Annotated in this window: 56 protein-coding genes and 1 pseudogene (2 of these 57 running past the window's edge); 42 read left to right on the plus strand and 15 right to left on the minus strand. The window is 65.2% G+C overall.

Translation table 11 applies throughout. The features are described from left to right. A protein-coding gene (gene eccB, locus CAPP_RS01785; protein ID WP_076599150.1) for a type VII secretion protein EccB crosses the window boundary here: on the plus strand, positions 1-413 show its end. 883 nt of this gene lie to the left of the window's left edge; the window shows 413 of its 1,296 coding nt (coding positions 884-1,296); its start codon lies off the left edge, out of view; it ends in the stop codon at positions 411-413. Here eccB and CAPP_RS01790 read toward each other — a convergent pair. Next, a complete protein-coding gene (locus CAPP_RS01790) occupies positions 407-1,603 on the minus strand; it encodes a S8 family serine peptidase (RefSeq protein WP_084560567.1) in 1,197 nt (398 codons plus the stop codon). The two genes, eccB and CAPP_RS01790, sit on opposite strands and share 7 nt — an antisense overlap. Beyond that, positions 1,603-2,928 carry a type VII secretion integral membrane protein EccD gene (gene eccD / locus CAPP_RS01795; RefSeq protein WP_076599152.1) on the minus strand — a complete coding sequence of 442 codons (1,326 nt, stop codon included), beginning with the start codon at positions 2,926-2,928 and terminating at the stop codon, positions 1,603-1,605. Before eccD ends, CAPP_RS01790 begins: the two co-directional genes overlap by 1 nt. A gap of 266 nt (positions 2,929-3,194) precedes the next feature. Here eccD and eccCa point away from each other — a divergent pair, with 266 nt between their 5' ends. From eccCa to CAPP_RS01845, 10 genes are all read left to right on the plus strand, one after another. Beyond that, the gene (gene eccCa / locus CAPP_RS01800; protein WP_076599153.1) at positions 3,195-6,839 is read left to right on the plus strand and encodes a type VII secretion protein EccCa; all 3,645 of its coding nucleotides are present in this window, start codon (positions 3,195-3,197) and stop codon (positions 6,837-6,839) included. Next, complete coding sequence (locus tag CAPP_RS01805) at positions 6,836-7,879, plus strand: type VII secretion-associated protein (RefSeq protein ID WP_076599154.1); 1,044 nt, start codon at positions 6,836-6,838, stop codon at positions 7,877-7,879. Before eccCa ends, CAPP_RS01805 begins: the two co-directional genes overlap by 4 nt. Before the next feature lie 141 nt (positions 7,880-8,020). After that, a complete protein-coding gene (locus tag CAPP_RS01810; protein WP_076599155.1) occupies positions 8,021-8,344 on the plus strand; it encodes a WXG100 family type VII secretion target in 324 nt (107 codons plus the stop codon). An 86-nt stretch (positions 8,345-8,430) separates the two neighbouring features. Then, positions 8,431-8,718, plus strand: a complete 288-nt coding sequence (locus CAPP_RS01815) for a WXG100 family type VII secretion target (protein WP_076599156.1) — start codon at positions 8,431-8,433, stop codon at positions 8,716-8,718. A gap of 439 nt (positions 8,719-9,157) precedes the next feature. Then, complete coding sequence (gene rplM / locus CAPP_RS01820; protein WP_076599157.1) at positions 9,158-9,601, plus strand: 50S ribosomal protein L13; 444 nt, start codon at positions 9,158-9,160, stop codon at positions 9,599-9,601. Further along, positions 9,601-10,176 (plus strand): 30S ribosomal protein S9, encoded by a 576-nt coding sequence (rpsI, locus tag CAPP_RS01825; RefSeq protein WP_084560568.1) that lies wholly within the window; start codon positions 9,601-9,603, stop codon positions 10,174-10,176. The genes rplM and rpsI overlap by 1 nt, the downstream gene beginning before the upstream one ends. A 133-nt stretch (positions 10,177-10,309) precedes the next feature. After that, positions 10,310-11,653, plus strand: coding sequence for a phosphoglucosamine mutase (glmM, locus tag CAPP_RS01830; protein ID WP_076599158.1), 1,344 nt, complete (start codon positions 10,310-10,312; stop codon positions 11,651-11,653). Between the two features lie 16 nt (positions 11,654-11,669). Continuing rightward, on the plus strand, positions 11,670-12,065 hold the full coding sequence (locus CAPP_RS01835; protein WP_143313864.1) for a hypothetical protein: 396 nt from the start codon (positions 11,670-11,672) through the stop codon (positions 12,063-12,065). After that, a complete protein-coding gene (locus CAPP_RS01840; RefSeq protein WP_076599160.1) occupies positions 12,058-13,623 on the plus strand; it encodes a hypothetical protein in 1,566 nt (521 codons plus the stop codon). Before CAPP_RS01835 ends, CAPP_RS01840 begins: the two co-directional genes overlap by 8 nt. After that, positions 13,623-13,871, plus strand: coding sequence for a hypothetical protein (locus CAPP_RS01845; protein ID WP_076599161.1), 249 nt, complete (start codon positions 13,623-13,625; stop codon positions 13,869-13,871). The genes CAPP_RS01840 and CAPP_RS01845 overlap by 1 nt, the downstream gene beginning before the upstream one ends. Positions 13,872-13,889: 18 nt before the next feature. Here CAPP_RS01845 and CAPP_RS01850 read toward each other — a convergent pair whose 3' ends face one another. Continuing rightward, entirely contained in the window at positions 13,890-14,741 is an 852-nt protein-coding gene (locus tag CAPP_RS01850; protein ID WP_076599162.1) for a dienelactone hydrolase family protein, read from the minus strand. 155 nt (positions 14,742-14,896) lie between these two features. On the opposite strand from CAPP_RS01850, the gene glmS reads away from it, so the two are divergent. The 11 genes from glmS to groL all read left to right on the plus strand — a co-directional run bounded on the left by glmS (position 14,897) and on the right by groL (position 24,825). Then, the gene (gene glmS / locus CAPP_RS01855; RefSeq protein WP_076599163.1) at positions 14,897-16,768 is read left to right on the plus strand and encodes a glutamine--fructose-6-phosphate transaminase (isomerizing); all 1,872 of its coding nucleotides are present in this window, start codon (positions 14,897-14,899) and stop codon (positions 16,766-16,768) included. A gap of 41 nt (positions 16,769-16,809) precedes the next feature. Further along, a complete protein-coding gene (locus tag CAPP_RS01860; protein WP_076599164.1) occupies positions 16,810-17,469 on the plus strand; it encodes a hypothetical protein in 660 nt (219 codons plus the stop codon). Positions 17,470-17,493: 24 nt separating this feature from the next. Beyond that, positions 17,494-18,615 carry an alanine racemase gene (gene alr / locus CAPP_RS01865; protein ID WP_076599165.1) on the plus strand — a complete coding sequence of 374 codons (1,122 nt, stop codon included), beginning with the start codon at positions 17,494-17,496 and terminating at the stop codon, positions 18,613-18,615. Then, entirely contained in the window at positions 18,612-19,112 is a 501-nt protein-coding gene (tsaE, locus tag CAPP_RS01870) for a tRNA (adenosine(37)-N6)-threonylcarbamoyltransferase complex ATPase subunit type 1 TsaE (RefSeq protein WP_076599166.1), read from the plus strand. Before alr ends, tsaE begins: the two co-directional genes overlap by 4 nt. A gap of 10 nt (positions 19,113-19,122) precedes the next feature. After that, positions 19,123-19,674 carry a hypothetical protein gene (locus CAPP_RS01875; protein ID WP_076599167.1) on the plus strand — a complete coding sequence of 184 codons (552 nt, stop codon included), beginning with the start codon at positions 19,123-19,125 and terminating at the stop codon, positions 19,672-19,674. Between the two features lie 18 nt (positions 19,675-19,692). Further along, positions 19,693-20,463 carry a tRNA (adenosine(37)-N6)-threonylcarbamoyltransferase complex dimerization subunit type 1 TsaB gene (gene tsaB / locus CAPP_RS01880; RefSeq protein WP_076599168.1) on the plus strand — a complete coding sequence of 257 codons (771 nt, stop codon included), beginning with the start codon at positions 19,693-19,695 and terminating at the stop codon, positions 20,461-20,463. Then, positions 20,464-21,027, plus strand: a complete 564-nt coding sequence (gene rimI / locus CAPP_RS01885) for a ribosomal protein S18-alanine N-acetyltransferase (RefSeq protein WP_076599169.1) — start codon at positions 20,464-20,466, stop codon at positions 21,025-21,027. Further along, positions 21,024-22,082 (plus strand): tRNA (adenosine(37)-N6)-threonylcarbamoyltransferase complex transferase subunit TsaD, encoded by a 1,059-nt coding sequence (gene tsaD / locus CAPP_RS01890; protein ID WP_076599170.1) that lies wholly within the window; start codon positions 21,024-21,026, stop codon positions 22,080-22,082. Before rimI ends, tsaD begins: the two co-directional genes overlap by 4 nt. Before the next feature lie 145 nt (positions 22,083-22,227). Further along, entirely contained in the window at positions 22,228-22,677 is a 450-nt protein-coding gene (locus CAPP_RS01895) for a hypothetical protein (protein ID WP_076599171.1), read from the plus strand. 216 nt (positions 22,678-22,893) lie between these two features. Then, positions 22,894-23,196 (plus strand): co-chaperone GroES, encoded by a 303-nt coding sequence (gene groES, locus CAPP_RS01900; protein WP_076599172.1) that lies wholly within the window; start codon positions 22,894-22,896, stop codon positions 23,194-23,196. A 21-nt stretch (positions 23,197-23,217) separates the two neighbouring features. Further along, positions 23,218-24,825 carry a chaperonin GroEL gene (gene groL, locus CAPP_RS01905; RefSeq protein WP_076599173.1) on the plus strand — a complete coding sequence of 536 codons (1,608 nt, stop codon included), beginning with the start codon at positions 23,218-23,220 and terminating at the stop codon, positions 24,823-24,825. A gap of 91 nt (positions 24,826-24,916) precedes the next feature. Here groL and CAPP_RS01910 read toward each other — a convergent pair whose 3' ends face one another. Beyond that, positions 24,917-25,228 carry a WhiB family transcriptional regulator gene (locus CAPP_RS01910; RefSeq protein ID WP_076599241.1) on the minus strand — a complete coding sequence of 104 codons (312 nt, stop codon included), beginning with the start codon at positions 25,226-25,228 and terminating at the stop codon, positions 24,917-24,919. Positions 25,229-25,773: 545 nt separating this feature from the next. Between CAPP_RS01910 and CAPP_RS01915 the strand changes: the two genes are divergently transcribed. Both CAPP_RS01915 and CAPP_RS01920 read left to right on the plus strand, forming a co-directional pair. Continuing rightward, the gene (locus CAPP_RS01915) at positions 25,774-26,385 is read left to right on the plus strand and encodes a sigma-70 family RNA polymerase sigma factor (protein WP_234958831.1); all 612 of its coding nucleotides are present in this window, start codon (positions 25,774-25,776) and stop codon (positions 26,383-26,385) included. 36 nt (positions 26,386-26,421) lie between these two features. Beyond that, positions 26,422-27,285, plus strand: coding sequence for a hypothetical protein (locus CAPP_RS01920; RefSeq protein ID WP_084560569.1), 864 nt, complete (start codon positions 26,422-26,424; stop codon positions 27,283-27,285). Between the two features lie 15 nt (positions 27,286-27,300). On the opposite strand, the gene CAPP_RS01925 is transcribed toward CAPP_RS01920, so the two are convergent. Then, on the minus strand, positions 27,301-27,672 hold the full coding sequence (locus tag CAPP_RS01925) for a DUF5319 domain-containing protein (protein WP_076599175.1): 372 nt from the start codon (positions 27,670-27,672) through the stop codon (positions 27,301-27,303). A gap of 234 nt (positions 27,673-27,906) precedes the next feature. Between CAPP_RS01925 and guaB the strand changes: the two genes are divergently transcribed. From guaB to guaA, 3 genes are all read left to right on the plus strand, one after another. Continuing rightward, positions 27,907-29,430 carry an IMP dehydrogenase gene (guaB, locus tag CAPP_RS01930; protein WP_076599243.1) on the plus strand — a complete coding sequence of 508 codons (1,524 nt, stop codon included), beginning with the start codon at positions 27,907-27,909 and terminating at the stop codon, positions 29,428-29,430. Positions 29,431-29,478: 48 nt separating this feature from the next. Continuing rightward, positions 29,479-30,693, plus strand: coding sequence for a GuaB3 family IMP dehydrogenase-related protein (locus CAPP_RS01935; protein WP_076599176.1), 1,215 nt, complete (start codon positions 29,479-29,481; stop codon positions 30,691-30,693). Between the two features lie 193 nt (positions 30,694-30,886). Continuing rightward, complete coding sequence (gene guaA / locus CAPP_RS01940) at positions 30,887-32,476, plus strand: glutamine-hydrolyzing GMP synthase (RefSeq protein ID WP_076599177.1); 1,590 nt, start codon at positions 30,887-30,889, stop codon at positions 32,474-32,476. An 88-nt stretch (positions 32,477-32,564) separates the two neighbouring features. Here the strand turns inward: guaA and CAPP_RS01945 are convergent, their stop codons facing one another. The 3 genes and pseudogenes from CAPP_RS01945 to CAPP_RS01950 form a co-directional block, all read right to left on the minus strand. Next, complete coding sequence (locus CAPP_RS01945; RefSeq protein ID WP_234958832.1) at positions 32,565-33,092, minus strand: hypothetical protein; 528 nt, start codon at positions 33,090-33,092, stop codon at positions 32,565-32,567. 6 nt (positions 33,093-33,098) lie between these two features. After that, positions 33,099-33,257, minus strand: a pseudogene (locus CAPP_RS11160) (PspC domain-containing protein); the annotation flags it as partial. 360 nt (positions 33,258-33,617) lie between these two features. Further along, positions 33,618-34,028 (minus strand): hypothetical protein, encoded by a 411-nt coding sequence (locus CAPP_RS01950; RefSeq protein ID WP_076599179.1) that lies wholly within the window; start codon positions 34,026-34,028, stop codon positions 33,618-33,620. 133 nt (positions 34,029-34,161) lie between these two features. Here CAPP_RS01950 and imuA' point away from each other — a divergent pair, with 133 nt between their 5' ends. Continuing rightward, positions 34,162-34,899: a DnaE2-dependent mutagenesis accessory factor ImuA' gene (gene imuA' / locus CAPP_RS01955; RefSeq protein WP_234958833.1), complete on the plus strand. Its 738-nt coding sequence runs from the start codon at positions 34,162-34,164 to the stop codon at positions 34,897-34,899. After that, a complete protein-coding gene (locus CAPP_RS01960; RefSeq protein WP_076599181.1) occupies positions 34,900-36,471 on the plus strand; it encodes a Y-family DNA polymerase in 1,572 nt (523 codons plus the stop codon). It begins immediately after the preceding gene. A 7-nt stretch (positions 36,472-36,478) separates the two neighbouring features. Here the strand turns inward: CAPP_RS01960 and CAPP_RS01965 are convergent, their stop codons facing one another. Further along, positions 36,479-37,234 (minus strand): AMIN-like domain-containing (lipo)protein, encoded by a 756-nt coding sequence (locus CAPP_RS01965; RefSeq protein WP_143313865.1) that lies wholly within the window; start codon positions 37,232-37,234, stop codon positions 36,479-36,481. A gap of 161 nt (positions 37,235-37,395) precedes the next feature. On the opposite strand from CAPP_RS01965, the gene CAPP_RS01970 reads away from it, so the two are divergent. Next, positions 37,396-38,304: a sucrase ferredoxin gene (locus CAPP_RS01970; RefSeq protein ID WP_076599182.1), complete on the plus strand. Its 909-nt coding sequence runs from the start codon at positions 37,396-37,398 to the stop codon at positions 38,302-38,304. Here CAPP_RS01970 and CAPP_RS01975 read toward each other — a convergent pair. The 3 genes from CAPP_RS01975 to CAPP_RS01985 are packed head-to-tail and all read right to left on the minus strand — an operon-like array spanning position 38,291 to position 40,967. Next, entirely contained in the window at positions 38,291-38,986 is a 696-nt protein-coding gene (locus tag CAPP_RS01975) for a methionine ABC transporter permease (protein WP_076599183.1), read from the minus strand. The genes CAPP_RS01970 and CAPP_RS01975 overlap by 14 nt on opposite strands. Beyond that, a complete protein-coding gene (locus tag CAPP_RS01980; RefSeq protein WP_076599184.1) occupies positions 38,986-40,080 on the minus strand; it encodes a methionine ABC transporter ATP-binding protein in 1,095 nt (364 codons plus the stop codon). The genes CAPP_RS01975 and CAPP_RS01980 overlap by 1 nt, the downstream gene beginning before the upstream one ends. Next, positions 40,080-40,967 carry a MetQ/NlpA family ABC transporter substrate-binding protein gene (locus CAPP_RS01985; RefSeq protein WP_076599185.1) on the minus strand — a complete coding sequence of 296 codons (888 nt, stop codon included), beginning with the start codon at positions 40,965-40,967 and terminating at the stop codon, positions 40,080-40,082. Before CAPP_RS01985 ends, CAPP_RS01980 begins: the two co-directional genes overlap by 1 nt. Before the next feature lie 141 nt (positions 40,968-41,108). Between CAPP_RS01985 and CAPP_RS01990 the strand changes: the two genes are divergently transcribed. Continuing rightward, positions 41,109-44,258 carry an error-prone DNA polymerase gene (locus tag CAPP_RS01990; protein ID WP_076599186.1) on the plus strand — a complete coding sequence of 1,050 codons (3,150 nt, stop codon included), beginning with the start codon at positions 41,109-41,111 and terminating at the stop codon, positions 44,256-44,258. A gap of 383 nt (positions 44,259-44,641) precedes the next feature. Here the strand turns inward: CAPP_RS01990 and CAPP_RS01995 are convergent, their stop codons facing one another. Next, a complete protein-coding gene (locus CAPP_RS01995; RefSeq protein WP_076599187.1) occupies positions 44,642-44,968 on the minus strand; it encodes a type II toxin-antitoxin system HicB family antitoxin in 327 nt (108 codons plus the stop codon). A gap of 116 nt (positions 44,969-45,084) precedes the next feature. Between CAPP_RS01995 and CAPP_RS02000 the strand changes: the two genes are divergently transcribed. Further along, positions 45,085-45,600 carry a glycosyl-4,4'-diaponeurosporenoate acyltransferase CrtO family protein gene (locus CAPP_RS02000; protein WP_076599188.1) on the plus strand — a complete coding sequence of 172 codons (516 nt, stop codon included), beginning with the start codon at positions 45,085-45,087 and terminating at the stop codon, positions 45,598-45,600. 170 nt (positions 45,601-45,770) lie between these two features. On the opposite strand, the gene CAPP_RS02005 is transcribed toward CAPP_RS02000, so the two are convergent. After that, positions 45,771-46,160 carry a hypothetical protein gene (locus tag CAPP_RS02005; protein ID WP_200803273.1) on the minus strand — a complete coding sequence of 130 codons (390 nt, stop codon included), beginning with the start codon at positions 46,158-46,160 and terminating at the stop codon, positions 45,771-45,773. A 185-nt stretch (positions 46,161-46,345) separates the two neighbouring features. On the opposite strand from CAPP_RS02005, the gene CAPP_RS02010 reads away from it, so the two are divergent. Genes CAPP_RS02010 through CAPP_RS02020 form a run of 3 tightly spaced genes read left to right on the plus strand, consistent with a single transcriptional unit; the run spans position 46,346 to position 49,156 of the window. Continuing rightward, positions 46,346-47,215, plus strand: a complete 870-nt coding sequence (locus tag CAPP_RS02010) for a cytochrome b/b6 domain-containing protein (protein ID WP_234958836.1) — start codon at positions 46,346-46,348, stop codon at positions 47,213-47,215. A 10-nt stretch (positions 47,216-47,225) separates the two neighbouring features. Beyond that, entirely contained in the window at positions 47,226-47,768 is a 543-nt protein-coding gene (locus CAPP_RS02015; protein WP_412459494.1) for a PH domain-containing protein, read from the plus strand. After that, complete coding sequence (locus CAPP_RS02020; RefSeq protein ID WP_076599190.1) at positions 47,765-49,156, plus strand: PH domain-containing protein; 1,392 nt, start codon at positions 47,765-47,767, stop codon at positions 49,154-49,156. Before CAPP_RS02015 ends, CAPP_RS02020 begins: the two co-directional genes overlap by 4 nt. A gap of 8 nt (positions 49,157-49,164) precedes the next feature. Here the strand turns inward: CAPP_RS02020 and CAPP_RS02025 are convergent, their stop codons facing one another. After that, on the minus strand, positions 49,165-49,635 hold the full coding sequence (locus CAPP_RS02025) for a tRNA (cytidine(34)-2'-O)-methyltransferase (RefSeq protein ID WP_076599191.1): 471 nt from the start codon (positions 49,633-49,635) through the stop codon (positions 49,165-49,167). 23 nt (positions 49,636-49,658) lie between these two features. Here CAPP_RS02025 and CAPP_RS02030 point away from each other — a divergent pair, with 23 nt between their 5' ends. From CAPP_RS02030 to CAPP_RS02060, 7 genes are all read left to right on the plus strand, one after another. Beyond that, on the plus strand, positions 49,659-50,516 hold the full coding sequence (locus CAPP_RS02030) for a bifunctional methylenetetrahydrofolate dehydrogenase/methenyltetrahydrofolate cyclohydrolase (protein ID WP_234958837.1): 858 nt from the start codon (positions 49,659-49,661) through the stop codon (positions 50,514-50,516). Between the two features lie 67 nt (positions 50,517-50,583). After that, positions 50,584-50,916: a DUF3017 domain-containing protein gene (locus CAPP_RS02035; protein ID WP_076599247.1), complete on the plus strand. Its 333-nt coding sequence runs from the start codon at positions 50,584-50,586 to the stop codon at positions 50,914-50,916. Positions 50,917-51,043: 127 nt separating this feature from the next. Continuing rightward, on the plus strand, positions 51,044-51,892 hold the full coding sequence (locus tag CAPP_RS02040; protein ID WP_143313866.1) for a hypothetical protein: 849 nt from the start codon (positions 51,044-51,046) through the stop codon (positions 51,890-51,892). Next, on the plus strand, positions 51,892-52,872 hold the full coding sequence (locus CAPP_RS02045) for an ABC transporter ATP-binding protein (RefSeq protein ID WP_076599194.1): 981 nt from the start codon (positions 51,892-51,894) through the stop codon (positions 52,870-52,872). The genes CAPP_RS02040 and CAPP_RS02045 overlap by 1 nt, the downstream gene beginning before the upstream one ends. 34 nt (positions 52,873-52,906) lie before the next feature. Then, positions 52,907-53,965: an ABC transporter substrate-binding protein gene (locus tag CAPP_RS02050; protein WP_076599195.1), complete on the plus strand. Its 1,059-nt coding sequence runs from the start codon at positions 52,907-52,909 to the stop codon at positions 53,963-53,965. 54 nt (positions 53,966-54,019) lie between these two features. Beyond that, positions 54,020-55,666: an ABC transporter permease gene (locus CAPP_RS02055; RefSeq protein WP_234958845.1), complete on the plus strand. Its 1,647-nt coding sequence runs from the start codon at positions 54,020-54,022 to the stop codon at positions 55,664-55,666. Positions 55,667-55,699: 33 nt separating this feature from the next. Continuing rightward, on the plus strand, positions 55,700-56,220 hold the 5' portion of the coding sequence (locus CAPP_RS02060) for a metallophosphoesterase (protein WP_076599197.1). Its footprint extends 136 nt past the window's final position; the window shows 521 of its 657 coding nt (coding positions 1-521); it begins with the start codon at positions 55,700-55,702; its stop codon lies off the right edge, out of view.

Here is a 56,220-nt window from a genome sequence, read left to right on the forward strand (position 1 = left end):
CTCCTTCCCAGATCGCTGCGTATCCGGACGCCCAGGATCCTCTCGATATCGCTGTCCCGGAGACTGCGCCGGAGTGGCTGGACCCGCACGGATCCGCAGTGTGCGTGACGGAACAGGGCGCAGTCGCGCTCGCCGATCCAGGCTCCGGCGTCTTGACCACCGGGTCGGTGGAACTGTCCGGTGAGAGTCCCGCCACTCATTTCGTCGGGCTCACCTCGGGCGCTGTCGGTGTCGACACCGGCACCGGGTACCACGTGGTCTCCGCCTCAGGCCAGCGCCACACAGTGGACACCAGGGACAACCTCGATGTCGTCGGCGCTCTGCATGTGGACCACGTTCCGTGGAGCATCCTCAGCCTCCTTCCGGAAGGTCCGGCGCTCACCCGCGAGGCGGCGTTGACCGCGACCTACTGATAGCGCCGGCGGAGAGCACCCACTGTGATCGCTAGGGCGGCGGCGAGCACCACGCTCACGACAGTGAAGCTGCTTCTATCCGGGGCGGCCGATTCGACGGATTCGACAGGCGAGACACGGAGTGGAGCGGTGTCTGGGGCAGCGTTGTCGTCGACGAATGAGACCGCCCGCAACGGGTCGACGGCGCCGCCGTGCGGTTCCGCCGACGCGGTGATCATGCTGCGGATCTGCACCGGGCTCGCATGCGGGTAGCGCTGGCGTAGCAACGCTACGGTGCCGCTGACCACTGGGGCGGCGAAGCTCGTGCCCGTGAACGGTTCGACTGCGCCGCGCTCGCCAGCCTTGCCTTTAGACCAGCCCCGGACACCCGGTGCTGTGGCGTGTTCGACGGAGCCGGGAGCGGTGAGCAGTGCCGTGCCTTCGGGAACGGGCAGGGAGTAGTCGGCGATGGTGTGAGAATCGGCACGCGCACCGACCGCGAGGACGGTGGGGAAGTGCGCCGGAAAGACCGTGGAACCGGCAGGGCACTCGTTCGACAGATTGCCCGCGGCGGCGACCACCACGGCACCGCCGTGCTCCGCACGCCCCAGAGCTTCTTTCAATCCGCGGGTGTCCACGCGTGGGGCTAGGGCAGGCTCGACGCAGGAGACCACGGAGATATTGATGACCTTCGCCTTCTCGTCGAGAGCATTGTGGATCGCCCGGGTGAGAGTTTCCAGGTCGCCGGCTGCCGGCGGCGGCGCGTCTTTGCCGCGCGGCGCGGGTGAGCGGTAGTGCGCTGAGGACTGGCGGATGGACAAGATCTCCGCGTCCGGCGCGATACCGGCACCGGAACCGGCGATGATCCCGGCGACGACAGTGCCGTGGGCGTCGCAGTCCTTGAATGGTTCCGGGGTCTCAGGCGTGACAAAGTCGGCGCCGCCGGAAAGCTGTCTGATCTGCGGGTGTCCGGCGACACCGGTGTCGATCACCGCGACTTTCACTCCCATGCCGGTGGCAAGGCGGTGCAACGCGGTGCGGGCGTCGTCAGAGCTATTAGATTCGGTGTTTCCAGCGTCGTCAGTCTCACCCGCGGGCGCGCCGACGGCGCAGGCGATGTCTTGGGCAAAAGCTTGGTGCGGGCAGTTCAGGACGGGAAGGAGGAACGCAAGGGAGGTAAGGGACGTCGATAAGCGGAAAAATGTGTGCACTATAGCCCCCGGATGAGGTCGAAAATGCCGGTGATCTTCACCGCGAGCGGGATGACGGCGATGATCGCGGCGGCTTCAGCGCGCTCGAGCCAGACGAGCGTGGTCGGCTCGAGGTCGGGCACGCGGGCGGCCCAGAGCGCGGCGGTAGCGGCACCCAGCGCGGTGAGTCCGGCGGCGACGAACAGTGCCGGGTGGGCACCGTCAGTGACGGCGACTGCCGCGACACCGCAGGTGAGCGCCATCATTGCGGTGCCGCCCAAGCTGAGCCGCGGAACCGTGTCGTGGTGGCGCGACGCGTGGACGATGAGCGCGCCTGCCACGCACAGGCACAGAGCGAAGACCCACCCGCCGCCGGAACGTGCGAGAGCGATGAGCGCCGGAATGACGCAGAACGCGGCGGCGACGCTGATACCTGCAGTGATCGCGCGGGCGGCCGCGGAACGCGCGTCGACATCGTCCTGGTAATCGTCCGCGATTCCGAATTCCTGGCCGGCGGTGGGGACGCGCGGAATGCGCAGGCCCGCCGCGCGTGTGGCGGCCGACGGCGTGAGCATGACCGCGGCGATCCCGGCGAGTACAACCGCCGCGGAGGGCGCCTCCGGCGCGGGCAACCACACCGCGAAAGACCCGCAGGCGACGAGGAGCGCACTGGTGAACACCGCGGCTGTGGTGCGCGGGCCGGCAAGACCGAGCACCGCCCCGCCGGCGGTGAGCGCGGCGGCGATCACGCACGCCGTCAACGCGCCGAAGGCGAGATCGGTGGCGGGCGGCCAGGATCCGGTTTCGTCCTGGAATCCGCTCACCCACGCGCCGCAGACGGCGCTGGCGGCAAGAACTGCGGCCGGAAAGACGGTGCGGGACCGGGCCGCCGCAGCCACGACGATCAGAACTAATGCCACAACGGCAGCACCCGTTAGCGGAGTGGAAAGGGCGGTGGCGAGAATTCCGGCGGCGGCCGCACCGGCGAAGGTCGCGGCGGTGTCGATGCCGGAATGCGTGGTGGCCGCAGCCGTCGCCGCCAAGGATTCAGCGGCGTCGCGCACCACCGGAGGATCGACCGGTTCGTGCGGGCGCAGCGCGAGGACTTGGCCGTCGCGGAGCCGCATATTGTGCAGCGGAACATGCGGGTCCAACGGTGCGCCCGCCGCGGTGGCGAATTCCCACGGCCGGTTTGTCTGCGGCAGTTCAATGAGCCGCGCCAGCTCAGGCAGAACTTCGCTGAAGGTGGATGACGTGGGCAGACTCACGTCCACGGAACGGTAGAACGGTGCGGCGCTGATGCGCGCGGTTACACGGACAACATGATGGGTCGACGCAGCGACCATGATTCCCCCCGGATTCAAAATGGTTGTTGCCTGCCAGTGTGCACCCAAATGCGGGCGAACGGGGGACTTCGATGTCTACTTCAGTAGACAATGAGCCTTTTCGCTGCGCGCGGGGCGGGAATTTTGCCTAAGCTTCGGAAACAACGACGCACCGCCACGCTGTGGTGGGCTGGCACGCCGGGGGGCTGTCTGGCCGTAGCCGCGCATGCGGGCACGACGATAGAGCGTGGGGCGCGTTGATTCTCAGGGGGAGGGAGAAATCACGAATGTTGGGGCTCGACAACGACCCAGTCCAAGCGCCGCCGGCGCCAGGAACAGCTGCGGAGGCGGCACCGCCGCTGCCGACGGGGCAGCTCGAGGCAGAAAGCGTGCCGCAGGCGGTGCGCAAACCGCCCGAGCCTCTCATGCGCATCATCATGCCGGTGGTGATGGTCGCCGCGATCGGCGCGATGGTGGCCATCTTCGCGCTCAGCGGGCGGGGGATCAGCCCGATGATGATGGTCTTCCCGCTCATGATGATCATGGGTCTTCTGACCACCTTGAACCCGCCGGAAAAGGCGGGCGATATCGATGAATCGCGCCGGGTGTACCTGCGCCACCTAGACGCCTTGGCGGCGCGCGCCCGGGGCAACGCGGCGCAGCAGCGCCAGCACGTGGAGTACTTCCATCCGCACCCGGAGCACCTGGTCAACGCGGTGGATGCGGAACGGGTGTGGGAGAGAACGAGTACCGACCCGCGGGCATTCGAAGTGCGCGTGGGCACGGGGAAGTCGTCGCTGTGCACACCGGTGGAGGTCGCGGACCCGGGCTCGCCAGAGGACCTCGACCCGGTGTGCGCGGTGAGCCTGCGCCGCACGGTCGCGGCGGTGAGCGTGGTGCCGCACATGCCGATCGTGATCCAGTTGAAGGCGTTCCCGTTGCTCACCCTCGCCGGCCCGCGGGCGCACGAGACTGCGCGGTCGATCGTGGCTCAGCTGGCGTTCTTCCACGGGCCGGAGGCCGTCGGCCTGGAGATCAATATCGCCGGGCTAGAGGTTGCGAAGTGGCTGCCGCACACCCGCGAGCCAGGGGATACCGACTTCACCGTCGCGGTGGTGGACGCGAATTCGCCGAAAGCCGTGGCGTACGGGGAAGCGGACTGCGTCATCGCCGTCAGTGAGGACCCGGATGCGTTCGTGCACGACGATGCGCTTCATTTGCTGTGCGGCGACGACATCGAGGCCGTGACCACCTCGGGCGTGGAGCGCCTCGGCACGGCTGACCCCTTCAGTGTCGGTGCCGCCGAATTCATCTACCGCAACCTGGCGTTCTACCGGCGCCCGGATAACGGCAGCGGGAACACATCCCGCGGCGGCGGGCTACTAGATTTGCTGGGCATCGATGACATCGACCACCTTGCCGGGCCGTCGATGTGGCCGGGGCGCGAGGGCAGCCGCCAGCGCCTCACCGTCCCGATCGGTGTCGACCCGGACGGCGCGCCCGTCTACCTCGACCTCAAAGAATCCGCGCACGGCGGGATGGGTCCGCACGGGCTGTGCATCGGTGCGACGGGATCCGGAAAATCAGAACTTTTAAGAACACTCGTCGTGGCGCTCGCTGCGACGCATTCGCCAGACGAGCTGAATTTGGTTCTCGTCGATTTCAAGGGCGGCGCGACCTTCCTCGGCTGTGAGGGTTTGCCGCACACCTCCGCCGTGATCACCAACCTCGAGGACGAGGCAGTGCTGGTAGAGCGCATGTACGACGCCATCTCGGGCGAGATGAACCGTCGCCAGGGGCTGCTCCGTGCGGCGGGAAACTTCGCCAATATCACCGATTACAACGCTGCACGGGAGAGCACCCGGCCGGACTTGGATCCGCTGCCGTCGCTGGTCATCGTGGTCGACGAGTTCTCCGAGCTGCTCGGCCAGCACCCGAACTTCGCTGACCTCTTCGTCGCGGTCGGCCGCCTGGGCCGCTCGCTCGGCGTGCACCTCCTGCTCGCCTCGCAGCGCCTCGAGGAGGGCAAGCTGCGCGGGTTGGATTCACACCTGTCGTACCGGATCGGCCTCCGCACATTCTCCGCGGCCGAGTCGCGGCAGGTCCTCGGAGTCGCGGATGCGTACGAGCTGCCCGCAGACCCGGGTGCGGGCTACATCAAAACGGCGTCGACGCAGCTCACGCGATTCAAAGCGTCGTATGTCTCGGGTCCACTCATGCGCCCAGTGGAGACCTCGAGCCCGCGGCTAGCACCCCAGGTGAGGCTCTTCGAAGGATGGGACGATATCGACGAACCAGCCGCGGCCCCGAGCATCCCGGACCCGTCGACGACGCTGCTTGCGGAGGTCGTCGCCGCGGCACAGCAGACAGCGTCGGCGCGCGGCCAGAGCGCGCACACCGTGTGGCTTCCGCCGTTGCCGTCGCGTGTGGGGCTGCCGGCGGTCTGCGAGGAGATCGGGGAGCTCAAAGCGAGCATCGGGCTTATAGACGACCCGTACCACCAGCGCCAGCACCCCCTCACCATCGATTTGGGTGTTTCAGGCGGGCATGTGGCGTTGGCTGGCGGACCGCAGACCGGCAAGTCGATGGCGGTGTGGACGATCGTCTCTTCGCTGGCAGCCACCCACACCACCGAGCAGATCGGCTTCTACGTCATCGACGCCGGTGGCGGCGATTCGGAGGTGCTCGAAACCCTGCCCCATGTCGCCGGTGTGGCCGGGCGCAACGACGAGGAAAAGGTGAGAAGGGTGGTGGATGAGGTGCTGGGGATCGTCGATAGGCGGCGTGCGTTCCCCGCGCGGACCGTGCTGGTCGTGGACGGCTGGCACTCGCTCACCGCAGCCGATTCGAAGCTGGAGGACGTCAAGGACGCGCTGGCCTCGATCGCCGCGGAAGGCCCGGCTGCGGGCGTGCACCTAGTTGTGACCACGCAGCGGTGGAATGCGATCCGGCCGAATGTGCGCGACCTGATCGGCACCCGCGTGGAGCTCAAGCTCACCGAGCCGATGGATTCGCTGCTGGATAGAAAATTGCAGGAAAAGCTGCCCGTCGCGCCGGGCCGAGGAATCACCGCCGCGGGAAAGAGCATGCTCGTGGCGGCGACATCGAAGGAAGACATCGCGCATATCGCGGCGCAGGCGGCGGGCCAGACGCCGGTGCCGGAGCTGAAGGTCTTGCCGACGCGCATCGCCGTCGACGAGCTTGTCCCGCTGGTGCCGGCGGAGCGGCGCGGCCGCATTGTGCTCGGCATCGGCGGTCGCGACGTGGGACCTGTTACCCACGACCGTCAGCACCTGCTCGCCGTCGGTGCGTCGGGGTCGGGCAAGTCGACGCTGGTGGAAACCGCGATTGGCGCACTGTCGGCGATGCCGCGCGAGCGCGCCCGCATGGTGCTGATTGACCCGCGGCGCACCCACCTGGTGCACGCCGATCACCCGATGGTGGCGGCGTACGGCGGCTCGACCGACGCGGCGAAAGCGGCTGTTACCGATACCGCGACTACGCTGACCAGCCGTCTTCCCGGGCCTGGTATCACGGCGGAACAGCTCGCCGCCCGCAGCTGGTGGGACGGCCCCGATATCTATGTGGTCATCGACGACCTCGAGCTGGTCGGAGACGACAACCTCCGGCCGCTCGTGCCGCTTATTCCGCACGCGCACGACATCGGCCTGCACATCATCGCCGCGCGCAAATTCGGCGGCACCGGCCGCGCGCTGCTCGCGCCGTTCCTCAGCACGCTCAAAGACCAGCTGCCCGATGTCGTGCTCTTCTCCGGCACCAAAGACGAAGGCGCGCTCTTCGGTGTGCGCCCGCTGCCGCTGCGCCCCGGCCGCGGCATTTTCGTCCGCGACAACGAACAATTCGGCCCCATCCACATCGCGCACAACGCGCTTATCGACGCTTCCGCTCCGACCCCTGAGGAGACCCCATGACCACCACCGATGTCGCGGGCCGTCTCGCCGGCACCCCTTCCAAACCTGGCGGCGCCCTGCTGACTGTCACCGTCGACGACGAATGCATAGTCTTTTCCGGCCTCGCCAATGTGCACCGCTACGACCAGCCGTCCGCCGGCGAAATCGTCTCCTATATCCGCAGCGTGCTCGGCGAGAACCCCCAGTGGGCGCCCGTGCACCTCGTCGCGGAGGAAGCCGAACTGACGCGTCTCGTCCAGGCATTCGGCGACTACGAAGTGGAGCTGACGTGCGAGACGCTGGACGGCGAAGATGACGATTCTTCCGGCGCGGGCGATGACACCGACACCCATCCCGCGACCACCGAATGGGAAGAGGTCGGAGAGATCGCCGTGCGCCGCCCGGTTCTGGAGCCGCGCCGCCGCGAACGCTTCGGCACCTCCGGCTATCTGCTCGTGGGCGTGGTGGCACTCGTCGCCGCAGTGTGCGCGGCAACCATCTGGTTCGTCGCCGGGCGGGGCAGCGGCGCTGAAGCAAATGTCGACGGGATTGGCGCCGCGCCGCCGGAAAGATCGGAGGATGCTGTGTTGCCCGCGGACATGCTGGGGGACGAGCCGGAGGGCGAACCCGCGGATGATCCGGAACCCGAGCAGCCGAAAATGGAGAAGGTCACCCTCGAACAGGACGGGCTGAGCGTGGAGCTGCCCGTCGGCTTCCACCTGGAGCCCGACGGCGATATGTGGCGCGCCACCGGGCCGGACCCGGACTTCCGGCTGCAGCTCGCCGTGGATCCGCTCTACGGCGTGCCGCCCGAAGACGTCATGAGACAGGTGCAAAAAGACATTGAGGACGACCCGGAGCTTCACCACACCGAAAGTGACGAGACGGGCGTCCGCTACGAGCACGCGCTGCCGGACGGCTCCCACGCCCTTTGGTCCACCTGGACCGATCGCGACGTGCAGATTTCCATTGGCTGCCACACCCGCACCGCGCCCACCACCGTCCAACTTGCCACCTGCACCATGGCCAACGAATCCGCGCGCTTCACCCCGCCCGGCTAAGGCGTTTCAAAAAGTTTCGGTCCGAAGGGAACCGAAACAGGGTGAAGGGTAGTCCAATAAGGGTGGAAAGGTCATTCGCGGCGCAACGCCGCAGACCACGTCCACATTCTTTTCACACACAACACAATCGGGGGAGGAAACATGAGCACCGCTCAGTTCCGTACAGAAGCCGACGTCATGCGAAACGCGGCTAACAACGTAGACGACACCAACGACTCGGTCAACGCCGAGCTCAACCGCCTTCAGGATGTCGCGCAGTCCACGCGCGACTACTGGTCCGGCAGCGCGCAGGCCAGCTTCGACGACTTGATGGTCCGCTTCGACGATGCGGAGCGCCGCCTGAGCGAAGCGCTCGGCGACATCGCGTCCAATATCCGAGACAACGCCAGCAATTTCGAAGACGTCGACGCGACCAATTCCGACGCATTCGCCAATATCGCACCTGCCGGCGGCCTCGTGCTGTAGCTCACCGCAGCGTACGGCGGCAGCACGAACAACAGACACCACCACACACGAACACACACCGACCTGACACACAAGGAGAACACACTGTGACAGTGATCAAGTACGGCTTCGGCTCGCTGGCCGACGCCGCCACCGACATCGAGACCTCGTCCCGCAACATCGGCAACCAGTTGGAAGACCTCAAGAACTCGCTCAAGCCGATGGTCGCTTCCTGGGAGGGCGAAGCGTCCGACCGCTACCAGGAGCACCAGGCCAAGTGGGACACCGCGGCGCAGGATCTCAACGACATCCTGTCCACCATCGGCCGCGCTGTCGAGGACGGCAACAACCGCATGCAGTCCGTCAACACCGCAGCCGCCAACAGCTGGGGCTAGAAGGGAGACAAACTAAGACGTAGACCAACATCAACTCCGACGCTCACTGAGGCAGCGGGCCCGTCTTTCACACACCCAGCACCCCTGCAGGGCAGACGCGGCTTTGGGCCCGCACCGCGTGAGCATTTCTATCCCCAGTGCGTGCGCACCACCTTGGGCGGGTGGTGCGCACGTCTTTGTCGTGCAGTCCGCGCAGCACACACCGGGCACCGGAGTGCAAGTCCGCGTTTTGGTGTCTGCCCACGGCGTGCTCTAAGGTTTAAGGCCTGTGTGTTTCACCCGTCGTGGATGAACCATGCCCGCCGCACCCGCGGCGCGCTGTTCAGCGTTCATCTCCGGGCCGCCCCACCGGGTCTCCACCGGCCGCCGGAACAGGGGAGGGAAAGGTTGAGCGCACCATGGCCGGCAGCCTCTAGATAAAGACTTCAAGGAGTCATACATGTCTACCTACCACCCGAAGAGCGGTGACATTACCCGCAAGTGGTACGTCGTCGACGCTACCGACGTGGTGCTGGGCAAGCTTGCTTCCACCGTCGCAGACCTGCTGCGCGGTAAGCACAAGCCGCAGTACGCGCCGAACGCCGACACCGGCGACCACGTCATTGTCATCAATGCCGACAAGGTCCACATTTCGTCCAACAAGCGCGACCGCGAGATGCGCTACCGCCACTCCGGTTACCCGGGTGGTCTGAAGTCCATCACCCTGGGTCGCGCTCTCGACGAGCGTTCGGACCGCGTGATCGAAGAGGCTGTGAAGGGCATGATGCCGCACAACCGCCTCTCCCGTCAGTCCATCAAGAAGCTTCACGTTTACACCGGCTCCGAGCACCCGCACGAGTCGCAGAAGCCCGAGAACTTCGAGTTTAAGCAGGTGTCGCAGTAATGACCGAGCCGAACAACATCACCGAAGAGACCACGAACGCCGCTGATCAGACTGAGGGCGTCGAGGCAACCCAGACCGACATTGACGCAGCTACCGCCGCCACCGAGGAGTTCAACTACACCATCGGTGACGCCGTCGCTGGCGAGGACGACGCTCAGGACGAGGCTGTCGAGGCTCCCGTTTACCACGAAGGTCCGATCCAGACCGTCGGTCGCCGTAAGCGCGCCATCGCACGCGTGACTGTCGTCGAGGGCGAGGGCAAGATCATTGTCAACGGCCGCGAGTTCGAGGATTACTTCCCGAACAAGCTGCACCAGCAGGACATCCTGTCCCCGCTGACACTGCTCGAGCGCGACAGCCAGTTCGACATCAAGGCGAACATCAACGGCGGCGGCCCGACCGGCCAGGCCGGCGCACTGCGTCTGGCTATCGCCCGCGCGCTGAACATCTACAATCCGGCTGAGCGCCCGACCCTCAAGAAGGCTGGCTACCTCACTCGTGACGCCCGTGCCGTGGAGCGCAAGAAGGCTGGTCTACACAAGGCCCGTCGCGCACCGCAGTACTCCAAGCGTTAATCGCTGCTGTACGCAGGCTTTACACCGCTGCTCCCGCATGCTGGGAGCGGCGGTGTTTTGATTTTCAGGGGTGGTCTGGAGCGGGCGAACCCTCACCGAGCGAAACACAGCGTGTACGGCATAATTGTCTTTCATGACTCGACTGTTTGGTACTGACGGTGTGCGTGGACTCGCCAACGAAGCGCTGACGGCGCCGCTCGCCCTGAAACTGGGGCAGGCGGCGGCGACGGTGCTGACGCAGAATAGGCGTTCGGAGCAGCGGCGGCCCACGGCGATCATTGGGCGTGACCCGCGTGTGTCCGGCGAAATGCTCGCCGCGGCGATGGCGGCCGGAATGGCGTCGAAGGGGGTGGACGTGCTCAGCGTGGGTGTGATCCCGACTCCTGGTCTGGCGTATCTCACCGACGACTACGGGGCGGATATCGGTGTGATGATCTCCGCGTCGCACAACCCGATGCCGGATAACGGCATCAAGTTCTTCTCCGCGGGCGGCAAGAAGCTCGCCGACGATGTGGAGGACGAGATTGAGCGCGCCATGGACGACCTGGACGAAGGTGGGCCGACGGGCACCGGTATCGGACGCATTATCGAGGAATCCCCGGACGCTTACGACCGCTACCTGGAGCACCTCGCGGAGTCGGTGACGACATCGCTGGCGGGTATTAAGGTCGTCGTGGACTGCGCGAACGGTGCGGCGTCGAAAATTGCCCCGGAGGCGTACGCCGCGGCGGGCGCGGAGGTCGTGGCGATCTTCAACGAGCCGAACGCGTACAACATCAACGACAATTCCGGCTCCACCCACATTGATCAGATCCAGAAGGCCGTCGTGGAGCACGCCGCCGACCTAGGGCTCGCCCACGATGGCGATGCCGACCGCTGTCTGGCCGTCGATGCAGAGGGCAATGTGGTCGACGGCGACCAGATCATGGCGGTGCTGGCGCTGGGGATGAAGGAGAAGTCGTCGTTACGCGAAAATACGCTGGTGGCGACTGTGATGAGCAACCTTGGCCTGAAGCTTGCGATGCAGCGCGAAGGCATCGCGATGCGCGAGACCAAGGTCGGCGACCGCTACGTGCTCGAGGAGCTCAACGCCGGGGATTTCTCGCTCGGCGGCGAGCAGTCGGGCCACATTGTGGTGCCTGCGCGTGCGACGACGGGTGACGGCACCTTGTCCGGCCTGCTCATCATGGAGCGCATGGCGGAGACGGGTAAGACGCTCAAGGAGCTCGCGAGCGTGATAACGGTGCTGCCGCAGGTCCTGATCAACGTTCCGGTCTCCGACAAGTCGCTGATCCTGGACAACCAGGACGTCAAGGATGCCATCGCTGAGGCAGAAGAGAAGCTGGGCGCCGACGGCCGCGTGCTGCTGCGCCCGTCCGGCACAGAGGAGCTCTTCCGTGTCATGGTGGAGGCCTCCGAGGAGGAGCACGCCCGCAAGGTCGCGGGGCGTCTGGCTGCGGTGGTCGCCGCGGTGTAAACAAATTTTCGGTTCGATGGAACCGAATCTCTTGAGCGGCAGTCTAAGTCTGTGGAAGATGATGGCTGCCGCTTTTTGCGGCTTCAACCACGCTGGGGGAGTGATGAGTGTGGCCGAGCAGTTGCACATGGAACCGGACGAGCTCCGGGCAGTTTTGACATCGAAGATCAGTAGCTACAACGATGCCATCGACCGGCTGCAGGAAGTGAAACCTGCAATGGACACCGCCGCGTTCGGGGAGGGGTTCGCCGATAACGGCGACAAGATTGCGGAAGCTGTGGGGCGTATTCACGAGCGGACGGTGGACCGCCTGCGCGCGCGGGTGGGCCAGTTCGAGGAGATGCTGAACCTCGTCGGTGACGTGGACGCGGCAGAGCTCGAGAATGCAGCGAGGTTCAACCGCGATGTCTAACACGAAGCTCAAGGAGGGCCTCGGGGAGATTGCCCGCGAGGTCGCTGTGCTGCCGGGGATCATGCTCGCGGACGTGGCGCTCGTGGGGGAGAAGACCCTGTCGATCGCAGCGAAGATCGATAAGACGAACGGTCTGGATTTCTCCGCCGTCTCACAGGAAATAGGGCAGTTGAATCCGAAGACGACGCTCGCGCCTTCCGCCGCGCCTGTCCCCGAAAGCCCGGCGGGCCTCGTCGGTGCCCTCGCCGCAGTGCCGATGCTGACGGAGCTCACTGCCGAGATGGAGGACTGGCTGGCCAGCGTCGGAGTGGCGGACCACGAAAACAACCTCGACGGCGAGCAGGGCACCCATTCCGATGCGCTGGATGACCTGCACTCCCAGTCGTGCGATTGCGCTGATTCGATCGAAGAGATCGACGCGTCAGCCGATTGTGGCATGCAGACCACTATCGACGTCATCCTCGACCTCATCGCCGCATTCAAGAATTGCCCGCTGGTCGACGTCGGCTCCACGGTCCTCGCCCCGATCCTCGAGGGATTGCTCTGCATCGAGGGCACAGTCGACGACCGCAACAATTCGATCGGCGACTGCTACGACGGTTTGCGGCAGCTTTGCGACGACGCGGGGCAGACCACTCCTCCCGCCCCCAAGCACTACTCGCCGCCGGTCGCCGAGTGTCCGCCGCCGGCAGCGCCTGCGCCTGCCCCGGAGGCGTGCCCGACCACCCCGGAACAGACGGCCCCGACACCGACACCTGCCCCGCCGGCACCGGCACCACAGCCAGTGGCGCCGCAACCGGTGGCCGAATGCCCGCCGGAGCGAGCCCCGGCACCACCACCCGCACCTGAAACGGTGCCGAAGCCAGCTGCACCGGCACCGTCTCACACCACCGTTCCGGCGTCTGCGGGTCTGGGTGCGGGCGTGAATATCAACGTCACGATTGACGCAAATATCGACCTCGGATTGAACGGTGCTGTCGCGGAGGCACCTGCGGCACCGACGCTGCCGGCACAGTGCCCGGACCCGGTTATTCCCGCACCGCCAGCCGTCCCGCCGGTGGGGCCTGCCGGTGAGTGCGTGGTCAACCAGATCGTCGCCGGGCTGGAGGCCTTCGGCCAGTCGGTCGCGGAGTGCCTCGAGCAGATCGAGTGCCCGGTCGAACCGGCAGACGACTGCCCGGAACCCGAACCTGAGCCAGAGCCCGAACCAACGCCGGAGCCTGAGTGTCCGGAGGAGACACCGGAACCTGAACCGGAACCAGCTCCGAAGCCTGAGCCGGAACCGGAACCTGAGCCGGTGTCCCAGCCCGAGTGCGAGGAGGGGACAATCAAGCCGCCCGCGGAGCTGGCTGAAGTGAAGGAGCCGCCGCCGCCGAAGAAAGGGCTCGTGGAGCCTGCCATCGCCGTGAGCGGCGAGGACGGGGCACAGGCGGAGCAACCAGTGGAGCAACAACCAACGGAGCAATCGGCGGATACAGCAGCGGAGCAACCGCCAAATGACGCGCAGCCTGAGGATCAGGGCGAGCAGCACAGGGCACGCAAAACAGGGGGATGGTAATGGATTTCCAGCAGTTCGCGGAACAATTCAAGGAGCGCACGGCGCGGCGCATGGTCGAATTTGAAAGGGTGCTCAAAGAAAGCCAGCGGCAAATGGAGCAAGCGGCGCGGCAGCAGGCCGCCGTGCACGAAATGAACATCCAGAAACCGCCCGCGCCGACACCGCGCGGAACATACCGTGGGGTCAGGCACGGGCGGGTGCAGGGGGTTCTCCGGAAGGAAGGGCCTACCGAGCAGCGGCCGGTCTAGCGGAGCGAGGGGCGGGGGCTAGAAGAGGCCCTTCGCGTCGCCGCGGGCGAAGTCGGCGCGGTCTGCGAGCTCCTTGCCGTAGACGGACTCGACGCCCTTGCCTTCAGCATCCATCTCCGAGTAGTCGGAGTAGGCCTTGTCGCCGTTGAGCTGGTGCAGCAGGAAGCCGGTGACCAGGCCACGGACAGTCTCCTGGACGCTGGCCTTCGAGCGGCCCTGGCCCAGCAGGAATTTTTTGAAGCCGTCCTCGCTGAAGGATTTCTGGTTGCCGTCCTCGACCGTGCGGTACGCGACGGGGCCGGACCAGTTGAACGCCAGCTTCGCCGGGTTGCCCGGGTCGAAAATGGCGTCGGCATCCTCGTCCGGGCCGATGATCAGGCCGGGCAGGAACAGGGTACGGGCGGCGTCGTTCGCCGAGGGGGCGACAGAGGCCGGGTAGATCGGCGCGACGGCCTTGACTTTCTCGTTGTTCACGGACGCCAGGACAGCGCAGCCGCCGCCCATGCCGTGGCCGATCACGCCGAGCTTGCCCGGGCTGACGGTGGTGTTGCCGTTGCCCAGCTTCACACCACCGAGAATTTGCAGTGCCGTTTCCAGGTCGGCGGCGAAACCGGCGTGGTTCGGCTTGAAGCCGCACTCTGTGTCGGGGGCGGCCACGGCAATGCCCCAGCTGGCCAGGTGGCGCAGGGTCTTCTCGTAATCATCGGCGCTCTTCATCCAGTCGTGGCCGAATGCGACGCCGGGGACGGCCGTGCCGTCGGCAGGCACGTACACCTTGCCGGGCAGGCCGGTGTAGCCGAGGTCGCCTTCCATGACCCGGTGGGGGCCACGCTTGGACAGTTCGCTGAGCTTCTTCAACTTCGCAGACACGAAGAACAGGATACTGCATCGACTCCGGCGGGCGGGGCAGATCACGTCCGATTGCGCGGGGCGGACGTAAACGAAGCGACCGGAATCCAGACTCGGTGGGCCTGTGCTGAAGTTGGTGTGAAGCATAATTTGTCGTATGCATTATCCTTATCTGCATGTGTGGAATCGTGGGATACGTAGGTAATCAGCAGGGCCTGCCGATCGCGCTCGAGGCGCTGCGCAGGATGGAGTACCGCGGTTACGACTCGGCGGGTATCGCAGTCGTAGGCAGCGGCGAGATGAATATCGCCAAGCGCGCAGGCAAACTTCAAAACCTCGAAGACAAGATCGCTGAGATCGGCGAGGATTCGCTGAGTGGCACGACCGCGATCGGTCACACCCGTTGGGCCACCCACGGCCGCCCGACGGACGAGAACGCGCACCCGCACCTGTCCTACGACGGCCGTGCGGCGATCGTCCACAACGGCATCATCGAGAACTTCGCCCCGCTGCGCGCCGAGCTTGAGCGCGAGGGCATCGAGCTGGCGTCCGACACTGATTCCGAGGTCGCGGCGCACCTCGTCGCACGCGCGTACAACGGTGTCGACGAAGGCTCCACCAAGGGCGACTTCGAGGCCTCCGCGCTGAAGGTGCTCAACCGTCTCGAGGGAGCCTTCACCCTGCTGTTCACCCACGCCGACCACCCAGAAAAGATCGTCGCCGCCCGCCGTTCCACCCCGCTGATGGTGGGCGTCGGCGAAAGCGAAATGTTCCTCGGCTCCGACGTCGCGGCATTCATCGAGCACACCAAGGACGCAGTCGAGCTCGAGTCCGACTCCGTCGTGGTGATCACCGCCGACGAGTACAAGGTCCTCAACTTCGACGGCACCCCGGGCACGGGCAAGCCGTTCACCATCGACTGGGACCTCGAAGCTGCAGAGAAGGGCGGCTACGACTCCTTCATGATGAAGGAGATCTACGAGCAGCCCGCAGCTGTCCGCGACACGCTCGCCGGCCACTGGGACGGCCAGCGCATCGTGCTGGACGAGAACTCCATCACCGAGGCCGAGCTCAAGGCTTTCGACCAAGTCTTCGTCGTGGCCTGCGGTTCCGCCTACCACTCGGGTCTGGCGGCGAAGTACGCGATCGAGCACTGGGTGCGCATCCCGGTGCAGATCGAGGTGGCTTCCGAGTTCCGCTACCGCGACCCGGTGCTCGACGAGCGCACCCTGGTGCTGGCAATCTCCCAGTCCGGCGAGACCGCCGACACCCTAGAGGCCGTCCGCCACGCCAAGACGCAGGGCGCGAAGGTGCTCGCAGTCTGCAACACCAACGGCTCCCAGATCCCGCGCGAGTCCGACGCGGTGCTCTACACCCACGCCGGCCCAGAAATCGGCGTGGCCTCCACGAAGGCGTTCCTGGCGCAGGTGGCGGCGAACTACATCGTCGGCCTGGCGCTCGCGCAGGCGAAAGGCACGAAGTACCCGGACGAGATCCACGCGATCTGGGACGAGCTCGAGGCCATCCCGGAGAAGGTCGAGCAGGCGCTGGCCAATCAGGAGGAGTGCGAGCGCATCGCCGAGACCCTCGGCGCCGTGCAGACCATGCTCTTCCTCGGCCGCGGCGTCGGCTACCCGATCGCGCTCGAGGGCGCGCTGAAGCTCAAGGAGCTTGCCTACATCCACGCGGAGGGCTTCGCCGCAGGCGAGCTCAAGCACGGCCCGATCGCGCTGATCGAGGACGACCTGCCGGTCGTGGTCATTGTGCCGAGCCCGCGCGGAGTGTCCCAGCTGCACTCCAAGATCGTCTCTAATATCCAGGAGATCCGCGCCCGCGGCGCGAAGACGATCGTCATCGCGGAGGAAGGCGACACCGCTGTCGAGCCGTACGCGAACTGGCTGCTGCGCATCCCGCAGTCCCCGACGATCATGCAGCCGCTTTTGGCCACCGTCCCGCTGCAGTTCCTGGCCGCGTTCATCGCGGAGCAGTGCGGCAACGAGGACATCGACAAGCCGCGCAACCTGGCCAAGTCGGTCACCGTCGAATAAGCCCACCCCCGCACAACCAGAACAGGTAGCCACGCCCCGGAATGCTTCACGCCATCCAGTTCGCGTTCGTCGATTCGATCAACCTGCTGTTGATTGGCGTGATCGTCGCTGTCGGCGTGATGGTGCCCCGGGGCAGCCGCAGGTATGCCAAGACCACGGCGCTGCTGATCGCGGGCGACTGGTGCGGCGTGGCCGCGCTGGCCTTCCTCATGCTCGTCGTCTTCGACGGGCTGGGGGATGTGGTCCAGCGCTTCGTCGAAGGGCCCGTCTTCGGCATCCTGTTGATTGCCACAGGCGTTCTCACCGGCCTGCTCGCCCTGCGCGGCGGGGACAATTCAGGCCTGGTCAACCGGATTCTCGAGCCGCTGAAGACCCCGTCGGCGAAGACAGTCGTGGTCGGTTTTGTGCTCGGCCTGATCCAGTCGGCGACGTCGGTGCCGTTCTACGGTGGCCTCGCCGTGCTGTCCGCCGCTGGTGTGGATGTCGTGGTGCGGTACGCATTCCTGGTGCTCTACGCCACGATCGCGCTCAGTTTGCCCACGCTGTGCGCGCTCGCCGTCGGCTGGGTGCGCCGGGCGCCGCAGAGCCCTGCCGGCCGCGCATTCGCTGCCGCGCGCGAGAATTCGGAGAAGGTCTCGCTGGGCGCCACGTGGGCCGTCGCGCTGCTGCTCGTCGTGCTGGGTACCATCCACATGGTGTAGCGCGGCAGTGGCACAATACTTTCCATGAGTTCTTCTGTCGTGCGCGTTGATCTGGGCGCGGTCGCGCACAATACGCGCCTCATCAAAGAGCAGCTGGGGGACACGCGCCTCATGTGCGTGGTCAAGGCCGACGCGTACAACCACGGCGCGGACCGCGTCGTTCCCGTCATGGACACCGCCGGCGCGGACGCGTTCGGGGTGGCCACATTCGACGAGGCGCGCCGCGTGCGCGAGCTCACCGACAAGCCGGTCCTCGCGTGGCTGTGGGAGCCGGGGGAGGAGATTCCGGAAGAAGTCGAGATCGCCGTCCCGGGCATGGAGCATCTCGCGTGGCTCACCGAGCACCCCGTCGATACGCCGGTGCACATCATGGTGGATACGGGCATGAACCGCTCGGGCCTCGATGAGGACGACTGGGAACGCGCTTTCGCGCAGGCGCACTCGTCCGGGATCGACGTCGTGGGGGTCATGTCGCACCTCGCGTGCGCGGACGAGCCGGAGCATCCGCACAACGCGGAACAGACGGCGGCGTTCGAGCGCGCGATTGCTGCCGCCCGCAGCGCGGGGCTCGCCCTAACGCGCAACCACCTGGCCAATTCGCCGGGCACGCTCACCAGCACGTCGCTTGCTTTCGACCAGGTCCGCGCCGGAGTCGCGTTGTACGGTCTCAATCCCGTCGCGGAGAGCAGCGACACGCTTATCGACGCCGCCTTGTTCACCCCCGCCATGACCTGGTCCGCCGGAATCACTGCGGTGAAGCAAATCGGTGCAGGCGAAGGCGCCAGCTACGGACTGACCTGGACTGCGCCGGCTGACGGCTGGACTGCCGTTGTCCCGGTGGGCTACGCCGACGGGCTGCACCGTTCATGGCAGGACGCCGTCGAGGTGACCGTTGACGGGGTCCGCTACCCGCAGGTCGGTCGGGTGTGCATGGACCAGTTCATCGTCTGGCTCGGCGATAACGAACACAACGTGGCCGTCGGTGACGAGGCAGTCATTTTCGGCCAGGGCGGCATGAGCGCCGCTGAGCTGGCGGACCGCGCCGGGACGATCCACTATGAAGTGGTGTGCGCGCCGCATGGACGGGTGCGCCGGGAATATGTGGGCACAGGGGACGTCGATAAGCGAAAGGACGAGGTGCGATGAAACCACCGTTCACGGAGAAGGGAACGGTCGAGTGCGATACCGCGGAGGACACGAAAGCCTTCGGTGAGCGCCTCGGCGCGGCGCTGGAAGCCGGCGACGTGGTGATTCTGGACGGCCCGCTGGGCGCGGGCAAGACCACGCTGACCCAGGGAATCGCGAAGGGCATGGGGGTCAAAGGGCGGGTGACCAGCCCGACTTTCATCATCGCGCGGGAACATAAGGCGCAGGAAAGCGGGCACCCCGCGCTCGTGCACGTGGACGCGTACCGTCTGCTCGACAGCGTCGGCGGCACGGGCGCGGTGGATCCACTGGGCGAGCTCGACGCCCTCGACCTGGACACGGAACTGACCGATTCTGTCGTCGTCGCCGAGTGGGGCGGCGGGCTCGTCGAACAGATCGCGACGCGTTACTTGCTGGTGGAACTCGACCGCGAGACGCGCGCGAACGAGGACCCCGAATCGCAGGGTCGCATTATCTCGTGGACGCCGTCCGAGTAGTGTTGTGGCCATGCTCAAGCTCACAGGTGCCCAAAAAGGCTGGTTCGCAATCGTCGTCGCGCTGTGGATCATCGCTCTCGCCGCGATGGTCTTCGTGCTGCCGAAAATGAGCTCGAGCTCGTCGACCCCGGCTCCCGCCGCTGCCGGCTCCGAGTCCGGTTCGCTCGCCGCGACGCTGAGCGAGATGGTCCCGCCGGAAAATGACGCTGTCGCCGCGGAAATGCTCGACCTGCGCCGCGTCTACGGTGACGAGATCACAGCATTCGTCCCGGTGTGTTCCGAGGAGCCGAAGGAGCTTATCGACGCCAAGCTCGAGGCCGCCGGCGATGTCGCCGACGAGGTCGACCTGGACAGCGACAATAACTACATGCTGCTGGCGAAGGACCCGCAGGCCGGCGTGGATTCCGTCGACGCCGTGCCGTCCGACGTGATGGACCTGTGCAACCAGAACTACTTCGACCAGTTCTTCAGCACCGAGCAGGGCTTCCCGGTGTACTGGGACGCTGGCGAGAACATCTGGCGCTTCGGCGTCCGCGTCGAGCCGGCCGCGCAGGCCCAGTAGTTACCCTTGAGCGGCAGCATGATCGTCCTCGCCATCGACACCGCCACCACCGACCTTGTGGCCGGTCTGGTGGAGGTGCGCGACGGCCACACGAAGCCTGAAGCGTCGTCTCCGCGTGAGATGTCAGTGCTCGCTGAGCGCATCCTTGCGACGCGCTCCCACAACGAGCTGCTCGTGCCCACTGTGACGGAGCTGCTCGCTGAAGCCAGCCTGGAATTCACCGACCTCGGTGCCGTCGTCGTCGGCTGCGGCCCGGGCCCCTTCACTGGCCTGCGCGTTGGCATGGCCACGGCCTCCGCGTTCGGCCAGGCCCTCGGCGTTCCCGTCCACGGCGTGTGCACCCATGACGCGGTGGCCGCGCTGATTGCCGACGGCGCTTCCGCCGATACGGTGTCCTCTTTGGTCGTCACCGATGCCCGCCGCCGCGAGGTCTACTGGGCGCACTACCGCGGGGAGGAGCGCATCGCCGGCCCCGACGTGGTCGCGCCCGCGGCCTTGAGCATCGGCGGCAGCGCCGAGGACAATACCGTCGACGTGCTGAGCGTGCCGGAGAACCTCCGCGAGCAGGTCGCCGCCGCCGGCATTGAGGCTGGCACCGTCACCTATGTCGCGCCGCGCCCGGCTGGGCTTGTCGCCGTCGCCGATCTGTCCGCAGTACCGGAACCGCTCGTACCGCTGTACCTGCGCCGCCCCGACGCGAAAGAGCCCGCCCCGAAACCGAAGTCTCCGGCGATCCCGGATATTTCCGGCATTCGCAGTGCCGGTGCGGAAGCCGCAGAGGGGGAGTAGATGAAGCTGCGCGAGCTGACCCCTGCTGACGCGGCGGCGACCGCGGCGATCGAAGCTGACGTCTTCGCCGGCGAAACCCCCTGGCCGCGCGACGTGTTCGCCGTGCAATTCGCGCACCCGTACACCTTCTACGTCGGCGCATTCGAGGACGGCGACGGTGCTGACGGCGGTGGTGACGACGAGGAAAGCGAGGAGGGCGAGCTCGTCGGCTACGCAGGCCTCGCCAAGCTCGGCCCGCCGGAGGACCCCGAATTCGAGGTCCACACCATCGCCGTCGCGCGCGGACACCAGCGCCGCGGCATCGGGCGGGTGCTCATGGACCAGCTCGTCAACGCAGCCGACATGCACGACGGTCAGATGTTTCTCGAGGTGCGCACGGACAACACCGCCGCGCTGGCGTTGTACGAAAGCTACGGTTTCACAGAGATCGGCGTGCGCAAGGGTTACTACCAGCCCACCGGCGCGGACGCGTACACGATGATGCGGCCCAGCATCAGCGAACGCGACGGCGGGGCCAGCACAGGTAACGGCAGCAACGGGCCGATTGAAAGGAGCACACCATGATCGTCCTAGGTATCGAGTCATCCTGTGACGAGACGGGAGTGGGTATCATCGAGCTCTCGCCCGACGGGGGGATGGAGATCCGCGCGGACGTCGTCGCGTCCTCCATGGAGCAGCACGCGCGCTTCGGCGGTGTCGTGCCCGAGATCGCCTCCCGCGCCCACCTCGAGGCCATGCCGCAGGTGATGGAGAAGGCGCTGGCGGAGGCGGGCGTCGACAAGCCCGATGCTGTCGCGGCGACCGTAGGCCCGGGCCTGGCGGGCGCGCTGCTCGTCGGCGCATCGGCCGCGAAAGCGTACGCCGCGGCGTGGGGCGTGCCGTTCTACGGCGTCAACCACTTGGGCGGGCACGTCGCGGTAGCGAACCTGGACGGCGGCGAAGAACTTCCGCATTCGATCGCGCTGCTCGTCTCCGGCGGGCACACGCAGATCCTCGAGGTCGACGCCGTGGGCAAACCCATGAAGGAATTGGGCAGCACGCTTGACGACGCCGCCGGCGAGGCCTACGACAAAGTCTCCCGCCTGCTGGGCCTCGGGTACCCCGGCGGGCCCGTCATCGACAGGCTGGCCAAAAACGGCGATCCGGCTGCTATCCGCTTCCCCCGCGGCCTGTCCCGCGCGGAAGACCTGCGAGGGGAGCACCGCTACGATTTCTCCTTCTCCGGGCTGAAGACCGCAGTGGCCCGATACGTCGAGGCAGCCGAACGGGACGGGGACGTGATCAGCGTCGAGGACGTCTGCGCCTCCTTCCAGGAAGCCGTCGTGGACGTGCTCACCGCCAAGGCTGTCATGGCGTGCGAGCACACGGGCGCCCGGACCCTGCTGCTTGGTGGGGGAGTGGCCGCGAACTCACGCCTGCGCGAACTGGCGGGGCAGCGGTGCGCTGAAAAAGGCATTGAGCTGCGCGTTCCTCGGTTCAAGCTGTGCACCGACAATGGCGTCATGATCGCCGCGCTCGCTGCCCAGCTCATCCATGAAGGCGCGCAGCCCTCTGGTTTGGATACGGCCACCGACACCTCGCTCGAGGTCGAGACCCCGCTCGTGGCCGCCGGGAGCTAACTCCGCTGCTGGCACTGACGCGGTGCGGGACGGTGCGAGGCTGTGTGACGCGGCCGCATCCAGTTTCGCTCGCCGAGCTAAAAGGGCGGTAAGCACGTAGTCTTGGTGTCGTTGTTTTTCCAACCACGCACCAAAGGATGAGAGTATGGCGACCCACAGCGACAACGAGAAGTTCGGGCTGCTCGTCAACCCCGACCTGACCTTTCACCGCATCGTCTTCGATCTCGACGACGCGAACCAGTTCCTCGGCCCGGTCGTGCAGGAGAGCGTAAAGGTCGCTTTCGAGCAGGACGGCCCAGCCTACGACGCATACTTCTCGCCTGAGGCGAAAGAGAAGCGGGCGGACCCGAACCCGGTCGCGTCCATGGCGCGCAACACCGCCGCAACCGACAACCCCGCCTTCTTACAAGACCCGTCGACTGCGATCTCCGGCCCGGTGATTTTCACCGGCCGCGGCGGCAAGAGCATCGACGACGAAGTGGTCGAGGGCATCAAGAACACTATCCGCGCTGTCCGCACTTACCGCGAGGACAACGAGGAGGAGTACCAGCTCTGGCGCAACGCCGTACTGAACCTGGGCACCCCGCAGGTCTAAGCGGGTTGCACGCAGGAAAAAATTCAAGGCTGGGCGGGAACGCCCGGCCTTGTTGTCGTTTAGCACTCCCGTAGGTAGAGTGCTAATCAGGTTTTGGGCACAGTTTGTTCACCCGCGACGACGGCTGCGCATCGCGAAACCCCGGCACCGCCCCGCGCCGAGTGGGGAAGGGCCGAAGAAAGCTCATACGAACAACTTTCAAGAAAGGTTTTCACCGTGGCAAACGTCAACATCAAGCCCCTCGAGGACAAGATCCTCGTCCAGATCGTCGAGGCTGAGACCACCACCGCCTCCGGCCTGGTCATCCCGGACTCCGCGCAGGAGAAGCCGCAGGAAGCGACCGTCATCGCCGTCGGCCCGGGCCGCTGGGACGATGAGGGTGAGCACCGTATCCCGGTCGACGTCAAGGAAGGCGACACCGTCATCTTCTCCAAGTACGGCGGCACCGAGCTCAAGTACGGCGACCAGGAGTACCTGCTTCTGTCCGCTCGTGACCTGCTGGCCGTCGTCGAGAAGTAAAGAAGGGGGAACTAGCTCCCAATGGCAAAACTAATTGCATTTGATCAGGAGGCCCGCGAGGGCATCCAGCGCGGTGTCGGCGTGCTCGCCGATTCCGTGCGCGTCACGCTAGGCCCGCGCGGCCGCAACGTGGTTCTGGACAAAGCCTTCGGCGGCCCGACCGTCACCAACGACGGCGTGACCATCGCCCGCGACATCGACCTCGAGGATCCGTTTGAGAACCTCGGTGCGCAGCTGGTCAAGTCCGTCGCCGTCAAGACCAACGACATCGCGGGCGACGGCACCACGACCGCGACGCTGCTCGCGCAGGCGCTTATCGACGAAGGTCTGCGCAACGTCGCCGCCGGCGCCAACCCGATCGAGCTGAACAAGGGCATCGCCGCCGCGGCCGAGAAGACTGTCGAGGAACTCAAGGCGCGCGCCACCGAGGTCTCCTCCTCCGAGGAGATCGCCAACGTAGCGACCGTCTCCTCCCGCGATGAGGTCGTCGGCGAGATGGTGTCCGGCGCCATGGACAAGGTCGGCAAGGACGGCGTTCTCACTGTCGAGGAATCCCAGTCGATCGACTCCTACGTCGACGTCACCGAGGGCATCTCGTTTGAGAAGGGCTTCCTGTCGCCTTATTTCATGACCGACCCGGAAGCCGGCCAGGCCGTCCTCGAGAACCCGCAGATCCTGCTGGTCCGCAACAAGATCTCCTCCTTGCCGGAATTCCTTCCGCTGCTGGAGAAGGCAGTCGAGACCTCCCGTCCTTTGCTGATCATCGCCGAGGACATCGAGGGCGAGCCGCTGCAGACCCTCGTGGTCAACACGATCCGCGGCGCCCTGAAGGTCGTTGCTGTGAAGTCCCCGTACTTCGGCGAGCGCCGCAAGGCGTTCATGGACGACCTCGCCGTCGTCACTGCCGCGACCGTCATTGACCCGGAGGTCGGCGTCAACCTCAAGGACGCTGAGCTGGACGTGCTGGGGTCTGCCCGCCGCGTCACGGTGACCAAGGACGACACTGTCATCGTCGATGGTGCCGGCACTGCTGATGCTGTGGAGAACCGCCGCCAGCAGATCCGCCGCGAGATCGAGAACACCGATTCCACCTGGGACAAGGAGAAGGCCGAGGAGCGCCTAGCCAAGCTGTCCGGTGGCGTCGCTGTGATCCGCGTCGGCGCACCGACCGAGACCGAGGTCAACGAGCGCAAGCTGCGCGTCGAGGACGCCATCAACGCTGCCCGCGCCGCTGCCCAGGAGGGCATCATCGCAGGCGGCGGCTCCGCCCTCGTCCAGATCTCCAAGCAGCTCGAGTCCTACGCCGAGGAATTCGACGGCGAGCAGAAGGTCGGCGTGCTGGCAGTCGCCCGCGCCCTGACCAAGCCCGCCTTCTGGATCGCGGAGAACGCGGGGCTCGACGGCTCCGTCGTCGTCTCCAAGACCGCCGAGCTTCCGAACGGTGAAGGCTTCAACGCCGCCACCCTCGAGTACGGCAACCTCATCGAGCAGGGCATCATCGACCCGGTCAAGGTGACCCACTCCGCAGTGGTCAACGCCGCATCCGTGGCCCGCATGGTGCTCACGACGGAGGCGTCCGTCGTGGATAAGCCTGCTGAAGAAGAGGAAGAACACGGCCACAGCCACTAGCTCCGCAGCTTCACCACGCAAGCGACGCCCCGCTCCGCACTTCCCCTGAACTAACCCGGGGGAGTGTGGAGCGGGGCGTTCTCGTTGTGTTCTAGACCGCGGCGACCTTCGTCTTGGTGCGGCGCTTCGTGGTTCCGCGCAGAGCGGCCTGACGCTCGGATTCGCTCATGCCGCCCCAGATGCCGTACGGCTCAGCCACGGCGAGGGCGTGCTCGCGACACTGCTCCAGGACAGGGCAGCTGTAGCAGATCGCCTTGGCGCGATTCTCACGGTTCGTGCGGGCGCGGCCGCGCTCCCCGTCCGGGTGATAGAAGACATCGGAGGCCTCGCCGCGGCACGCTCCGTGGAGCTGCCAATCCCAGAAGTCGGCGTTCGGTCCGGGCAGCTGGTGCGGCATGGACATCGTGGGCATTGAGTGAAAATCTCCTCAGGCTAATGAACTACGAACAACCGCTTCCCGCACGCCAGCGCAGCTGGGTGGGCCGCATGAAAATGCCGGTGCGCCGTGAAGCAACGAGATAGGAGTGTGCAGGGTGTTGGTAAACAGCTGGTTTCTGACAGGTGTCGCACAGTTTGAACTAAGGGATTTGGCGGGGTCGGCATCGCTGTGAACAGTGGGAACCGGTGGAGGTTAAAGGTCGGTGAATTGTTAGTGCCGGCTAGCGTGCTGCCTCACGTGGCCCATAAGTCACTTGAGCCCCAAAAGTGTAGACATTCGGGGGTGGGGGGCGGGGCACGGTGTGGAGGTGCCCTGTTGGTCCCACGATGACCGTGGTCTCCGCCGCGCATTTATGCCGTTCACAGTCAAGGACGTACGATGAACACGCCCAAAAACACGCAGTCTGGCGTAATCTGCATTAGATTCACCCCGAAAGAACTCGCGGCGCCCGCGTTCGCGACTGCATGGACCGCCAAGGAAACCGAGACACAACCCCGCGAAGGAGAGACGTGGCCGCACACGACGCCGACGACCGCCTCGCCTCCCTTGTCCCCTTGGCGCAGGAAGGCGACCAGCGCGCGCTGAAAGAGATCATCAAGATCGTGCACCCGACGGTGCTGCGCTACGCCCGCGCCCGCATCAGCGGGGGCCGCACTCCCACAGCTGAAGATGTCGCGCAGGAAATCTGCCTCGCGGTGGCCACTTCGGTGAACAAATACCAGGACAAAGGCAAGCCGTTCATGGCCTTTGTTTACGGCATCGCGTTCAACAAGGTCACCGACGCTCACCGCTCGCTGTCCCGCGATAAATCCAGCCCCACTGACGATGTGCCTGACCAGGAATTTCTCGGCGGTACCCCCGAAGATGCAGCCATGGTGGAAGTAGGTAGTAACAGAGTGCGGGCATTGCTCGATCTGCTTAGTGAGAAGGCACGAGAGATCGTCGTTCTGCGCATCTTCGTCGGGCTATCCGCCGAGGAAACAGCAGAGATCACCGGCAGCACCGCAGGAGCAGTGCGCGTCGCTCAGCACCGTGCACTCGCCGCGATGCGAAAAGCCGTCGAACAAGAACGAGAACTGAACGAAGAAACGTCACGGGGTCGGCACTCACAGCTGAGCTGATCTGCGGCGTAATGAGAAGGAGCAGGGAGGGTAGCCATGGAACCGAAGTTCACCGGCCGTAGCGGACAGCACCGCGCGGAGGGCGCCGATTACACGGCGAACATGGATGAATTGCTGGCCAGCGATGCATTTATGACGGACCTGTCGCGCGGCGTCGATCCGGCCGATGGTTCCGACGAATTGGCTGTCCTGCTGTTGGGTCTCCGCGACGAGGTGGAAGCGCCGATGCCCCTGGCCCCAGAACTGTCCGGCGAGGCGGCGACCGAGGAGAACCCGGCAGTAGCTTCCCTCGATAAGCGCCGTGAAAAGCGCAGGAAGAAAGCGGCCTTCCGCACTAGCCCGTGGCTCGCGGGTGTGGTCGGCGCAGCTGCCGCGACCGTATTGGTCGCCGGCACCGGTGCCGCGCTCTACCACGCCACCCCGGGCTCGGCCCTGTGGGGCCCGTCCGAGGCTGTCTTTGGCGACCGCACTAGCTCGGTCGAATTCGCCAGCGCGCTCGATGAGATCGACAGCAAGACCGAATCCGGCGACATCGCCGGCGCCCGGGTACTCATCGACCAGTTGCGCGATTCGTTGAACCAGGACCGTTCTGAGCGTACGAAGCAGGATAAGAACGGCGCCGAGGCACCTGTCGTTCACCAGAAGGACACGGTCACGGTCACCAAGGCTCCGAAGCCGGAGGGTAAGCCGAAGCCAGCCGAGCCGGAGCAGCCCGCGACTGTCACCGTCACTCCGGAGCCAGTCACTCAGACGGTCACGGTCACCGAAACGGCGCCGCCGTCGGGTGGACGGGAGACGGAGCCGTCGTCAAGCGTGCGCACGTCGACGACCTCGACGATTCCCACGACGACCAAGCAGCTCGGCGCACCGCAACAGTCCGAAGCCCGCTCTTCCCAGTAGTTCCTGCGCGAGCGGCTAGCGCTCGTCGAGCCCGTCGAGGTAGCCCAACGCGTAATCCCACGGCACATACGCGCGAGGATTCGGCTCCGCGCTGGGTTCGTGCACAGGCGGCAATTCGCCCTGCAAGCTGGCGATCATGTTCGTGATCATGATGTCCCAGTCGTAGTAGTGGACTTCCTCGCAGTCCTCGCACAGAAAATTGATGCCCAAGATCCCGCGGGGCTCGAGCACGAGCTTGAACTCGCGCGTCTGCGCGAGGTCGCGCAGGACAGCCTGGCGCTCTTCGGCGCTGAGTGGCTCCACGACTTCGTCGTCCTCGATGAAGGATGCGGGATCGTTGGGATCGTCTGCGAATGGGTCGCGCGGCATCATGGAGTCAAAATTCACGCCTCTAACCTTATGGCCCAGCGGCGGCGAAGTTCAATTTTCGTGCGGTCTTGTTCGCCTGCGGGTTGAGTTGCGTGTGTCCAGTTTCCCGCCTCCTCCCGCATGCGCTGGGCACCCGCCCTTGCCCCGACACCTGATTTGCGCGACACACTATGCTGACAGAATAGAAGACAGTAGCGTGTGCCAATGCGCCGCAGGCACGTCCCGCGCAGCGGAGAAAGGGAGCGAGTGATCATGTCCAACGAGCGAATCCATACCGGCGGAGACGATCCGAACAAGGTCGCTTTCCGCGGCCTGACTTTTGACGACGTCCTGCTACTGCCAGCCGAGTCGCACATCGTGCCCAGCCAGGTTGACACCTCCACGAACTTCAGCCGCAACATCAAGCTCGGCATCCCGGTCGCCTCGGCAGCGATGGACACCGTCACCGAATCCCGCATGGCCATCGCGATGGCGCGCCAGGGCGGTATCGGCGTGCTGCACCGCAACCTGTCCGCGCAGGACCAGGCCGAGCAAGTCGACGTGGTCAAGCGTTCCGAGTCGGGCATGGTCACCGACCCAGTCACGGCAACGCCGGAGATGACGCTTAACGACGTCGACGCTCTATGCGCCCGCTTCCGCATTTCCGGCCTGCCGGTCGTGGACGGCAATGGCGTGCTCACCGGCATCATCACTAACCGCGACATGCGCTTCGAGCGGGACTTCAACCGCCCCGTCTCCGAGGTCATGACCCCGATGCCGCTGGTCGTCGCCAACGACGGCGTGTCCAAGGAAGAGGCATTGAACCTCCTGTCCTCCAATAAGGTGGAAAAACTCCCCATCGTCGACGATGCCGGCAAGCTCACCGGCCTGATCACCGTCAAGGACTTCGTGAAGACGGAGCAGTTCCCGAACGCCTCCAAGGACGCTGAGGGCCGTCTGCTCGTCGCCGCCGGCATCGGCACTGGCGAAGACGCCTACGAGCGTGCCGGCCTGCTCGTCGAGGCTGGCGTCGACGCCCTGATCGTCGACTCCGCGCACGCCCACAACAACCGCGTCCTGGACATGGTCAGCCGCGTCAAGCACGACTTCAGCGACCGCATCGACGTCATCGGCGGCAATCTGGCCACCCGTGAAGCCGCTCAGGCAATGATCGGCGCTGGTGCCGACGGCATCAAGGTCGGCATCGGCCCAGGCTCCATTTGCACTACCCGCGTCGTCGCCGGTGTCGGTGCCCCGCAGATCACCGCGATCCTCGAAGCCTCCGTCCCCGCCCACAAGGCCGGCGTCCCCGTCATCGCCGACGGCGGCATGCAGCACTCCGGCGACGTGGCCAAGGCGCTCGCCGCCGGCGCCTCCTCGGTCATGCTCGGCTCCATGCTCGCCGGCACCGCTGAAGCCCCCGGCGACATTGTTGTGGTCGGCGGCAAGCAGTACAAGCGCTACCGCGGCATGGGCTCCATGGGCGCGATGCAAGGGCGCGGCCTGACAGGGGAGAAGCGCTCCTTCTCCAAGGACCGCTACTTCCAGGCAGACGTCGCCAGCGAAGACAAGCTCGTTCCGGAGGGCATCGAAGGCCGCGTGCCGTACCGCGGCGAGATCGACTCGATCACCCACCAGATCGTCGGCGGCCTCCGCGCGGCGATGGGCTACACCGGCTCCGCGTCGATCGAGGAACTGAAGACGAAGCAATTCGTCCAGATCACCACCGCCGGCCTGCGCGAGTCCCACCCGCACGACATCACCCAGACCGTCGAGGCGCCGAATTACCGCGCTTAAGCAGCGCTTTCGCTCACGTTCCCCACGTCGACAAAGAAGGAAGACACCATGCGTGACTACGTCGAGATCGGCATCGGCCGCGAGGCCCGCCGCGCGTACTACCTGCGGGACATCGCCATCGTGCCTGCCCGCCGCACCCGCTCCTCCAAGGACGTGGACTTGAGCTGGCATATCGACGCCTACACCTTCGACATCCCCTTCGCCTCCCACCCCACCGACGCTCTGGCCAGCCCCGAATTCGTCATCGAGATGGGCAAGCAGGGCGGTCTCGGCGTCATCAACGCCGAGGGTCTCTGGGGCCGCCACGCCGATCTCGACGGCGCTATTGCCAAAGTGATCAAGGCCGAGCTCGATGCAGAGAGCGCCGGCAAGAGAGGGACTTCTGCCGAGGACAGCGCCGTGAGGACCCTCCAGGAACTCCACGCCGCCCCGCTCGACCACGACCTGCTCTCTGAACGGATCGCGCAGGTCCGCGACTCGGGCGTCACTGTCGCCGTCCGTGTGAGCCCGCAGCACGCCCGTGAGCTCGCTCCCGTCGTGGTCAAAGCCGGCGCTGAGATCCTGTTCATCCAGGGTGAGATCATCTCCGCCGAGCACGTCCAGGGAGGCGGCGAACCGCTCAACCTCAAGGAGTTCATCGGCTCCCTCGACGTGCCCGTGATCGCCGGCGGCGTCGCCGATTACACCACTGCGCTGCACCTGATGCGTTCCGGCGCCGCCGGCATCATCGTGGGCCAGGGCGCGACCACCTCGGACGCCGCACTCGGTATCGGCACCCACATGGCCACCCAGATTGCCGACGCCGCCGCCGCCCGCCGCGAGTACCTCGACGAGACGGAAGGCCGTTACGTCCACATCATCGCTGACGGGGAGATCCACACCAGCGGCGATATTGCCCGAGCTGTCGCCTGCGGCGCAGACTCCGTCATGCTCGGCGCGCCCCTGGCAGCCGCGTCCCAGGCCGCTGCGGGCGGCTACTACTGGCAGTCGCAGGCCGCGCACCCGCGCTTCCCGCGCGGTGTGATCGCTCGCGCTGACGGCGGTTTCAGCTTCGGCTGGGGCCTCGACGATGCGGCGGCTACCGAAGACATCCTGAAACAGCTCCGCAGCAATAGCCCGAGCCTGGAAACGATCCTCCACGGCCCCAGCACCAGCACCTGGGGCGGCCACAACCTCGCCGGTGGCCTGCGCCGCGTGATGGCCAAGTGCGGCTACACCGACATCAAGAGCTTCCAGAAAGTCGGCATCACGCTGTCGAGCTAGGCGCTCAGCGCGCTGCTGCTCGTCCTTTGTGCGTCCTCGGCTCGCCCTCTGCTTGCGCCGCCGTTGCGCGCGCCGCATGATCCCACCCGGTGCCCACTCGGTTCATACAGGGAAGTTCATGCGGTTTGGCTGATGCAACTCAACACCGCCCGCGCCGATAGCAGCACCGCGTCGATGGGTTAAAATGCGTACCGTGACATCGACGACTACGCCTGATCAGACCCCACCCGCCAACGCGCACCCGCGCCCGGTCCTCGTCGTGGACTTCGGCGCTCAGTACGCGCAGCTCATCGCACGCCGCGTGCGTGAGGCCCGCATCTATTCCGAGGTCGTGCCGCACACGATCACGGCTGAAGAGCTCAAGGCGAAGGACCCGGTCGCGCTCGTGTTCTCGGGCGGCCCCTCGTCCGTGTACGAGGACGGCGCGCCCCAGCTCGATCCGGCCATTTTCGAGCTCGGTCTGCCGACGTTCGGCATTTGCTACGGCTTCCAGATCATGACGCAGGCGCTCGGCGGCACCGTCGCCAAGACAGGCTCCCGCGAGTACGGCCGCACCGCGATGAACGTCCGGGGCGGTATCCTCCACGACGGCCTTGAGGCTAACCACCCGGTGTGGATGAGCCACGGCGATTCCGTGACCGAGGCCCCGGAGGGCTTTGAGGTCACCGCCTCCTCCGAGGGCGCTCCCGTCGCCGCGTTCGAGAACGCCGACAAGTGCATGGCCGGCGTCCAGTACCACCCGGAGGTCATGCACTCGCCGCACGGCCAGGAGGTGCTCACGCGCTTCCTCACTGAGATCGCGGGCCTCGAGCAGACCTGGACCGCGTCCAATATCGCAGAGCAGCTTATCGACGCCGTCTCTGAGCAGATCGGCCCCGACGGCCGCGCCATTTGCGGCCTGTCCGGTGGAGTGGATTCTGCTGTCGCCGCAGCATTGGTGCAGCGCGCCATCGGTGACCGCCTCACCTGCGTCTTCGTCGACCACGGTCTGCTCCGCCAGGGCGAGCGCAAGCAGGTCGAGACCGATTTCGTCGCTGCCACCGGCGCCAAGCTGGTCACCGTTGACGAGCGCGAGGCCTTCCTGAACAAGCTGTCCGGCGTCACTGAGCCGGAGGCGAAGCGCAAGGCCATCGGCGCCGAGTTCATCCGCTCCTTCGAGCGTGCTGTCGCCGGTGTCCTCGAAGGCGAGGATGTCCAGTTCCTGGTTCAGGGCACCCTCTACCCGGACGTCGTCGAATCCGGCGGCGGTGCCGGCACCGCCAACATCAAGAGCCACCACAATGTCGGCGGCCTGCCCGACGATGTCGAATTCGAACTCGTCGAACCCCTCCGTCTCCTGTTCAAGGACGAGGTCCGCGCCGTCGGCCGCGAGCTCGGCCTGCCCGAGGAAATCGTCAACCGTCAGCCCTTCCCGGGCCCGGGACTGGGCATCCGCATCATCGGCGAGGTCACCGAGGAACGCCTGGAGGCCCTCCGCGCCGCCGACGCCATCGCTCGTGAAGAGCTCACCAAGGCCGGTCTCGACGACCAGATCTGGCAGTGCCCCGTCGTCCTGCTTGCCGACGTCCGCTCCGTCGGCGTCCAAGGCGACGGTCGCACCTACGGCCACCCGATCGTCCTGCGTCCGGTTGCCTCCGAGGACGCCATGACCGCCGACTGGGTCCGCATCCCCTACGAGGTGCTGGAGACCATCTCCACCCGCATCACCAACGAGGTTGGAGACGTCAACCGTGTCGTGCTGGACATCACGTCCAAGCCGCCGGCCACGATCGAGTGGGAGTAGGAACTTTACCAGAGCACCAATCCCAGCCCGGCTAGCCAGCTCACCCGCCTGAGTCAAACTCCGTCCTCAGGGCCTACTTGCGCCGAATCTAGGCGTACGGGTTGTTCTGCGGTGAATACGGATTAACGCCACCGTCCGGCTGATCACCGTCTGCCGGTGGTCGTTGCTGGTTGAAGCCATTTGGCTGCTGCTGCGGCTGCGGCTGTGCCTGAGGCTGCTGCCCGAAGTTATGCTCCGGTTGAAGCTGAGGTTGCTGCACCTGTGCCTGGCCGCTACCAGCCGGCGGCTGCGGCTGGGGGCCGCCGGCATTCGGCTGTGGTTGCGCACTCCCAGAGCCGCCAGCCCCACCAGCAGCAGGCGGAATGTTCCAACCCTCCGGCGGCACGGGGGTGTTGTTGTGGAGGATCCACCAAGCCAGGAAAGCGAGCAGCACGCCGGTCAGCGATGCCAGCGTGACACCAAAACGGGTGCCCAAGGTGATTGACGGGAAGAAGATGATCAGGCCGAGGAGCAGAAGCCAGCCAGTGCTCTGTTCCTTCGCTTCCGCCTCAGTCATCTGGTTGTTCGCGGTGAACGCAGCGTTCATTGGCGAGGACGCGGTACCGATCCGTGGCATGAGGAACCAGCACAGGAGGTAAATGAAGAAGCCGCCGCCGACGAGAAGCGTGAGGACGGTGAACGCGATGCGGACGATCGTGGGATCGATCCGGTAACGTGCGCCAATTCCTTCGCAAGGCGCTGGATCTCGCCTATGTTGAGACGTTGCCGCGCAGAAAACCACAACCTTCCACTACAACTGGTTCACAACTAGCCTGGCAGCAGAGATGCCGTAAACATGCATTTTGCGGTCAGGGCTAGCTGGTCGGATGACCTGGGCGTGGGGTGGGGGCGAGAGATCCTCACATGAAACCTGAATTTGCTCGCGCAGGTAAACTCGCCGGATCGTTTGAAATCGCTGGTCGGCGAGGTTCGCCGCTGCCGATCCTCGCCCACGCTTCCGGTTCTGTCCGCTGCTGTTTTCGGGTTTGTTCCTGAATCCTGAACGGCGGCTTCATTTGTGTACTGGGGTGCATACTTAAGTCCCCGGTTCCGCTCGTCTAGGGCCTACGGATTCAGGTTTTGTGTTACATATCGTGAGCTACTAGTCCGCGTACGCAAGGCGGCGTGATCCGTCGACATGCGGGTACAGTATCCACGCTGCGCCCGCCACGATCAGGAATGCGAGCGTGACGCCCCACGCGGGCCACTGCGCGAGCGGTGCGAGCATCAGCGCGAGCCACCAGAGCATCAAGGGGACGAGCATGCTTATCGACGGCACCGTCGACACTCGCTTCTCTTCCGCGTAAGCCCGCATCTCCGCCCGGTAGGGGTGGAGCAGCGTGACGGCCACGGCGAGAATGGCGCACCCGAGGGCGATCAGGACCTTTGGGCCGACCGCGAGCTGCGAGACCATGACGGCGATCGAACCGGCGACACCTGCGGTGCCCATTGTCCGCACAAGCGCTGGCGTAGGGATCGGGGTGACGCGGATGCGGACATCGTGGGCATACATAGGGGTGGACGCTACCACACTGTCGCTGGCAGAAAATATGTTCGATATTTTCAATTGACCTTGGTTCGGCCGGCGAGCATAATCAACGTCCGTGAGTGGAACAAGTGTTCGTAAGGCGGTCCCGGAGGTGGGCATGTCGGTAATGCCGGCGGCCCCCGCCGGTCGTGCGCGCGCCGAACAGATCGCTGAGCTCCGCTCCAAGATGGCGCAGATTGGTGGCGAAGTTCCTGGTGGTGGCAGCGGCTTTGCCGGTTTCGGGGAGGAGGTCGCGACCGGCGAGGATGTTCTGGGGCTGGGTGAGCAGTTCCGTTTCATCCTGCCCGGCGGCGGTTTGCCGCGTCATGCAGTCACACACATGAGCGATACGCCGGCACTCGTCGCGGAGATGCTGCTGCACGTGGTGGAAGAAGGCGGCCATGCGGGCGTGGTGGGCTGGCCGGAATTGTCGTACGCCGGGATCGACCGGAAACACCTGGACCGGATCATTGCGGTACCGGACCCGGGTGCGGACCCGTTGGGGATCGCGGCGGTGCTCACCGAGGGGCTGGACTTGGTCGTGTACCGCTCGCCGGTGCAGCTCGCGCTCTCGCCGGTGCGGTGCCGCCCGTTGCTGGGCAAGCTGCGCAAAGGCAGAGCTGCGCTCATGATGGTCGGCGCGACTGTCCCGTCGCCGGCGCTCACCGTCGTAGGAGATATCCAGTCTTTCCACGGTATCGGGCGCGGCACAGGTCGGATCACGGGCGTGGACATTCGCGTGCGGGCGCAGTCGAAGAGCACACACCCGGCGTCGGCGACGATCACGGTGGGGCAGGCCGCCGCGGAAACGGCGGCAGAGACCGCCGGCCATCCAGCGCTGAAGGTGGTGCGTTAGATGCGCGTCGCGGCGGTGTGGTTCCCGGATTGGCCGGTGCAGGCCGCGCGGCTGGACGCGGACGACGAGCTGCAAGAACCGTTGGCTATCGGCGCGCAGCACCGTATCAAGGTGGTCTCGCACCGCGCCCGCGCGTTGGGGATTCGCCGCGGCATGAAGGTGCGCCATGCACAGTCGGTGTGCCCAGAGCTGACGGTCGTCGACGACAATCCGGACCGCGACGGCCGCATGTTCACCGCGCTCGCCGCGAGCTTCGACGATGTCGCGGCGTCGGTGGAGGTGCTGCGTCCGGGGCTCGTGGTTGTCGATATCGCGGCTGCGGGCACGTTCCACGGCAGCGAGGAAACAGCGGCTGAGATGCTTATTGACGCAGCAGCCCGCCGCGGCATCGACGCCTTCGCCGGCGTGGCGGACGAGATCGCCACGGCGTTGATCGCGGCGCGGTCGTCCGCGGTGGTTCAGCCAGGCGGTTCGGCGGCATTCCTTGCTTCCCAACCATTGAATGTGCTGCTGGCAGAGACCAGTTTGGGCGCGGACGTGGAGACGGTGAAGGCGCTGGACCAGTTGGGCGTCGGCACGCTGGGCGATCTCGCATGCTTACCGTCGACGGCGGTGTCCACCCGGTTCGGCCGAGCGGGGATGGCCTGCCACCGCATTGCCCGCGCCGCGCCGGACCGGCGGGTCGCCCCGGAGCTTCCCGCGGCGGACTTATCGGTGGCGGTCACTCCGGAGGACCCGATCGACCGTGTGGATGCCGCGGCGTTCGCCGCCCGGGCGCTGGCCGCGAGTCTGCACGAGCGGTTGGCGGAGGCGGGACAGAACTGCCTGCGCCTGAAGGTGAAAGCGGAGCTCGCCGACGGAACGGTTGTCGAGCGCATCTGGCGCACACGTGAGGCGCTCACAGAAGAAGCGACGGCAGACCGTGTGCGCTGGCAGCTGGACGGGTGGCTGACCAGCGGGGGAGCGGGCACGATCACATCGCTCGTCCTGGAGCCACTGGAGCTCGCGCAGCCGGAATCCGTTGGGCATCTCTGGGGCAGGGGCGCGGGCGGTTCGGGCGCAGGCGAGGCCCGCCGGGCGGCGGAGCGCGTGCAGTCGGCGCTGGGCATCGATGCGGTGCTGCAGCCCCGGTTCGTCGGTGGGCGCGGTGTGGCAGAACGTATCGCGCTCGTCCCGTTCGGGGAGCACGATCCGGAGTCCCCGGACGGGGCAGATCCGGCGTCTGCGTCGTGGCCGGGCGCGATCCCGCCGCCGCTGCCGGCGCGGATCGGCGGCGGTGTGGACCACCCGGCGGCGAAGATCACCATGATCGACGATGCTGCGCGCCCGGTGGGTGTCACGGCTGAAGCGCTGCTCAGCACTACGCCGTACGCGTTGAGCTGGGGCGGCAGCCACTACCTGATCACGGGGTGGGCCGGGCCGTGGCCTGTCGATCAAGGCTGGTGGGGTGAGCACCCCCAGAAAGTCGCGCGCCTGCAGGTCGTGGGCGAGCGGGAAGGCGGCGGCGGGCCGGTGGCGTGGCTGCTGCTGTGGTCGAAGCGGAAATGGAGGGTGGAAGCGATGTACAGCTAGAACGCCGCTACGAGCGTGCGATGTCGATGGCCAGGCGCGTCGGGTTGTAGACCGTCTGCACGGTGTATGGCGCGGTCTTCTTCAATCCGATGACGATCTGGCTGCGCCCGGCGGAGGTGCCGGCGTTGAGGACCTCGACGACGGAGCCGGAGCCCTCAGCGTGGTTGGCTTCGACATCGTTGCGGCCGATGTCCTGAGGGTAGACGGTGCCGTCGATATTGACCTTGAGGAATGCGGAGCCTTCCACCTCGAGCGGGGCCCCGGCGGTCTGCTGGACGGGGGAGGAGGAGTAGTCGACGAACCAGCCGGGTTCGCCGTCCCCGTCGAGGCTCACAATGACGCGGTCGAAACCATCGTGCTCTTCGACCTCGAGTCCCGTCACGGCGAGCCGGCTCGGAGCGCTGGGGCGGGTGGTCTTGGGTGACTCGTTGGCCGCGTCCAGGTGGCCTTTCTCGCTGGCGAGTTTCGCGTCCGAGTCTGAATCGCGCCCACGATCACGGTCGCTGCGGTCTTTGCCGTTTCCGCTGAGGCTGCCAGCCTCGTTGAGCGTCTTGCCTGCTTGGAGTTCTTCGGTCTGGCCAGCGACAACGCTGTCGGCGCCAGCGGGTTCGGCGCCACTTTGCACGACGCCTCCCTCACCGACGGTTCCGCATCCGGAAAGGGTCGCTACAGCAAGCGCGGCGACCGACACGGCCGCGGCTGCGCGTGTGGAACCGGCACCGCCGGAAAACCGGGGGTTCGGGGAGAGGGCGAATTTGGACACGGACACTAGGTTAACCACGATCGAGCACAAGACGAAATTTATTCACGGGTCACAGGGCTTTGAGATGAAAAAGTGACCGGGGCCAAGCTGCGGGGTGGGGGAGGGGAAGCGTCGATAAGCTGCTTTGAACCGTATTGGAAAGATAGGCTACCCTTAGAAGCATGTCTGTCGACCGCCGAACGTTGTGCTCTGATGTGGAAGTTGAGCCCCTGCCCGGCACTGCGAAGCAAGCGGGTGTCTATGTGCTCTTCGAGTACCCGGGACCGTGGAGCCATGACATTTTGGACGGCGACACCTTTGGCGACGAGCTGACCGCGAAGCTGAAGGCCAAGATGAAGGAGTCGAGCGCGTCGCTGCAGCTCATCCGTCATCCCACGCGCGAGGGGCGCGATATCGATGACAACCATCTCTACATTGTGTTCTCCGATATCGGGGTCACCGAAGTTCTCCACGTCGACGGCCCGGAGGCGATCCTGGAGCTCGATCTTTCGGGCCCGGGCAAGAATGGCGGGCAGACGCGCATCGCGCCGCTGCTGCTCGTGTGCACGCATGCGAAGCGCGACCGCTGCTGCGCAGTGAAGGGCCGCCCGCTGGTCAGCGAGCTGGAACGCCGCTACCCGTTCAAGAAAACGGGAGATGTCGTGTGGGAGACCTCCCATGTCAAGGGCCACCGTTTCGCACCCGCGCTGCTGCTCATGCCGTGGGGCTACAGCTTCGGCCGCATGAATATCGAGGCCACTGAGGCGATGCTCGCCGCCGCGATGCGCGCGCTGTATTTCGTTCCCGGCAATCGCGGCCGGGGCACCCTCACCCCGCCCGAGCAGGCCGCGGAAATCGCCGTCGCGGCGCACCTTCAGCGCGAGGGCGCGGACGTTTCCTACGGTCAACTGTCGATGGACAACTCCGAGGTCGGTGACGACACAGCGAGCATTTCGCTTGTCGACGCCTCCTCTGCCCGCACCTTCACCGTCTCCCTGCGCAAAGAAGAAGCCGCAGGAGTGGTGTCCTCCTGCGGCGATGAACCGAAGACCGGTTCGTACTGGGCTGTCAGTTCTATCAGCGGCGCATGACCTTGCGCGAGAGGTAGTTGCCCAAAAGCTGCGCCAGCTGAACGATGACCACGATGGTGATCACAGCGACCCAGGTGACTTCCGGCTGGTATGCGCGGTAGCCGTAGACGATGGCGAAGTCGCCTAGACCGCCGCCGCCGATGTAGCCCGCCATGGCGGACATGTCGATCACGGCGATGAAGATGAAGGTGAAGCCGAGAATCAGCGGGCCGAGCGCTTCCGGGATGATCACGGTACGGATGATGCGCCACGGGCCGGCGCCCATTGCGCGGGCCGCCTCGATCACGCCCGGGTCGATGGCCACCAGGTTCTGCTCCACGATGCGGGCCACGGTGAAGGTGGCTGTCACGCACATCACGAAGGTGGCGGCCTCGCGGCCGATCGTGGTGCCCACCACCGCCAGGGTGACGGCGTAGAGCATGGCGATCATGATGATGAACGGGATCGGCCTGAAGAAGTTCACCAGGATGTTGAGAATCCAGTAGACGACCTTGTTCTGCAGCACTCCGCCCTGGCGGGTGGTGTACAGGAACAGGCCGATGATCAGGCCGAAGAAGCCGCCCACGATCATGGTGATGATCACCATGAACAGTGTGTCGCTGATGGCGTCGAGGTAGGTGGGGCCGAGACGGTCCCAGTCGACCTCGCCGGCGGCGAGAAGCAGTTGGTTCGTGGCAGTCATTAGTGAGCCTCCCCGTTCGTTGCTGCGCCTAGGGCCGTGGATCCGGCAGCTGCGCTGCCGGAGGTGATCTCATTGATCGTGGTGGTCTGGCGCAGAGTGGAGTAGAAGTCCTCGATGACTTCCTGGTTGCCGGTCAGACGGACGGTCATCTTGCCGAAGGAGTGGTCCTGCAGTGTGGTCACGGAACCGTGGACCACATCGAGGCTCACACCGCGCTCCTGCAGCTTCGCGGCTGCGGAGAAGAAGCCGGATTCGGCAGTCAGATCGACCGTGAATAGGCGGCCTTCCTTGTCCATGAGCTCGCGCTCTTCGGCTTCCGACGGGGTGTTGCGCAGGCTGGTGGACACAAATCGCTGCGCCACTTGGGTCTGCGGGTCGGAGAAGACTTGGTAGACCGAGCCGTGCTCGACGACCTTGCCGTTCTCCATCACGGCGACCTTGTCGGCGATGGCGCGGATGACATCCATCTCGTGGGTGATCACCACGATCGTGATGCCGGTGCGCTCGTTAACTTCCTTGAGCAGAGCCAGGACTTCCTGGGTGGTCTCGGGGTCGAGGGCGGAGGTGGCTTCGTCGGCAAGCAGCAGCGAGGGGCTCGTGGCGAGCGCGCGGGCGATGCCGACGCGCTGCTTCTGGCCGCCTGAGAGCTGTTCCGGGTAGTTCGTGCCGCGCTCGGCGAGGCCGACGAATTCGAGCAATTCGGCGACGCGGGCCTTGCGGTCGGCGGCGCTCATCTCGGTCATCTTCAGCGGGTACTCAATATTGCCCGCCGCGTTGAGCGACGAGAACAGGTTGAACTGCTGGAAGATCATGCCGATATTGCGGCGGGCCTCGCGCATCTGCTTGGCCGGCATGCCGACGATGTCGGTGCCGTCCAGCAGGATCTGGCCCGAGGTAGGGGTGTCCAGCCCGTTGATCATGCGCACGAGCGTGGACTTGCCGGCACCCGAGTAACCGATCACGCCCAGAATCTCGCCCGGTTCAACGGTGAGATTGACGTTGTCCAACGCGACGACGTCGGGGCCCTTCCTTCCGGACCGGAACACCTTGTTCACGTCCCGGAATTCGATCCGGGTGCCGGCTTTAGCGGCCATTACTTCGATTCCTCCACGAGGCGGTCGAGGATCTCGTTCAGCTCGTCCTTGGACTTCTGGACCTGGACGGCGGTGCCGTTGGAGTCCTCGTTCAGAGCGTCGGTGACCTCAGGGGTCTGCCAGATCTCGACGAGCTTCTCGTAGGTCGGGTTGTCGATGTCCTCGGCGCGGACAGCGAAGATGTTGATGTACGGCTCAGCCAGCTCGGAGTTCGGGTCGTCGGAAGCGACAGCGGTGGACGCGTCGATGCCGGCGCGGGAGAGCCAGTTGTTGTTGATGATCGCCGGGTCGCCCTGGTTGTAGGCAGTCGGGGTCTGGGATGCGTCGACCGGGGTGATTTCGACCTTGGAGCCTTCCTCGTCGATGTCTGCCGGGGTCGGGTTCAGCTCGTCGGCGCCCTCCTTGACCTTGACCAGGCCAGCCTGGACGAGAACGTTGATGGCGCGGCCCTGGTTGGACGGGTCGTTCGGGATGGCGATCTTCTCGCCTTCGATGCCGTCGAGGGAGTCATGGTCCTTCCAGAACAGGCCGAGAGTGTTGATCTCGGCGGAGCCGACGATGCGCAGGTCCTCGCCGGAGGATGCCTCGTACTGGGCCAGGTAGAGGATGTGCTGGAACTTGTTGAGGTCGATCTGGCCCTCGGCCAGCGCCGGGTTCACCGGGGTGTACTCAGTGAAGGGGACGAGCTCGAGGTCGATGCCCTCTTCCTTCGCCTTGTCCACGAACACAGACCAAGCTTTCTGGTCGGAGTCGGTGGTGCCGATGCGGATGACCTTGTCGTCCCCGCCCTCGCCTGCGGTGTTGTCGGCGGAATCGGAGCACGCAACCAGTCCGGTAGCCGCCAGGATGGAGGCTGCTGCGGTTGCGATAACACGGTTGAGGCGCATGTCGCTTCCTGCTCTTTCTTTGTTCGTCGGGAAATGAATGTGAAAAGAATGTAACACCGTGTGTACCGCTTAGTCTAGTTTGGGTTCGCCCCAATGAAACGGTGATTGGAACACAGTTTCGAGCGGAGCTATTGTTGTGGCGTGGATTTCCGTGGTGGCGAAGGCTTGTCCTGGTCGCGGCTGGAGCGCGTACTCTCCGGCCGCCCCGGCCCCGTGCCCGTCCCCGTCGACCACACCCGCGAACCGGCCCGCGAGCGCATTCCGCTGGGCCGGCCGACCGTGCCGTTCGCCGAACTCCACGCCGTATCCACGTATAGCTTTCTGTCGGACGCCGGTGGTGCGAGTGAACCGGAAGAACTCGTCGCACGCGCGCGAGAACTCGGCCTTTCCGCTCTCGGAGTGCTGGACAGGGATGGTTTTTACGGCGCGGTCAAATTCGCCGAAGCGGCCGCCGAAGCTGATATGCCCACCGTCTTCGGCGCGGAGCTTTCGCTTATCGACGCCCCGCCCCTTCCTCTCATCGCCCGCGGCCCCGAGGGGTACCGCCGCTTGTCCCGGCTCATGGCCCGTGCACACATGGCGGGAGGGGAGAAGGGCGTGCTGTGCTACCCGCCGCTGCACGAAATTGCCGCGGAATTGGACGGCACCTGCATTGCCCTTGCTGGGTGGCGCTGGGCTGACCGCATCGATGATCTGATCGAATTCTTTGGACTAGACCGAGCGGTCAGGGAATTCGAGATTTCCATGCTCCCGGAAGACGCTGACCGCCACGCCGCTCTGCGCGCCCATCCCGAGATCCCGGCCATCATTACTGCTGCTCCCGGTGCGGCCACACGGGAGCGGGCGAGGTTGGCGGGGGCGAAGAGGGCATTGGGGCGTCGTCAAGCGATTGCTTCTTCGTACCGCGACGTGCACCCGATGGGCGCGAACTGGCTGCGCTCCGGCGAGCAGCTCCTGGCCATGGCCCCCGACTGCGCCGATGCCCTCGAATTCACCGTTGAACTGGCGGAACAATGCGCTTTCACCCTCGACCTCGTCGTGCCGCAGTTGCCGCGGTTTCCCACCCCCGACGGCCACGACGAGATGAGCTGGTTGCGGAAACTCGTGGAAGAGCGCGGCCGCGAACGCTACGCCTCCCGCCCTGACGACGTGCGCGAACGCGCCCGCGCGCAGATCGCCCACGAGCTCCGCATCATCGAGCAACTCGGCTTTCCCGGTTATTTCCTGATCGTCGACGACCTCGTCTCGTTTTGCCGCGAGTCCAATATTTTGTGCCAAGGCCGCGGATCCGCCGCGAATTCCGCCGTGTGTTTCGCGCTCGGGATCACGAATGTCGACCCGATTTCCGCTGGTCTCCTCTTCGAGCGCTTCCTGTCGCCGGACCGCGACGGCCCACCCGACATCGACATCGACATTGAATCCGGCCGCCGCGAAGAAGTCATCCAGTACGCGTACGCGACCTACGGCCGCGAGAATGCCGCGCAGGTGGCGAACGTGATCACCTACCGCACCAAAGGTGCCGTCCGCGACGCCGCCCGCGCGCTCGGCTACCCGCAAGGTGCTGCCGACGCGTGGTCCAAAGGCATCGCCTCTCCTCCAGAGCGCGTCGTGACCTTGGCCGCGCAACTCAAGGGTCAACCCCGCCACCTGGGTATCCACTCCGGCGGCATGGTGATCTGCGACCGGCCCATTGCCGATGTCGTGCCCACCGAATGGGCGCGCATGGAAGGACGGTCCGTTGTGCAGTGGGACAAGGATGATTGCGCCGCTGCCGGCCTGGTCAAATTCGACCTGCTCGGCCTCGGCATGCTCGAAGCGTTGCACCACATGATCGACCTCGTGCGCGAGACCACCGGGCGCGAGGTCCACCTGTGGGAGCTCGATCTCGCCGACCCGAGCGTGTACGAGATGCTCTGCCGCGCCGACGCCGTCGGCGTGTTCCAGGTCGAGTCCCGCGCGCAGATGAACACTCTGCCGCGCTTGAAGCCGCGCCGGTTCTTCGACCTCGTCGTCGAGGTCGCCCTGATCAGGCCCGGCCCGATCCAGGGCGGGTCCGTGCACCCGTATCTGCGCCGGCGCGACGGGCTCGAGCCTGTCGACTACGAGCATCCCGTGCTCGAACGCTCCCTGGGCAAGACCCTCGGCATCCCCCTGTTTCAGGAGCAACTCATGCAGATCGCCGTCGATGCCGCCGGCTTCACCGGCGCTGAGGCTGACTCTCTGCGCCGCGCCATGGGCTCCAAACGCTCGCCCGCGAAAATGGCGGCGCTGCGCCAGCGATTCTTCGATGGCTGTTGGGCCACGAACCGGATCGACGACGCCACGGCCGACCGGTTATGGCAGAAGATCGTGGCGTTCGCCGCCTACGGCTTCCCCGAATCCCACTCGCAGTCTTTTGCCTCGCTGGTGTATTTCTCCGCCTGGTTCAAGCGCTACTACCCGGCCGAATTCTGCGTCGGCCTGCTGCGCGCCCAGCCGATGGGCTTCTACTCCCCGCAGTCCCTGATCCAGGACGCCCGCCGCCACGGCATCACCGTCCTGCCTGTCGACGTGAACGCCTCGGGCGTTGAAGCTCGATGCATCGACTCCGGCACCATCCGTGTCGGGCTGAACCTGATCAAAGGGCTGGGGGCGAAAGCTGCTGAAAGGATTGAAACGGCCCAGGCTAGTGCCACTTTCACCGGCATTCCGGACCTGTCCCGCCGTGCTGATTTATCTGTCGAGCACGTCGAAGCCCTCGCCCGAGCTGGGGCTTTAGATTGTTTTGGTGTGGACCGCCGTCAGGCCCTCTGGCAGGCCGGCGTCGCCGCCACCGAACGCGACGGTATGCTGCCGGGCCTCTCAGCTATCGGCGCCCCCGCGCTGCCCGGCATGAACTCTTTCGAACTCATGGCCGCCGACATCGCCGCCACCGGTGTGACCCCGGGGTTCATGCCGATGGAGAAGCTGCGCGGGGCCCTCCGCCGCGCCAACGTCGTGACCGCCGCCGACCTGAAACGCGTCCCCGACGGCACCCGCATCCGCGTCGCCGGCGTGGTCACTCACCGCCAAGCCCCGCGCACCGCCGCCGGCGTCACCTTCCTCGGCATGGAGGACGAGACCGGCCTGACCAACATCATCATTCCCAAAGGCCTCTGGAACCGGCAGAAGATTCTCGCCCGCACCGCCAAGGCCCTCATCGTCCGTGGCATTGTCCAGAATGCCTCCGGTGCCGTCAGCGTCCTCGCCGACAAGCTCGAGCCTCTTGAGATGGGGGAGTGGCTCAGCCGCGGCTCCCGCGATTTCCGGTAGCGCGTGCTCGGGGAAGATCTTAGAAGGAGGCGAGTCTGGTTGGCCCTTGCAGGCAGGTGGATCTACTTTGCATTCCCAAAGTGTGTCATTTCTTATAAGCCCATGTCGGGAGATTTTCACTATGCAGGGCAGAGGACCCAAATGTAAAGCAGATCCACCGTGGTTCTCGCGCTGGCGGCTCCCACTTCGTTTGCTGCGCCCGCCGCGCCGGTGCTGCCTGGAGCGTTCGCGGTGGTCGGTCTCTACCGACCGGTGAATCTGTTTACATGCCCCATGTGCGACATGTTTTATAAGGAAAGGTCAGTGCGATTTCGGCATTTAGCAAGATCGTGCTGATGTAAACAGATTCACCCGTTGGTGCGTTCCAGATGTTTTTCTCAGCCTCAGGCAGAGGCCAGCTTTTGGGTCACGAGGGCATTGAGCGAGATCCCCTCATTTTCAGCTTCGTCAACGAGCTTCCGGTGGAGCGACGGTGAAATGCGGACATTGAACCGCCCGGAGAACTCACGCATCCCAAGCGGTTGTGGGACTGGATCGCCGCTTTCTAAAAGGTCCGCCAAAACCTCCTCGACGAGGGAAAGGATGCCTTTTTCGGCGGCGTCTCGGGAATCTTCCAGCCAGGACAGCGACGGGAACTCCCGGACCGTTGCAACGAACTGCTCGTCCTCCTGGGACCAGCCAACCTGATAGGTGTATTTGTCAGCGTTCATGTGAATGGGTTCGAGCGCATCTTTCTCAAGATCTCTTCGATACTTGACCCCATGTCTGGGTGGTACCAAATATAGTACCGTATCGTTTGTTTGATACCCATAGGAGTTGAAACCCAATGATCGCACTGCTCGCCACGGCCGCTGCGGTTCTCGGTCTCGTCATTGTGGCCACGTCGGTGGGTGCTAACTCCGCGGGCTTTGCCATCACAGCCATTCTCCTCGGCTTCGGGCTCGCGCCTTTCGCCGGCGATTCTCTCGAGCGCCACGTCCCGCGCTCACTGTGGGATCGTTTGTCGCTCTCGCACAACGCTTATCGACGCCTCTGCCTCCCCCTCTTCAACTCCCTTCTCTCCGCAGTCGGTTGGAACCGGCTGATCATCGCACTGCGCGACGAGCAATCCGGTGAATCTGACGCAAACAGGACAATCAGGAATTCACGGCCTGTCCAAGCGTCCGCCGCTGGCCACACGTGGGCGCTGCTGCTTCACATCGTCGCTGCCATTTGGGCAGGCATTGCCGGTGGATGGGTGGTGTCGCTGGTCCTCTTGCTCATCGGCGTGTTCGGCCACCTTTATCCAGTACTGCTGCAAGTCCGGGTGCTGACTCGCTGGCGGGAACTCGGGCGAATTTAAACCCCTCACCGCACCAGGCGAGATTCCACCCAGCTGACCGGCTTGGATAATCTAAGCAGCGATGACTAGCAACAATATTCCGAAGGCAGCATCGCCCCACGACGTTCCGGCAACGCCCAAGCCGCCCGCAGCGCCCGGGGCTCCCGCAGCACCCCAGGCGTCAGGCGCTTCTACTCCGAAGGCTCCCGCAGCGCCGAAGCAACCCGCCGCTCCCGCGGTGCCGGTAGCCCCGGCAGCTCCTCGGCCGCCAGCGGCTCCGTCCGCGCCGAGTGCTGCCACACCTGAGCCCCCTGCCGCACCGAAGCCGCCTGTAGCGCCAGCGGCTCCATCCGCGCCGGGCGCGGCTGTCCCGGCTCCGCCGGCTGCGGCAGCACCGAAACCGCCCGCAGCGCCGAAACCGTCTGCGGAACCCGCCGCTGGCGTGCCGAAACCTCCGGTGGCACCGTCCGCACCTGGAAATGCGGCGCCGAAACCGCCTGCGGCACCAGCTGCACCTGGAGACGCAGCTCCGAAACCGCCTGCGGCACCTGCTGCACCGGGAGCTTCTGCGCCGAAGCCACCAGCAGCTCCGGCCGCGCCGGGAAGCGCAAAGCCAGCGGCCGCGAAACCCGCCGCTACAAAACCGGGCAACGCGGATAAACCCGCAGCGAAAAAACCGGAAGCGGCCAAGAAACCGGCGGCCAAGAAACCGGAAGCCAACTCGCAGGGGGAAGGCAAGGGTTGGCGTCGATTAGCGCTGTTCGGCGTGCTGGGCGCGGTCGTGCTGTTGGCGCTGGCTGTCGTGGCGTCGAGGGCATTTCTGGGAAGCGGTGCGGGGCAGGACTTCCTGGCGCGCTACCCGGGCGAGAACCCGCTGCCGGAGAATGCGCCGGTGGGGCTGCCGGCGTGGGTCGGCTGGTCGCACTTTTTCAATATGTTCTTCATGGCGTTGATCGTGAAGACGGGTTGGCAGGTGCGCACGCAGCGCAAACCGGACGCGTACTGGCGGCCGAAGCGCGGCGGGAAGAAGATCAGCCTGACGTTGTGGATCCACTTGGCGCTGGATGTGTTGTGGATCGTCAACGGCGTGATCTTCGTGGTGCTTCTCGCAGCGACAGGCCAGTGGATGCGCGTGGTGCCGACGAGCTGGGAAGTATTCCCGAACGCGCTGTCGGCGGGCCTGCAGTACCTGAGCCTGGATTGGCCGACGGAGAACGCGTGGGTGAATTACAACGCGTTGCAGCAGCTGTCGTACTTCGTCACGGTGTTCATCGCGGCGCCGCTAGCGATCGCGTCGGGCGTGCGCATGAGCCACTGGTGGAAGAACGAGTGGAAGGCGGCGAACAACATCTTCCCGGCGGCCGCGGCCCGCAAGATTCACTTCCCGGTGATGATCTACTTCGTGCTGTTCGTGGTCATCCACGTCGTGTTGGTGCTGGCCACAGGCGTGCTGCGCAACATGAACAACATGTACGCCGCGCGCGGTGATGTGGACCCGGAGATGTACGCGGACAACTGGCTCGGTTTCATCATTTTCGCGGTCTCGCTTGCCGTGATCGCGGGCGCGTGGGTGGCCACGAAGCCGGCAGTGCTCGCGCCCGTGGCCCGCAAGTTCGGCGAGGTCACCGCGCGGTAGGGTAGCGCCCATGGAGCAACTGTCCGAGCCGCGCCCGCCCGCCCGCTCCAGGCACGCGCTTGACGGCGCCCCCGCGCCCGCCCTGCCCACCTCCGCGTCCGCGATGAACCCGGTCTCCCGGAAGCTCATCGCGGCGCGCTTGATCGCGCAGACACTATGGGCGCTCGCCATCGCGGGCGGCTTCCTCGCGGCGCAATTCGCGCTCGGCGGCTGGTGGTGGACCGGCGCGGCGGCCACGGGCGTGTGGTTCGTGTTCCAGACCGTCATGATCCCGCTGCGCGTGCGCAATATCGGGTGGTTGGAAACGGACAATGAACTGCTGATTTCCAAAGGCAAGATCAATCAGACATTCACGGTCGTGCCGTACGGCCGCATCCAATTCGTGGACGTCACCACCGGACCGTTCACGCGCCCGCTCGGCCTCAAAGCCGTCACGCTCCACACCGCGTCGGCCTCGACCGACGCGAAAATCCCCGGCCTCGAAGCGGCAGAGGCCGACGCATTGCGCGAGCGCCTCGCCGTCAACGCGCGCGAGCGGATGAGCGGCCTGTGACGTCCCCCAACGCATTCGCTTATCGACGCGTCCACCGCCTCACCCCCTTCCTCCGCGCCTGGGCTATCGCCGCTGCATTGGCCACACTTCTGGTCTTCAACTTCACCACCACGTTGCTCGAAGGTCTGCAGCGCAGCACTGGGGAATCATGGTCTCGGGTGGAGATGGCGCAGGTTCTCGGCGTGATTGTGGTCGTCATTGTGCTGGCGCTCGCCCTGTCCCAGCTGTGGTGGTCCCGCATCGGATTCAGGCTTGGCGACGACGAGGTGGAGCTCCGCAGCGGCTTGATCACCACCAAAGTCCGCGCCACCCGCTACAACCGCATTCAGGCCGTCGACGTCATCGAGCCGTTCGCGCCCCGGCTGTTCGGTCTCGCCGCCGTGCGGGTTGAAGCGGCCGGCGGATCCGATTCCGCCATCGAAATTGGTTATGTCGCGCGCACTGAAGCAGAAGACTTGCGCCGTGAGTTGCTCGGCCGCATCGCCGCCCAGGGGCCGGATGCGGAGATGTCGCCGGCTGAGGCGGCAGAAGCCGCGGCGGAGCCCAGCGGCGCCGACAGCAACACCACGCCGGCCGCGCCCGCTCTCATCCCGCCGATCCCGGTCGCCCGCTCGCTCGCCGGTGCGGCGCTGCGCCTGTCCACGGTGTTCACCGTCGGCATGTCGTTGCTGCCGGTCCTCACTGAGGTCACCTTCGCCGTGGTTGTCCCGGTTTTGGTCGGCTTCATTCCGCAGATCTGGCAGCAGATCGACCAGTCCTGGCGCTACACCGCGACGCTGGACGGGGAGGTCGTGCACCTGTCGTACGGGCTGGCCAACCGCCGCAGCCAGGCGGTGCCGCTCGACCGCGTTCACGCGATCAGGGTGTCCCAGCCGATGCTGTGGCGGCCGTTCGGGTGGTGGGCCGTGGCGGTGAATATCGCCGGGTACGGCAGCGAATCAAATAAACAGTCGGGCACATCGCGCCTCTTGCCGGTCGGCTCCTACGACCAAGCAATCGCATTGGTCACCGCGATCAGCCCCCTTACTCCAGAGCACGTCACCACACCCAAATGGGATCTCTGCTCACCGAAGCGCGCACGCATCCCGTCGCCTATCGACGCCTCCCGCCAAGCCTTATCCATCCACCCCGCCCCCGACCAGAGCACATGGGCCACCACCGGCCACGGTTTGCTCAGCCGGCGGCGTGAATTCATCGATGTCTCCCACATCCAGGAGATCACCTACCGCCAGGGGCCGGTGCAGCGCATGATGGATCTGGCGCACGTCCGCTTCGACCTCGTGCCGGGGCCGGTGAAGATGACCGCGCGCGACCTCGATACCGCCGATGCGTGGGCTGTGGTCGCAGAGCTCAGTGCGCGCGAGCTCCCGCCGCTGGACCAGCCTTAGCGGGAAACCTACACCCCGCCAGGAAAGCCCAGCTGACGCCAGGCCTCGTAGGTGGCCACGGCGGCGGAATTGGACAGGTTCATGGAGCGTCGGCCGGGCAGCATCGGGATTCGGAGCTGGCCGGTCACTCGCTCGTGGTGTGAATGCTCATGGGGGAGACCGGTCGGCTCGGTCCCGAACAGCAGGGCGTCGCCGGGCTGGAATGCCACATCGGTGTAGTGACGGGTGGCGGAGGTGGTGAAAGCGAAAACGCGGGCATCGATAAGCGATGCGAAGCATGCGTCGATGTCGTCGTGGACCACGACGTGAGCGAGATCGTGGTAGTCGAGCCCGGAGCGGCGCAAGTGCTTGTCGTCAAGCGAAAAGCCTAAGGGGCGCACGAGGTGCAGCGTCGCGCCCGTGCCCGCGCACATGCGGATCGCGTTGCCGGTATTCGGCGGGATGACGGGGTTGTCGAAGATGACGTGGAGGTCAGTCACGGCGCAAGTCTAGAATGGTGCGCGTGACTGCGATCAAATTGGACGGAAAACTCTACCGCGAGGAGATTTTCGCGGACCTCGCCGAGCGCGTTGCTCGCCTCAAGGAACAGGGCATCACGCCGGGTCTGGCCACGGTGCTCGTCGGCGAGGATCCCGCCAGCCAGAACTACGTGCGCATGAAGCACAAGGATTGCGAGCAGCTGGGCATCGCGTCGATCATGAAGGAGCTCCCCGAGGACACGACGCAAGAAGAGCTCGACAAGCTTATCGACGAGCTCAACCACGATCCCGCCGTCACCGGTTACATCGTGCAGCTGCCCCTGCCGAAGCACCTGGATGAGAACCGCGTGCTGGGGCTCATCGACCCGGACAAAGACGCCGACGGCCTCCACCCGGTCAACCTCGGCCGCCTCGTTCTCAACGAGCCCGCGCCGCTGCCGTGCACCCCGAACGGTTCGCTCGCTTTGCTGGAGCGTTTCGGCGTGGACCTGAACGGCGCGATCGTCTGCGTCATCGGCCGCGGCGTGACCGTCGGCCGTCCGATCGGCCTCATGCTGACCAAGCGCGACATCAACGCCACCGCGGTGCTGTGCCACACGGGCACGAAGGATCTCGCCGCCGAGACCCGCCGCGCCGATGTCATCATCGCCGCCGCCGGCAAGCCCCACATGATCACCGCCGACATGATCAAGGACGGGGCGGCCGTGCTCGACGTGGGCGTTTCGCGTGTCGACGGCAAGACCACCGGCGACGTCCACCCCGACGTCTGGGAGAAGGCCGGCTGGGTATCCCCGAACCCGGGCGGTGTCGGCCCCATGACCCGCACCTTCCTGGTGCGCAATATCGTCGAGAGGGCCGAGCGGCTTGCAGCAGCCGAGTAACGACGACCCGCTGGCGCGCGCCGAGTTTCCGGCAGTTGATTCGCGCGCCGCGTCCGGCTCGACCGCGGTGAAGAGCCCTGTGCCGCCGAGCCTGGACAACCCGCACGACATCTGCAATGCGCCGTCTAAGCTGCCGATGCGCGTCCAGCAAATCTTGGTGGGTCTCTTCGTCGTCGGTTTTCTTGTCGCCACCCTGTTCGCGGTGACGGAGCACTGGCGCCGCGCCACCTTCACCCTCGGTGCCGCGATGCTGTGGCTTACCGCCTGTCGCCTGACCTGCGACTCACAAGTGATGGGCCTGTTGGCGGTACGCTCCCGCCGCTTCGACGCGATGTTCACCGGAGTCGCCGGCGCCGCGCTGGTGTGGCTCGCGGTGTCCGTGGACGCGCTGGGCAGCTAGGTTGCCCGCGTGAACCGCTCACCAAGGGAAACGAGCCTAACGCACAATTCGTGGATTTTGGGATTGTTCACACGGAATTCATGTTAAATCCGCAGAAACGTAAAGAACTGCCCCTAACTTCAGTCCGGTGCAAAACCTTAAGCGGACTAAGTTTCATCGTTCTGTAGCTGGCGCACTAGTAGCCTCATTTTTTGTTTGCTCGTCTCCGGCAGCAGTTGCTGCTCCAATCGCCGATCCTGAATACCAGGTCAAGCTGCGACTCTCGGAGCAAGCAGTCGACTTCAATGGTGAGCCGAGCGCGCAATTTCGTGATTCCTTTAAGGTCTTGGGGGAAGGTTCGGCGGAAGAAGCCGTCTACTTCGATACTGCGGATGGTTTTTACTCGAAGAATGGGTGGAGCATCCGTCTCCGCCACAAAGAGAGCGCTTCAAACTACGACTTGACCTATAAGTACCGTCAGCCGCTTTTTTACAACTCGTTGTCCAAGGACGTTGTCGAGGATGGGTTGCGTGAGGCGAGGGACAAAGGCTTTGATTCGAGCGACACCAATTACGATGCTCAGGTCAACGCGAGCTACCGTTCTTCCAGCCTCGATTTCAGCAATAAAAAGACAGCGACGTGCGTGACTGCGCAGTGCGAGATTCCCACCGTTGACCGCGCAGCACCGATCGTCACTGATGCGGAGCCGGGCAAGATGCAGAAGACTACCGGGCGAAAGCTTGAAAGCTCAGATCTGAAGATGTCCCAGACCGTCAGCCAGAAATCATGGCGGGTTGAAATCGGCGGAATCAAAACTGATCTCGAGGTCGCTCGCTTCGGTGGCACCACGTGGGTTGAGATCTCCGAGGAGGAGACTTCCCGAAAAGATGCGGCACGGAAGCGCGACGAACTCATTAAGGAGCTCGATCGTGCCGGACTGTTGGTTAAAGAGGACGCTTTCAAGACCCAGGTCGTTCTTGCGGGTGGGTGGCAGTAATGGCTGTCCCACAGGTTTCTTTGCGCGAGGTTCGGCGCGAATTTCCGGACGGCACAGGTCTCCACGAAACCTCGCTCGATATTGAAAAGGGCGAGTTCGTCTCCGTCCTCGGGCCGTCGGGCTGCGGCAAGTCGACGATGCTGCGCTGCATCGCTGGGCTCGAAACACCCGACGCTGGCGCGATCGAGTTTGCTGGCCGTGAGGTCTTCGGGCCGAACACCAATGTCCCGGTGAACAAGCGCAACCTGTCCATGGTGTTCCAGGATCTCGCCTTGTGGCCGCACATGACCGTGGCTAAGAATGTCGAGTTCCCGCTGACCACCGGCAATCAGAAGGTGGCGAAGGCGGAGCGTGAAGAACGCGTTGCGCGAGCCATGGGCATGGTGGGAATCGGCGCTAAAGCCGAGCAGCGCCCGAACGAACTGTCCGGCGGCCAGCAGCAGCGCGTTGCCATTGCGCGAGCTCTGGTCTCTGATCCGGAGCTGCTCCTGATGGACGAACCGCTGTCGGCGCTGGACGCCGCATTACGCACCCAGATTCGCTCCGAGCTGACCCGTCTGGCCTATGAACTGAACCTGACGGTCATCTACGTCACGCACGACCAGTCCGAGGCTCTCGCCATGTCGGACCGCGTCGCGGTGATGAATGCAGGCAATGTCTGCCAGTTCGCCGACCCGGTTGAACTGTACGACCACCCGGCGGACGACTTCGTCGCAGGGTTCGTGGGCGTCACCAACACCCACGAAAGCCTTCCGGCGAACCGTCCGGAAGATCTCGAGGTCACCCCGCTCGATGGAAAGCGACCGGACGCGCTTCCGGCGAACTCCATCGTCGGCGAGGTGGTGGAGAGCCAATTCACCGGCGGACGCTACGAGGTCCGCTGCGTGGTGCCCGGTGCACAAGATCCCTGGCTGGCCTATTCGCGGCACCGACTCGGCCGCGGCGACAGCGTCCTGCTGACGGTCACCTCACATTCCTAAATTTTCCCGTTTCCTGATCAAGGAGTTTCATCCCATGAAGAAGCTTGCTGCCGCTCTGGTCGGCATGACCGCCGCTTTTGGCCTCGTCGCCTGCGGCTCCGTTGAGTCCAACGACACCACCGAGCCGTCTGCCGATAACAACGACACCGTCACCGCTGAACAGTGGAAGGCGCCGGAGGGCCTGTCCGGTTCCCTCGACTACTACTCCGCCAACCCGCAGGGCCTGACCGATGCACTGGTCAAGGAATTCCAGGACCGCACCGGCGTGATCGTCAATGTCTTCGCCGGTACCACCGGTGAGGTCACCGCGAAGATCAAGGCTGAGGAAGGCAACCCGCAGGCCGACGTCGTCTACCTCGCATCCTGGAGCGCCGCCAACAAGCAGTCTGAAGCTGGCTCCCTGGAGGCGTACAAGCCGGAGAACATTGACAATGCCAACGAGAAGTGGAATGCGGAGGATGACTCCTTCCACGGCCGCGACGGTTCCGCGCTTGCTCTCGTCTCCAACACCGACGTGGTTTCCGAGGCCCCGAAGGATTGGGAGGACCTGACCGACGAGAAGTACAAGGACCAGGTGATCATGCCTGATCCGCGCGAGTCCGGCACCGCCGCCGACCTGATCACGGCAATGGTTTCCGAGTGGGGCGAGGACAAGACCTGGGAGCTGTTCGACAAGCTCTTCGAGAACGGCATGATCGTTCAGGGCGCTAACGGCCCGGCTCTCGACCAGGTCACCTCCGGCTCCAAGGGCATCGTACTTGGCGGCGTCGACTATTCCGCATACTCCGCGAAGGACAAGGGCGAGCCGATCGAGGTCGTCATCCCGTCCTCCGGCACCACCGTGACCCCGCGTCCGGTCATGATTATGAAGACCGCTGACAACATGGACGCGGCCAAGGCGTTTGTCGACTTCATGTTCTCCGAGGAAGCGCAGCAGATCTCCGCATCCAAGAACATGATTCCGGCCAACAAGAACGTCGAGCCAAAAAACGGCCCGAAGCTCGAGGACATCGAGCAGATCTCCGACGACTGGGCAGCGATCTCCAAAGAGTCCAAGGACCTCCGCGAGAAGTTCGCTGAGCGCTACCTCTAAGCACACGAAGTAGCACGACATTAGGGGAGAAGTTCCGCAGGAATGAAGACGAGGATGAAGACCAACGCCGCTGTGTACCCGGTGCTGTTGATCCTGCTGGTTCTAGTCGCGGCACCGCTGGTCTCCGTTTTGGTGACCGCGGTGACGGGATACCGCGGTGAAGAGTCTGCACTGCATACTCTGTTCCGCCCGGAGATGATCCGGATCATCGCGAACACAGTGTGGCTTTCCATCCTCGTCGTTTTATTCGCCACCCTGTTCGCCGCCCCGCTGGCATTCTTCCGCGCGTGGACGCCGATGCGGCGCGCCGGGTGGGTGGAAGTCCTCGTCATGGTGCCATTCATGACGCCACCGTTCGCTGCGGCGATGGCATGGATGGACTTCACCCGCCTGCGCGGTGTCGCCGACATGCTCCTGGGCTCCACGCTTGGCGACGCCGTCCGGTCCGCCATCAACTCCGTGTGGGGCATGGGATTCATCATGGCGGCGGAGCTTTTCCCGTTCCTTTACCTGATTCTCCGTAACGCCTTCGCGTCGATTCCCGCATCCCAGCTGGAGATGGCGCAGGTGGCCGGCGCGAGCCGCTGGCAACAGTTCGGCCGGGTGGTCGCCCCGATCGTGCTGGGGCCGTATTCGCTGGGCGCACTCATCGTCTTCATCAAGGCTGCCGGCGAGTTCGGCACTCCTGTCACTTTGGGCAATGCGATCGGATACCAGGTGCTGGTGTCGTCCATCTACCAGGATGTGACGATCGATCCGCTGAATTTCTCGAAAGCGGCGGCGTCGTCAAGCGTGCTCTTCACCTTGGGTGTTTTGGCGTGGGCGATCCAGCAATGGGCGGGGCGCGCCGATCTCGCGGCGGGTGGCCGAGTGTCGCGTTCGGTGCAGCTGAGGCCGTCGAAGATCGGCATGTTTTTCGCGTGGGTGTACACGATGATCGTGTTCACGTTGAGCGTGTTCATCCCGTATATCTCCATCATTCTGGCGGCGATGACGATTCTGCGCTCGAAGCCTCCGACACCGAATAACCTGACTTTCGACTATTTCAAGATCGTCCTGCAGAACCCGTCGGGGCAGGAGGCGCTGACGCGCTCGATCGTGCTCGGCGCGGTCGGAGCGACCACGGCGGTGCTGCTCGCGCTCGCGGTGACGATCTTCACCATGCGCAACCGCCGCCTGCCTGCCCGAGTGAGCGACTTCCTTGCTGTCGCCCCAGACACCGTGCCGGGAATTGTGTTGGCGATCGGTTTCATCCTGCTGTGGAACTCGCCGTGGTTGCCGATGACTCCGTACGGCACACAGGTGATCTTGGTAATGGCATTCACGGTTCTGTTCACACCGATGGCGGTGCAGAATATCAAGACATCCGCGACCTCAATGTCGCCGACGCTGGCGGAGGCATCCGCGGTGTCCGGTGCGACTGGGTGGCAGACGTTCACGCGTATCACCATTCCGATGCTTGCTCCCGGCATTTTCGCCGGCTGGCTGCTGGCGTTCTTCGTGGGCATCCGCGAGCTGGTCATGTCCTCGCTCATTCGTCCGACGCGCATCAACCTTCTTGCTCCGTGGATCATGAATCAGTTCGAGCAAGGACACCGTGCGGAAGCGATGGCGATGACGCTCATCGGCGTGGGAACGTCGACGGCCGTGCTCGTGCTCATCCGCTGGTGGCAGGGGCGCGCGAACCATCAGGCCCGGTAGTCGGCGTCCCGTTTGAGGGATACCCTGGCAGGCATGGAACAACCGGTCCTAGTTCTCGCCGACATTCACCTCGGGCGAAAGCAAAAAGACGACAAGAAGACAGGTCCCGGGATCAAGTGGGCGTTGAGCGCCCTCGACCGCGGCGGCGAAGCGGGCGCCCGGCATCTGGTCATGCTGGGCGATGTCATCGACCGCAAGCAGTTCACCGAGCACACCTACGCCGAAGTCACTCAGTTCTTCGAACACGGCCTCGAGCTTTTCGACTCGGTCGTGTTCATCGCTGGCAACCACGACGTGCACCACGACTTGGCCGGTGTGATTCCCGAAGGCGTCGTTGTAGCCGGAATTGAACCTCAGACCATCCGGGTGGGGCAGTGGGCCCTGCACACTGCGGCGGTCGTAGTTGACCGCGATTCGCGCCGCATCGTTTCAGATTTCCCCGCCGCGGTCGATGGCGCGCCGAATCTGGGACTGCTACACAGCTCAGTCTCGGGCGAGTATTCGAAGCAGGAATGCATGCCGCGCAGCGTGGACGAGCTGAAATCGTGCGGTTA

This window comes from Corynebacterium appendicis CIP 107643, from assembly GCF_030408415.1.
Taxonomy (GTDB): Bacteria; Actinomycetota; Actinomycetes; order Mycobacteriales; family Mycobacteriaceae; genus Corynebacterium; species Corynebacterium appendicis.

Excerpts from the sequence above, each read along its gene's own strand:
- CAPP_RS02050 (WP_076599195.1), top strand. The coding sequence starts at position 52,907 with ATGAAGAAGCTTGCTGCCGCTCTGGTCGGCATGACCGCCGCTTTTGGC.
- guaB (WP_076599243.1), top strand. The coding sequence starts at position 27,907 with ATGTCCAACGAGCGAATCCATACCGGCGGAGACGATCCGAACAAGGTC.
- rpsI (WP_084560568.1), top strand. The coding sequence starts at position 9,601 with ATGACCGAGCCGAACAACATCACCGAAGAGACCACGAACGCCGCTGAT.
- CAPP_RS01970 (WP_076599182.1), top strand. The coding sequence starts at position 37,396 with ATGTCTGTCGACCGCCGAACGTTGTGCTCTGATGTGGAAGTTGAGCCC.
- CAPP_RS01995 (WP_076599187.1), bottom strand. The coding sequence starts at position 44,968 with ATGAACGCTGACAAATACACCTATCAGGTTGGCTGGTCCCAGGAGGAC.
- alr (WP_076599165.1), top strand. The coding sequence starts at position 17,494 with ATGAGTTCTTCTGTCGTGCGCGTTGATCTGGGCGCGGTCGCGCACAAT.
- eccCa (WP_076599153.1), top strand. The coding sequence starts at position 3,195 with ATGTTGGGGCTCGACAACGACCCAGTCCAAGCGCCGCCGGCGCCAGGA.
- eccD (WP_076599152.1), bottom strand. The coding sequence starts at position 2,928 with ATGGTCGCTGCGTCGACCCATCATGTTGTCCGTGTAACCGCGCGCATC.
- CAPP_RS01840 (WP_076599160.1), top strand. The coding sequence starts at position 12,058 with ATGTCTAACACGAAGCTCAAGGAGGGCCTCGGGGAGATTGCCCGCGAG.
- CAPP_RS01975 (WP_076599183.1), bottom strand. The coding sequence starts at position 38,986 with ATGACTGCCACGAACCAACTGCTTCTCGCCGCCGGCGAGGTCGACTGG.
- CAPP_RS01805 (WP_076599154.1), top strand. The coding sequence starts at position 6,836 with ATGACCACCACCGATGTCGCGGGCCGTCTCGCCGGCACCCCTTCCAAA.
- CAPP_RS01845 (WP_076599161.1), top strand. The coding sequence starts at position 13,623 with ATGGATTTCCAGCAGTTCGCGGAACAATTCAAGGAGCGCACGGCGCGG.
- CAPP_RS02045 (WP_076599194.1), top strand. The coding sequence starts at position 51,892 with ATGGCTGTCCCACAGGTTTCTTTGCGCGAGGTTCGGCGCGAATTTCCG.
- CAPP_RS01960 (WP_076599181.1), top strand. The coding sequence starts at position 34,900 with ATGCGCGTCGCGGCGGTGTGGTTCCCGGATTGGCCGGTGCAGGCCGCG.
- glmM (WP_076599158.1), top strand. The coding sequence starts at position 10,310 with ATGACTCGACTGTTTGGTACTGACGGTGTGCGTGGACTCGCCAACGAA.
- tsaD (WP_076599170.1), top strand. The coding sequence starts at position 21,024 with ATGATCGTCCTAGGTATCGAGTCATCCTGTGACGAGACGGGAGTGGGT.
- CAPP_RS01980 (WP_076599184.1), bottom strand. The coding sequence starts at position 40,080 with ATGGCCGCTAAAGCCGGCACCCGGATCGAATTCCGGGACGTGAACAAG.
- CAPP_RS01910 (WP_076599241.1), bottom strand. The coding sequence starts at position 25,228 with ATGTCCATGCCGCACCAGCTGCCCGGACCGAACGCCGACTTCTGGGAT.
- groL (WP_076599173.1), top strand. The coding sequence starts at position 23,218 with ATGGCAAAACTAATTGCATTTGATCAGGAGGCCCGCGAGGGCATCCAG.
- CAPP_RS02015 (WP_412459494.1), top strand. The coding sequence starts at position 47,226 with ATGGAGCAACTGTCCGAGCCGCGCCCGCCCGCCCGCTCCAGGCACGCG.
- CAPP_RS02000 (WP_076599188.1), top strand. The coding sequence starts at position 45,085 with ATGATCGCACTGCTCGCCACGGCCGCTGCGGTTCTCGGTCTCGTCATT.
- CAPP_RS01945 (WP_234958832.1), bottom strand. The coding sequence starts at position 33,092 with ATGCCACGGATCGGTACCGCGTCCTCGCCAATGAACGCTGCGTTCACC.
- CAPP_RS01950 (WP_076599179.1), bottom strand. The coding sequence starts at position 34,028 with ATGTATGCCCACGATGTCCGCATCCGCGTCACCCCGATCCCTACGCCA.
- CAPP_RS01985 (WP_076599185.1), bottom strand. The coding sequence starts at position 40,967 with ATGCGCCTCAACCGTGTTATCGCAACCGCAGCAGCCTCCATCCTGGCG.
- CAPP_RS01895 (WP_076599171.1), top strand. The coding sequence starts at position 22,228 with ATGGCGACCCACAGCGACAACGAGAAGTTCGGGCTGCTCGTCAACCCC.
- CAPP_RS01810 (WP_076599155.1), top strand. The coding sequence starts at position 8,021 with ATGAGCACCGCTCAGTTCCGTACAGAAGCCGACGTCATGCGAAACGCG.
- tsaE (WP_076599166.1), top strand. The coding sequence starts at position 18,612 with ATGAAACCACCGTTCACGGAGAAGGGAACGGTCGAGTGCGATACCGCG.
- imuA' (WP_234958833.1), top strand. The coding sequence starts at position 34,162 with ATGTCGGTAATGCCGGCGGCCCCCGCCGGTCGTGCGCGCGCCGAACAG.
- CAPP_RS02055 (WP_234958845.1), top strand. The coding sequence starts at position 54,020 with ATGAAGACCAACGCCGCTGTGTACCCGGTGCTGTTGATCCTGCTGGTT.
- CAPP_RS01920 (WP_084560569.1), top strand. The coding sequence starts at position 26,422 with ATGGAACCGAAGTTCACCGGCCGTAGCGGACAGCACCGCGCGGAGGGC.
- CAPP_RS01875 (WP_076599167.1), top strand. The coding sequence starts at position 19,123 with ATGCTCAAGCTCACAGGTGCCCAAAAAGGCTGGTTCGCAATCGTCGTC.
- rimI (WP_076599169.1), top strand. The coding sequence starts at position 20,464 with ATGAAGCTGCGCGAGCTGACCCCTGCTGACGCGGCGGCGACCGCGGCG.
- CAPP_RS01860 (WP_076599164.1), top strand. The coding sequence starts at position 16,810 with ATGCTTCACGCCATCCAGTTCGCGTTCGTCGATTCGATCAACCTGCTG.
- rplM (WP_076599157.1), top strand. The coding sequence starts at position 9,158 with ATGTCTACCTACCACCCGAAGAGCGGTGACATTACCCGCAAGTGGTAC.
- CAPP_RS01935 (WP_076599176.1), top strand. The coding sequence starts at position 29,479 with ATGCGTGACTACGTCGAGATCGGCATCGGCCGCGAGGCCCGCCGCGCG.
- CAPP_RS01835 (WP_143313864.1), top strand. The coding sequence starts at position 11,670 with ATGGAACCGAATCTCTTGAGCGGCAGTCTAAGTCTGTGGAAGATGATG.
- tsaB (WP_076599168.1), top strand. The coding sequence starts at position 19,693 with ATGATCGTCCTCGCCATCGACACCGCCACCACCGACCTTGTGGCCGGT.
- glmS (WP_076599163.1), top strand. The coding sequence starts at position 14,897 with ATGTGTGGAATCGTGGGATACGTAGGTAATCAGCAGGGCCTGCCGATC.